The sequence below is a fragment of the Klebsiella sp. A-Nf5 genome, assembly GCF_002810545.1.
Classification (GTDB): Bacteria; Pseudomonadota; Gammaproteobacteria; order Enterobacterales; family Enterobacteriaceae; genus Klebsiella; species Klebsiella variicola.
This window is the reverse complement of record NZ_PIOG01000222.1, coordinates 1-57,671: the sequence shown is the minus strand read 5'-3', so window position 1 is coordinate 57,671 and position 57,671 is coordinate 1. Positions and strand designations below refer to the sequence as shown.

The following is a 57,671-nucleotide window of genomic DNA, read 5'->3' as shown; positions in this document are numbered from 1 at the left end:
TTTTGCCCAGAAGGCACTCTAGCTCACGGATTTGCTTATTGTCGGCAGCAAGTTCAGAAGCAGGCACAACTTCTTCGCCCGAGGCCACGGCAGTTAGCGAGCCGTCTTCATACTGCCGGCGCCATTTGAAAATCTGGTTGGCATTGATACCGTGCAGGCGTGCGACGTGAGACACGGTCATACCGGGTGCCATAGTCTGCTGAATAATGGCTATTTTTTCCTGCGGTGTACGGCGACGACGCCGCTCAGGTCCTGATAACACTTCAACCATATTATTATTCTGACTGGTGTTAAACATAGGTCTAAGACTACCTCTTATCTTAAGAGAGGCGAAGTGTCTGGTGATCTATGGAGCCAGTCTAGATTTTCATTATGGGCACACCTCTGTGTACACGCCAATCACGCGCTTTGTTGCGTCTTTATGATATCCCATTATAACAAAAAAGCCCGGCATCTGCGGGCTTTAGGGGTTTCGTGCTGGTGGGTGAATCGTCCTGATAACTTATTTGCTTTTCTTGATGTGAAGAATCAATGTGGCTATTGAATAGCCACAAGTGAGCTAATCGTTAGTTTTTTGGATTAAAAAATCGCATATATAATGAATATTATAAGTATTAATAACTCGAACAATGTACAGATGAGCCAATTTGATAGCAGTTGGTTTGTACAGGTTTATTCTGTTGCATGATTTGTCCTGCTGCCATCATTCTTTCCCCCGTTCCTGTATCGTGATAAATATTGGTGGCACCATATTGGACGACAAAGCCATTATTAAGTAACACTTTATAGTCGGCTTTATCCCATGACCAGTCGGACATAAACCGGTTTGCATAGGTCAACAGTTCAGCTGTACCTTGTGTCTGCACACCATCAGGTGACCCTAATCTGTCAATCACATCTGCACGACTCATTCCTTGGCTGATTTTAGAAAACTTCTCTCCTGTCACGCAGGCGGTTAGTACCAGTGTGACGAAACACAGGGTGACAACTCTTATGAACATATCAGATTCCTTCTAATAAAATAAAATTTCATTGAAAACAATTTATTAACAATATTTTTAGCTAGTGTGAGAGTGTCTACTACAATTATGGTGAGATTTAAAAGCAGTAGATTGATGTACTGTAGATGTTTAGGCGACAGAAATCCACACTGTGTAGCATGAAAAACACTCATGCAAAACATCTACCAAATGCAAGGATTCGGATTTCTTTGAATCTTAAGAGGTTACGTACAGAAAAAGGACTTAGTCAGGAAAAAACAGCCGAATTGGCGAATTTCCATCGTACCTATGTTTCTCAGTTAGAAAGATGCGTCACAAATATCAGCATTGATGGATTGGAGCGCCTGGCCTATGCCCTGGAGGTTGATGTCACAGAGCTTCTACGGATTCCCGATGCAGACTAAAATGCTGTAGTTTGGCTGGTGGCTTACCTTGTACATTCATTATAGGGTCTGAACGTCTTCTCAAGGCCCCTCTCTGCCTTTAACCCGTTGGGTTTGATATTGATATAGCCAATTTTCATCGTGTGGGCTAAATCCCCGCCTTTTCCAATAAACTTCGGGCCGGGTGCCACTGTGTTTTCGGTTCAGGTCTTACCATACTTACGAATGTCCGCGTTTCATAAGTACTATTGCTGTACTGTTATCCATCAGCTATTCCACTGGAGACACTGGAAGTTGGCTACGGATGTAATGCATCTCCCAGGTTTGGTATGGAATCCTTCAAGGTTTCACTATCGAAGCACTTTGCACTGACCGTCGAGTACTTCTCAAAGTTGCCCGACTGAGGTTGGTTTTTGTGGTAAATCGCGAGTATACGTCACTACCTTCCCGTTTAGAATGTGTCCTCATGTTGTGTCAATTGGCTTCCTCTAAAGCTGGGTCAGGGCATTTTATCTGGGTATTCACTGCGCAAAATTTGCGACTCTGCACAGTCAGGGTGTTGGATATGCGCAATCCAGCAAAGAAAAAATCAATAAAACAGCAAATAAAACAATTTGTTGCGTCTCGTTTAATCTGTTAAGAAACAGCTGTTTTTGCGCAAACTAAGATGCGAATTCATGGTGTTTCTTTTAATGATTTCGGAAATTAACGCTATAACGTCAGGCCAGAACCCTCATCGTGAAATACCTCGGGTTTTATTGTTCAGGCGCATAAATACTCCATGATCACCAAGGAGAACTGCACTTCATATGCTGGGATGTATTGTAAACTTCGCAATATACCCTACCCCATGAACAGTTAAGAATTGTTAAGGTTCAGATGATGAGTGACAAAGAGAAGTTGAGGTTGCTGCGATTGTATAAAGCTGTGTTGAACAGAAATCATGAGGCACGTCTTGAGTGGCGAAAGCAATGTGATGAGGGTGACAGGGGAAACCTGCTCGTCCAGATGCTGGTGGGAAGACACGAGCATCTGATATTACCACCAGAACCAGAATATGAGCCTTATCCTGATATCAGTGGCCTGCGGTGTGGTGCCAGAACCCGCTCAGGCACGGCCTGCAAAATTACAGCTATCTATTCCAACGGGCGCTGTAAATTTCACGGAGGCTTGAGTACCGGCGCGAAAACTAAAGGCGGCAGAGCGCGGCAATATGAGGGTTATTGTGCATGGCTGGAGAAACAACGGGCCAGCAAAGCTGGCAGGAAGCGAACGCGCGAATATGTCAGCGATGTGACAAGAATTGGCTCTCTCATCTTGTCGAAGATCGGTGCTAGTGAAAAGGACAGAAAGTTACAGGCAGTAGACGGTATAGGCTTACGTATGTCAGGTGGTGCGCTGGTGGCAGAGTTGCCGAACAGCCATAGCATCACGGTACGACTGACGACCACCAGCCCGCAGTATGGTGGCGCCCGATGGTGGTATGTTTGTCCGACTTGCGGGAAGAGGAAAGCTTCTCTGTATTTTCTCGACGAATCGCTGTGCTGCCGTCAGTGTGCCAGGCTTCATTATGCTAGTCAGAGTAAATAATTGGCGGCATCAAGTCATTTAAAAATAGCTTGATGGCCGTAAGTCTATATAGTATGCGGGCTTAGCCCTACTTCGGACAGCTTTGCGAGGCTGCGGCGTTGTGGGCTGGGAGCCACATAAGAGCTTCGTGATAAAAAGCCGGACCGTGCAGCCTTGGGCTGCGCGGTCGAGGGATGACCACCAGCGGAAACCGGCAGCATCAGCTTGGCATTGACGGCGCGGCCTTGCCCGCGTCCTCCTTCCTGAATCCCCGCTCCCCCGCTATGAAAGCTTCCAGTATGTGCGAAATCATCGTCGCCGCACCGACAGCCTCCCCGTAGGTCTGCGCGTGAAGCGTGGCGTAGCGGTCAAGGTCGAGGTCGGCTTTCTGGCTGGCCGGGTATGGGACCTGTTGGTAACTGTGATGGATTACGAAGGTCCCTTATTTTCGCCCTAGATCACCGTGGCTCGATTGCTCTCTGAATAATTTGATGAAGACCATGTGACCCAATCTGTTCGGGATCGCCATTTACATAAGTGAGCAGGTCTTTGCTTGAACTCCAGCGCCAAGTTGAGGGGCTGATTCGTTCTATAATTTCTTCGCTTTCAAGCAGAAGTTCATTCAACAGTGGTAACTCATCAGGCACCAATGTTTTAATCCTACGAGCGAGCGCATAGAGCCAGAGGTTTACTTGGTGCGCATTGTTGTAGGATTTACAGCTTATCTGCGCGCTCATCGGCCGCCTTATGGTCCGAGCCAGTGCATCAAAGACATTCCTAAGTTCTCTGACAATCTCCACTAGATCTGCTGAGACTAGGTATTTGGTCGCAATAGCCAGCTCATCGGTGAATGCACCGTCCGCATCTAGAGTAAAATAGAGACTCTCATTCTTGAGTGCTGTACGCCATTGGGTAGTCAGCTCTGTCAACCACTGATGGGCAACTTGAGTGATATCGATTGTTCTTTTTTCCAGCATGGGTACGAGCATGGATTCAAGAATCCAGGGCGTGAAATGGTGTAGCCTGCCGAGGCGTCCCCGAACAGGTTGAAGAATATCCTTGAGCTCATCGTCCGCGAGAGGAGCCTTTAACGATTGGATTAAACAAGCGATGAGTTGTGGTTTAATCTCCGAATTAAGGTAGTTGGCTTCGTTGATCAGCCAGCACAAAATGATACGTCGAACAGTGGCTGATTCGATATGGTCGATTTTTGAAAGGGCTTCAATTCCCCAAACTCCCCTGTTAAGGGCGTTTTCAAGAGCATGAAGCCCTATCCAGATTATTACACTCACATTGCTCTGCAAAAGCGCATCAATTTGCTCATGATGCTTGTCAAAGCTGACGCACAAACAAATATGCTTAAGGGCTTCAACCACAAGCGCGTGAGTACGAGGAGACTTGATTGGTTCAGAGAATATTGTGTTTAACCAAGATACCAACTGCTTTGGAGCTTGCGACCATAGGAGTTGTATGGAGTAGTAATCGCTCCATGAGGTATCTACGGGTGAATATGTGAATGTACTGAACGGATCATTTTTTGAAAGCAGTAGTGCTGTAAGTCCCTGTGAACAGTAGTGTTCAATGTCAAGTTGTTTTTTTGTGAGACGTGGTTGCAGTGCTTTTGCTCTGGAGGGAGAGATGTGCTCCAACAGTGCAACCTTCACAAGTTCGGATAATACTGATTGCTCCTTGTTGTAGAGGCTACCTGCATAGCGACCAGCCGGGGAGTTGGCTATGACATAACCAAGGGCATCCCAAGCTGAGTGGAAATCTGCTATTGGCAACCCTTCAGTCCAGAATTTGGCGGGAAGAGCGTCAAAGCGATCTCCGTCAAGTTTCCCATCCTTAATATATCCTTTAGCACTCATCTGCTCCATGAGTACAGCTCCTGACAAGTTTGAAAGCTGCTCATCATCAAGCCACCAAGCTAGCACGCTACCAGCGCATGGTAGCTCAGCAAATGAGGAATTGTGATTTAGTCCTTTAGGCTTCTCCTCCTCACATGGGCTAATATCGGCAGAATTGAAAATTATTCTTGTAGGAAGGTGGGGATTACCCTCTCCATAGAGTGTACTTTGGATAATCTGATCAACGTACTCAAATACTTGCGGAATCACGTCCAGAGGAATAGGGGTTACCAATAGAGGATGTTTCTCGCTGGCCCTCTGAACTGAATTGGAAAGATGGTACCCAGCTAACGGCTGACCATTGGCTGAGCGAATGAGGATCATGCGGTCGTGGAGTTTTTTATCTGGTACTGAGAGTATTTTGAGGCAAACACTTCCAAAGTAGCCATTATTCCAACCTGAACATCTCGCTAGAAGATTTTCAACACGGTTGGGCTCATCGGCCTCTTTTATGCTGTCATCATTCGACATTTTTTCCGTCGTGATGACAAGGTAATCAGCAGTAGCAGTGCCCAGTCGGTTGAGAAGCTCAATCCCTACATCCTCCATAAATGGGTCGATCCAAGCAATTTTCGCGTCGTGGTGCCGTTCGAAAATACCTTTGAGCCAGTCTATCAACTCGAGACGGCTCATACCGCTGCTGTCGTTGAGAGTAGGAAAGAACCGTCCGTCGGATTTCTTGGGGCATAACTGTTTGACTCTGTTCTGGATGAGCCAGTTGAGTGGAACCCATGGATCATCCGCATACCCGCCCATTTGTGACCGAGACGGACGACTAATAGCACGCCCAATCTGTCCTGCTGTCTCCAGTCTGGCCCTTTCCCTTTTCGGTACTTTTTTTGCCAACCATTCGAATTGGTAGTTTGCCCTAATGGGTTCGACTAACTGCATGTTGAGATTCATTTCGCGCACAAATTCTGCGCCGGTTTGAAGCAGGAGGAATGATTGCTCACCATTTATTCCAAGCGCATAAACCTCCATTGTATAAGCTGTGCTAGCTTGGTCCTGAAACACTTTGAGTTCAAATGTGTGATGGAGAGGGTATGAAGCATTCTTGCTGAGGTTGGCGATATAAGAGGACTGAAGGCCACCATCACTGTACGCCTTGACAATAACCAACAGATCGGAAGGTTCCCGGGTTAGTGGTTCGAATAGCGTCAGAGATGACTGCTGCCCCTTCAAAGATACGTCATACTTGCTGCGCTCTGAAGCATTGAGCCCAGGAGCACAGATGAACTCAAAGTCTCCAATTCGCCAAGAGTCAATTGTGGAGAAATCTAAGCCAGTATCTGCATCCAATACTTGGCATGCAAATTTGGCAATCTTCATGTCATATCCTTCCAACACACTGAATAATTTTGCTTTTTCTCTTGGAGAAATTGCGCCGCTGTCAACACTGGAATAGCTGGTCGGGCTTAGCCGATTAGTTTGAAATCTATAATAATCGCGTGTCGGCAAATGCATTACAGGGCGAGTGATAGGATTCACACAAAATGTACTTGTTCCTATCGCCTTAGCCAATTTGTCGCTGATATTCAGCCCGGAGAATTGGCAAGATTTCTGAAACGTCTCTCCGCAGATGAAGTGCTCAAGGAAAGTCCTCAGTCTCTCGGTAGAGGTATGAAGTGTCAAGGCGTGAGTTCTGACTGAGCAATTCTCAGTAAGTGGCATTTTGGAACTAACGCTCCCGCTCCAACTGTTTGATTGGTAGTTTCCTGATAGTGACCGACCATACAGAAAACGTAGTTCACTTGAATCTTCCCACTCGATCTCCAATAGCCAGATTTGGCTTACAGTGAGATTTTGATCATCTCCGAACAAGTCATATAGCCTAGAGTCTGAAAGCAACGCGCACAGTGGACTCGTCATAGGGTCTCCTTTGTAGTGCTAAGTAAAAAGTGGATATCGATATGTGGCGCTGGCTGGAAGTAGACTGGCCCCCTGAATCTCCAGACAGTTGGTATCACTTAAGTTAGTGATAGTCGGCACCCTCTGCATAGTACGTCAGTGCCGGCCACTGATACAGGGCGTACGCGAACGCCTTCGCCAGCTCTGAGTGCCTTGAGAGCGTTTTCATCTTTTCACGCAGCCAGCTTTCCAGGGCTTTCAGCTGTGGTTTAGCTTTTTGCTGACGTTCAGCAAGGCGCTGTTCTGTCTGCATTCCCCTTATTTCCGCCTCAACGGTATACAGCTCGCCGATACGTTTCAGGGCTTCCTCCGTCAGCACTGACGGGGTGCGGACGTGTGCGTCGTGGATCTTGCGGCGGGCGTGAGCCCAGCAGGCTGCTTCCGTTATTTTTCCATTGCGGTACAGCTCGTTGAACCCGGCGTACGCGTCCGCCTACAGCACGCCGCTGAAGCCGGCAAGATGGGTCTGCGGATGGAGGCCTTTTCTGTCCGGGCTTTAAGCAAACCACACCGCTGGCGCGACTGCTGAGCCGGCGTTGCGATCATCACGAACGTATGTCCACAACCGCCCAGTTTTCTTATTACCCGGCAGCAGCACCGGGACGGGGTATCATCGGCATGGAGTTTGCCGCCGGTCAGGACATAGTTATGAAGCGCCTCTTCCAGCGGAGACAGCAACCGGCAATCCGGATAGTGCAGCGGAACGCCCATCAGGGAGAAAATGGAATCAATGAACCCCTGAGCAGCCCGCAAGGTCAGCCGGAATACGTGTTTAATCACCAGAACGGTAGTAATGGCAAGGTCAGAATAGCGCTGAGGTCTTCCGCGTGCTGAAGGCGTTGCAGACTCATACCATGCCTGAACAGCCTAACCAACTAGCCAGGAAGCGAGGGAGCCGCGATTGATAAGTGCTTTGTTGTAAGTGCGCCAGTTGTTGATTCTGAACTTCTGCTTTGCCACGGAACGACCAGGGTTGTCAGGGGATGTGTGATCTGATCCTTCAACTCAGCAAAAGTTCGATTTATTCAACAAAGCCACTTAGATGCTGTTTGGGTTTTTTATTTCATTATCAGATTTTCGTTCGTTATCGACTGGTTGGTTTAATAGTGTTATAAAGCATAGCTGAACCAGCTCAAATCTGAGCTAATACAAATATTCAATAATATTATTATTGATTTTTGATTTTCCCTTTGCTTCTCATGTTTTTCCATCGATATTCAAAAGTTTCCTTGCGGCTGAACTCACTGGATAGTATGTTCCATACTTCGTTTTTGATTCCCTGCTTGCCGTTTTCTTGGTAGATCTTCAATGGTTCATGTCCTAAATCTGTAATGGTTTTAAGAATAAGTATTTCGTGATATTGAGCCATGCTGGTTTTTTTATCTTCTCCATTTTTACTTGCGGAGGGAAAATAGTCATTTATCTGTTTTTTTAATTCTATTCTAGTCGATTCCCGAAGCTTATCCATTTCCTTTTTATAATGCCCCGCATACCTTTCTTTCGCTTTTTTTATATTGCCGCTTTCGTTAATTTCGAGTCTTTCGATATCTTCACATTCTTTTTCTATCTTCGTGATTAATCCAAATCCGAAAAAATCAATATCAACAAGAAAATCAACTAAATCATCTCGTTCGCATGGAATAGAAATGGCCGGTTTTGTGTAATCTCCTGTTGGATGATCAATTAAATCATGAAGCTCCTCTTTTGTTAACGAATCTCTTATCTCTTTGTTTATTTCTGAAGGAGGTGTTACCCATATACCATCTTCCTTTAAGGTCATTCCTGGTGCAGGCCAATCGTTACAATCACAAGGTTCTATATCAAAGATCATCATAATGTCGATAAATCGGACTTTCATTTTTAAATTCTCGTTTATGAGTTTTCAACCAAACGGATATGTGTTTTTTCTTTTTCAGGTGTAACAAAAAGTATCCCGGCCTGTTCAAGTACCCACTCTTCAATCTTTGTATGCCATTTGCGCAATAAATCTATTGGTCTGCGACGGTAGTGCTTTTCAGCTAACGCGCTGGGTTTGTGGCCCATGATTTGAGCAACAATCCCTACAGGTACTTCAATCCATTCGGAAAGAGTCCCGAAAGATCTTCTTAATCCATGCAGGCTGATGTGTGGTAAGCCTGCATTTTCCAATGCCCGATTATGTGCAAGGCGAGGTTCTTTGATACGCCCATCAGTGCTGCGGGCACTGGCGAAAACGTAGGGGTTATCTGTTATGCCATCGTTCAACTTTTGACGTGGTAAACTGTGAGCCAACATTGAAACATATGGCGTCAGCGGTATAACCCTTTCTCCCTCAATTTTGTCCCTGATAGTCATACTGTGCCATTTAAAATCAATGTCATTCCATTTTAGGTTCGCCAGTTCTTCTCGGCGAGCGCCAGTCAGCAGTAGGATTTGTAGGTAGTTGGAAATTGTCTGGTTGCTGAGTTGCTGCACTGCAGCGAACCAGTTGGCTAGTTGTTCTCGTTGCAAGCAATCATCTTTAGTTTCAGCACGAGCTAAGTGCTCTTTTACTTCATGAGACTGGCATACGTTTTTGTCCGCCAACCCAGACCATGGGCTTTGTTCAAGCCAAGATAAAAAAGCACGCAGCAACCGATAAGCGTGAGCTGCAACACTGGGACGTTCATTACTTTCATATTGTAGCCACTCGGCGAGTTTAGCCGCATTTAGTTCTTTGAGACGCAAGGGCATTAAAGAGGCTAGGGGGCCTGCAACCGTTTTACCCTTACCTCGGGTCTTTGATTTTCCACCAGGGGTAGAGAGATTGAAATGGTCGGTGATGTAGCGAGGTGAGCGTAGTTTGCCCGTTTTTGGGCTGCGAGTAGTTTTCAGGTGTTCTATGTAAGCCGACCATGCAACCTGAAGCGTAGTAGTTTCTCGTTCTGCCTGCCTGAACTTTTCTTCTGCCGCTTGACGACGTTCCTCTTTGGCTTCTCGTGGATCTATACCTGTATCGCACAGAGCCTGTAAGCGACGAGCTTCCTTACGGGCATTATTCTCTGAGCTATCTGCGGGGCCATCCAGACGCCACACTTTTACACTGCCGATAGTTATTCTCAATGACTTACCATGGACCCTGCTTTGGAATATGAATGCCTTATCTCCTGTTGCAGTAATCCGTAACCCTAGACCTGGCACCTCACTGTCCCAGTAGAAGGTTTGTGCTTTGTTGGCGTCAGCTTTGGCTTTGTCGATAACACTGGTCGTAAGTTTGATGCGGTTAGAGTTAGACATTAATTTTCACTCGATTACACGAACTTTCATGTAAGCTATATGTAAGCATTTGACGGGTATTAAGGTCAATGGTTATCCATGCAAATACATCTGTGATTTTATTTAATTTATTGTTCTTATTGTATTTTTATATTTTAATCAACGTTAATGAATAAAAATAAATGATTGTTTTTTCGCATTCGTAATGCGAAGGTCGTAGGTTCGACTCCTATTATCGGCACCATTTCAATCAAAAAGTTACATAAGCCACTGTCTTTAAAAACCTGTTTGGGGTTACGCCTGGGTTACTTTTCCCCCCGCAACCAACGCACTTAAGCTCACTGTTCTTATCGCTGAACCAGGGCATCAAAACTGCCATACACTGTTCTGGATAGAGACCCCCACGATGCGATGTTTAAAAAGACTGTAGCTTCGATATGAAGTGTCTTATGGCATGCATACGCTTTTATATATCCAGCCTGAAAAAATATTTTTTATAAAATATCAATAAATTAATAGCATTTCATTTCTTAAAAAAACGTTAAACATGTTTAGAATTGTTAAGGTTAAAATCGAGTTTTTATCACAGGAACGCTCTCTCTTGTATCTAACAGAAGAGTTAGGGTTTCGAAGAGGTTTATTGCCTGATCAGGTTTCAGAGGGACCGCCAGAAAGCCGGTCCTGTAAGAGAGTCATTTCAGCTCCAGCGCTGTTATAACATGGTAATAGCCTTCCTGTGTTTAGAGCGCCGTTGCTTACACAAAGCGGATAGTTCGGGGTCAGTCCAGCAGGCTTGCCGGGCTATATCTGTGGGAAGGTACAGCCTCGAGTTCAGATGCGTACGCCGCAAGGTGGCTGGGCTGACCCAATCCATGCAAGCACCGTCCCTGATTTCCATGCCGATGGGCTGGTACGCTACGGCATGCCGAGAACATTCGCCCTCGGCAGAGGGTTAAGGGCGATCAGGCGCTAATCGTATGGATAAAATACCTGGCCAGCCAGTCCATCAAAAAGCCGATCGCGCCAATAGTCACAATCACCGCCATCAGGGCGGAATAATCCAGCCGGTCGCGAGCATCAAGGATGGCATATCCCAGCCCTGAGCTGACCCCCAACATTTCACAAGGCACCAGCACAATCCACAGGATGCCGATGGCCAGCCGGACGCCGGTGAGAATATGGGCGCGAACACCGGGCAGAATAATATGCCAAAGCGTTTCCCGGCGCGTCGCGCTCAACGAACGGGCCAGCAGCAGCCAGCCGGGCGGCAGTTGCCTGACGCCGCTGGCGGTATTGAGCAGCACCGGCCACACGGCGGCAAAGCTAAGCAAGAACCAGATCGGCCGATCGCCGATCCCCAGCAGCATCACGGCGACGGGCATCCACGAGAGCGGCGAGATCATGCGCAAAAACTGCAGAGCCGGCATCGCCAGGCGTTCGCTTGCCGCCGAGCAGCCCATCAGCAAGCCGCACGGGATACCGACGATCAGCGCCAGCCCCAAGCCAACCGCCACCCTCGACAAGCTGATGGCAATATTGCGCGCCAGCTCCCCCTGGGCAAGCATCTCCTGAAGGCTACGCAAGGCGTTTTCCGGCGCGAATAGCCCGGCCATTCCGCCGGCAAAGTGAGTGATTGCCCCCCAGATCAGCAGCAGCAGCGCCAGACCAGGCAGCGCCCAGCCAATACGGATTAAAATCGGTTTCATGGTGCGATCGTTTCCTCACGGTCAAACTCGCCGTCGGGAAGACCAAACGCGGTCATACCGCCGGCGCGGACGATACTTTGACGCACAAAATCCGACGCTACCAGATCGGCGGCGACTTGCTGCCCGTTGAGTCGGGCGAGAAAATCGCTATTGCCCTCCATCACCGTCTGCTTTAGCTGGTCGGTGAGCGATGCGAAATAGCTGGCGTACGGCCATGGCTGGAAATCAATCCGCTGCTGGTGCCACGCATCGTGGCGGATAGCGCCGTCCTTTTGCCAGCTAGCCTGCATCGCTGGCGTCGGCAACAGCACCTGGCGAAGCACGTCGGCGTCGTGTGGGGTATAGCGATGTTCATCGCTGTGCGACAGCAATTGGGCCGTTTCCGCCCGGTGCTGGCGGATCCACTGCTGGGCGTTAACCAGCGCGTCGGTCACGCTCTGGCTCCATGCCGGGCGCATGCTGAGATCGCTTTCGTGCATCATGACCACGCAGCAGGCGTGGTTTTGCCAGACATCGCCGGTAAAGCGCAGGATCCGCCCGACATGGCGTGTTTCGGCTAGCGCGTTAAAGGGCTCAGCGACGATAAAACCCTGAATCTGCCCGGCCGCCAGCGCGGGCACCATATCCGCGGGTGAAAGTACCAGCAGGCGAACCTGTTTTTTCCCCGGCGCGCCGGTGACTGTCTGCAGCCCGGCGCTGCGCAATATTTGCTGCAGCACCACGTTGTGTATTGAGTACCAGAAAGGTACGGCGACGGTTTTCCCCTCCAGCTCTTCGACGCGGCTAATTTGCGGCGCTACGGTCAGCGCCGAACCGTTGGTATGGTTCCAGGCCACCACTTTGGCCGGCAGCTTCGCCTGGTAGCGCGCCCAAATCGTTACCGGCGAAAGCATATGAATCACGTTCACCCGGCCGCCGATAAATGCCTCTGTCAGTTGCGACCAGCTGCGGAACATCACCGGACGCTCGGCTTTCACCCCGGCCTTGTCGAACAGGCCCAGCCCGTGCGCCACCAGCAGCGGCGCCGCGTCGACGATCGGCAGATAGCCGACTCTGACCGGCGCGTCCGGTTCAGCGGCGGCGCGCGCCTGCTGTTGCATTACCAGCGGTAGTGCGGCTCCAGCGCTCTGCAGCGCGCTCAATTTCAGAAAGTCGCGGCGCGACATCGCATCACACATCAGGCACATAGCGTTTCTCCGCATCGGTATCCGCGCGCACATCACGCAGTTTCTTCAATATGTCCAGCCGCAGGGCAGCGAGCGCCTCCAGCGCATTATCACGCGGATGCGGGATCTGTGGGCGCCATTCGCCCATCAGGCGGCCCGGAGCGCCGCCCAGCAAAATAACCCGGTCCGCCACCAGCAGCGCCTCATCAATATCATGGGTAATCAGCAGCGCCGACATCCGGTGTTGATTCAGCACGGCGATCAGCAGCCGCTGCATATCATGGCGGGTGACTTCATCCAGCGCGCTAAACGGCTCATCAAGCAGCATCACTTTCGGCCGCCGCGCCAGACATCGGGCTAGCGCCACGCGCTGTGCCATCCCGCCGGAAAGCTGGGTCGGTAGCTTGCTGAGATGGGTAATCAGACCGACCGACGCAATCGCCTGCCGCACGCGTTCCTGACGTTCGTGCGCCTCAAGCCGCGGCTGATGGCGGAAATCGAGGCCAAAAGCGACATTCTGTTCCAGAGTGCGCCAAGGCAGCAGCGTGGGGTCCTGGAAAGCCACCGAAAGGTGGGGATGCGGGCCGTCCAGCGGCTGGCCGAGGTAGTTCACCTCTCCAGCCAGCGGCTTTTCCAGCCCGGCGAGGATCCGCAGCAGGCTCGACTTCCCGACGCCGCTGGCTCCCACTACGGCGACAATTTCATTTTCCGCCAGCGAAAAGTTGAAATCCTGCAGCAGGCGGGTCGTTGCCTGCCCGCGGTGATACCCCACCTCAAGGTGGCTGGCATGCAGTAACACGCTCATGCCGGCAGCCTTGCCAGCTGCTGTTTCAGCTGCACAACACTGGGGGTGACCAGCGGAAGGAAAGCACATTCGCGCCAGCGGCGCGCGGTCCGATCGCCCTGCGGCGATAGATAGGCCCGCCCTCCCGCGAGCATGAGTTCCAGCTGTATGCCGTTTATCGCCAGTTCGACCAGCCCGATACGTAGCCGGAACAGTTCACCGGGCTGCTGTACAAAGCGCTGGCTTTCCACACCGGCGTAAAGGTCGCTGCGGATCTGGCGATAGCGCTGTGCCAGCGTCTGCCATTCCCCGCGCAGCACATGGCCGTCGCTTAATCGGTCGCGGCACTCGTCAAGAATACATTCGGCCAGCCCTAGCGCCATGCCGCACTGCAAACCGAGAAAACGCGGGCGCACCGCGGGCAAAAACGTCCGGGCGGCAGAATGGATCACCCCGTCTTTTTCCAGCGCGACATCGTCAAAGTGCAATGCCGCCGTGGCGCTGCCCTGCATCGCCATCAGCGCAAGATCGGCAGAGCGCGACACGCCGGCAAGGCCGGATCCGATGCTGGCGATGAACGGTTCACCGCCGCCAACAGGCTGAACAACCGTCACCGCCTGGAAACCGCGGGTTTGTAAATTGGTAACCCAGTGAAGCTGCCCGGAGAGCCGCCAGCCCCCCTTCCCGTCAGCTACGCCGCCGATCTGCAGCTCTTCGAGCCCGGAGAGGAATTTCATCGCGTTGGATAAACCCGTCGCCCCCGCCAGCTGGCCGGCCAGCAGATCGGGCAATATGCGATCGCATAACGCGCTCTGTGGCGCCTGCGTCAGGATGTCGATATAGGTACGGTGTCCCCAAAACATAAACGCCGCCGTCAGCGAATGGCGGGCTACCGCGCTAATGGCATCAATCGCATCCAGCAGCGTACCGCCGCTGCCCCCGAGCGCCGGCGCGATCCCGATACGAAACAGGTTCGCTTGCGCCAGCTTTAGCAATAACGCGTGGCTAAGTTCACTGGAACGGTCGAGTTCCGCCGCCCGGTCGTCAAGCCACTCGCGTAATGAATGATGTAGCATGCGTACTCTCCTTCAGCAGAGAACGGGCCAGATTTAGTCGGACCAGGCCCACGGACTTAGCTCGGTATTGAGCGGCGTTTGCGCCAGGCTATTGGCGAAGTTGCACAGCGTGGCCAAGCTGACGCCGAGGATCACATCCAGCGCCTGGCGCTCGCCGTAACCCGCCGCGCGAAACCCCTGCCATGCCGCCTCGCTAACCGCGCCACGCGTGGCGATGACTTCGCGTGCGAAGCTGGCAATGGCTTCAAGATGCGGGTCTGGCAGCGGCTGCCGCTTGCGTAGCGCCTGTAAATCGGCCGGAGGCATGATCTTTTTCTTTTCGACCGTTGCGCTGTGTCCCGCCACGCAAAAACCGCAACCATGGACAGTTGCAGCAATTAATTGCACCGTTTCTCGTTCCGCTGCGGATAGACTGTTATTATTATTTATAGCACCAACTGTTATATATGTTTGCAGCGCCTGCGGCGAATTAGACAGCGCCAGTAATAAGTTGGGAATAAATCCTGAAGAACGCCGGGCATTTTCCAGATAAGTTTTTGATTCCTCTGGAGCAGTTGCCAGGGTCTGCAAGGTAATTCTTGTCATAATTAGCCTCCTGTTAAATTACAATCAGTATGTTTTTATTGAACATGGGGAGCAATACTGATAAAAAGTTGATTATTGTTCATTCGTCCTTTATTTATTCTTTTTTACTATGCTAAATAGCGAATGGTTATTAGATAATCTGAGCATTGAGAACTCCGTTTTCCATGTGGGCAAGTATTGCGGCTCGTGGAAAGGCGGCACTTCGGGCAGTGGAAAGGCCAGCTATCACCTGGTGATGGAGGGGCACTGCTGGCTGCATTGCGCCCAGCATTCCAGCGCGTTACGTCTTGAAAAAGGCGATATGGTTTTTATTTTACAGGATTGTCCATTCGTTCTTTCCTCCCATGAAAATGCGCAAAGCGCCTACCGCGCGCCGGTGCAGGAAATGCAGCCGCTGACTTACAAAGATGAGACCAGCACCGCATTAGCCTGCGGTTTTATTACCTTTAAAACCACCATTAGCCAGATGCTGTTGAGCTTTTTGCCGCAGGTTATCGTATTTAAAGCACAGGACGACCGGTCCGGCTCCATCGGCAAACTGGTGGCGGTGATTAATCGGGAAGCGACACAGACGGCGCTACGCAGTGAAAAGCTTATCGCTTCGCTGACGGAATTACTCTTTTTTATGGTGATCCGCCACTATTTATCCAGCCATACGGTGAAGACGCCGTTGGATAATATTCCGCTGACAACAGAATTCCTCAATCTGATGGCGGAGATTGTCTTGTTTCCGGCACGCTCCTGGACGGTGGAAGCCATGGCGCGCGCATCGGGCCTGTCGCGCTCGTGGTTTATTCAGCGCTTTAACCAGGTTTCGCCGCTGCCACCTGCAGAAATTGTGCGCCATATTCGCATTGCACTGGCCTGCCAGCACATCGCCGGCGGTGTAAGCCTGACGCAGAGCGCGGAACGAGTCGGCTATCTATCCCAGGCCGCGTTTAATCGCGCATTTCAACGCATCACAGGGGTCACCCCCGGCCGCTACAGTCAGCAGTGCCGGGACAACGCCGCCGCTCAGCAATTTCACGGCCGGAATTATCTGCAGATAAACGAAATCGTTTAACTCACCCCTGCTGCGGCATGGTTGATTGCGATCGGCCATGCTTCAGGCCATACTCTGCTGTGCGAGCGGAAATGACGCCGACAAAACGCCTGCGCTAAAATCTCGATCATCACGGACTCGTAATACTGTTATCCATAAAAACCACAATATTGTATATTTCGTTTTGTTTTAAATTACCTACAATAAAAAAGATATAGTTAAAAAAGAAGTAGTATCTATGCAACACCATGTTCAACTCTCCGACAGCATAATATCCAACAGCCAGACATTGGTGAATTCCGCCATACAATATATTTATCAAAATATAAAAAATAACATTTCAGTTTATGATATTTCTGAATATCTGCAAGTTTCCCGGCAATATGTGCATCGCATTTTCAAAAAACAAACCGGAATGACCGTCAACACCTTTATCAGCCATAAAAAAATCGAATATGCGATGATGGATATCATCCTCGGTATTGAAGATGCCGACTCGGCCTACCTTAAATATAATTTCAAAAGTAAACATGCGTTTATCAATCAGATTCAGCATCTATATCCATACCACTCCTGCCTTACATAGCCTGCCGGCAGTCGCAGCACATAAAAAATAAATCGCTGCGCGCTGCCCCCCAATATCACTGCCTCCCTGATACCATCTATCGGCGATGCGCTCAACCATTAGCAAAATAATCGCTAACGAATAGCGGAAAAATAACTCAGAACGAATAATAATTAATTATAATCAGTGGTTATAACAACTGTTATATCGATTAACAAAAAAACTGTTCATGTTGGTGAAGGATCCGCTGTGATGTAATTCACTGGTATTTTCGGGTGAATTAACCCGCACTCTGTTGAGAACACTATAATGAGCAATGATGAATTTTCGGATAATGAACGATTGAAACAGCAGAGCCAGCTTCTGCGCGGCACGATTAAAGAAGATCTGCATAACGAATTAACCGGCGGATTTCTCGGCGATAACTTTCAGCTGATCCGCTTCCACGGTATGTACCAGCAGGACGATCGCGATATTCGCCAGGAAAGAGCGGCGCAAATGCTGGAACCGCTGCATACGGTGATGCTGCGGGTGCGTTTACCCGGCGGGATCATCAGCCCGCAGCAGTGGCTGGGGATTGACGAGTTTGCGTCGCAGCATACGCTTTACGGCAGCATCCGCATCACCAACCGCCAGGCACTGCAGCTACACGGCGTGCTAAAACGCAATATCAAGCCGGTTCATCGGCTATTGCATCAGCTGGGTCTCGATTCGCGGGCGACGGCGGGCGACGTCAACCGTAACGTGCTGTGTACTTCAAATCCGGTGGAGTCAAGGCTTCATCATCAGGCTTACGAGTGGGCTAAAAAGATATCGGAGCATCTGTTGCCGAAAACAAACGCCTATGCCGAAGTCTGGCTGGACGGTGAAAAGATCGCACAGCCGGAAGAAGAACCCATTCTGGGCAACAACTATCTGCCGCGCAAATTTAAAACCGCGGTGGTCATTCCGCCGCAAAACGACGTCGATTTACACGCCAACGATCTTAACTTTATCGCTATCGGCGACAATGGGCAGTTGACGGGCTTCAACGTGCTTGTAGGCGGCGGCCTCGCGATGACCCACGGCGATCAGAGTACCTATCCGCGCCTGGCGACGGAGCTGGGGTATATTCCTTTGAACGCTACGCTGGCGGTTGCCACCGCCGTTGTCGCCACCCAAAGAGACCTGGGAAACCGCGCAAATCGACGCAACGCTAAAACAAAATATACTATCGATCGACTCGGCATTGAGGTGTTTAAAGCGGAAGTCGAGCTGCGGGCAGGCTTGGCATTCCAACCGCTGCGCCCTTACGCTTTCAGCAGTCGCGGCGATCGTATCGGCTGGGTCGAAGGGATCGACGGTAAGCACCATCTCACCCTGTTTATCCCCAGCGGCAGGTTGATTGATAAGCCCGGCAAGCCGCTCAAATCGGGCCTGGCCGCCATCGCCGCCGTCCACACGGGCGATTTTCGCTTAACCCCCAATCAAAATATCATTATCGCCGGCGTCAGCGAGCGCAACCGAGCACAGATTAACGCACTGGCGCAGCGCTATTCCCTGATTGATGACACGGTATCGCCGCAGCGAAAAAGCGCGATGGCCTGCGTCTCCTATCCCACCTGTCCGCTGGCGATGGCCGAGGCCGAACGCGTGCTGCCGGACATCGTCGATCGCCTTGACGCTATCTTAATACGTAACGGGATTGCCGATCGGGACGTGATATTTCGCGTCACCGGCTGCCCTAACGGCTGTGGCCGGGCGATGCTGGCCGAAATCGGCCTCGTCGGCCGTGCCGTGGGCCGCTATGACATATACCTCGGCGGCAACCGCGAGGGAACGCGTATTCCTCGCCTCTATAAAGAGAACCAGCCGCTTGAGGAGATTATCCGCGACCTTGACGCGTTACTGAGCGCCTGGGCGCAGGCGGCTAACCCGGATGAGGCGTTCGGCGACTTTGCGATACAGACGGGGATTATTCGCCCGGTACTGAACTCCAGCATCGACTTTTATCTGCAGGATTAAGATGGCCAGGCCGTTGGCGATTATTCAAATGGGCGATCCGCCGGCGGTCATCCGCCAGGAGGCAGGCGAGCAAAGCCGATGGTTCGTTCAGGTGCTCGCCTTAAACCGCGGGGAGTACCGGGTTTTTCGCCCGGATCGCCATGAGCTCCTGCCCGCTATCGACACAATCTGCGGCGCCATCATCAGCGGCTCCTGGGCGATGGTCACCGACCGGTTGGCGTGGAGCGAGGAGACCGCGCAATGGATACGCCTCGCCCACGCCCTGAACCTGCCATTGCTTGGCGTCGGCTATGGCCACCAGCTGATTGCCCACGCGCTGGGAGGGCTGGTTGCGGATAACCCGCAGGGGAGTGAACACGGGCTTCAGCTGATCCAGATCGCCGAAAACAGCACTGCCCCGCTGCTAACGACATGTCCCGGTCGCTTCGCGGCCTGGCTTTCTCACCGGCAAACCGTGCTACGGCCGCCGGAAGGTGCCAGCGTACTGGCTTTTTCCACCCGGGACGTCTGCCAGATTCTGCGCTATAGCGACACGGCGTATTCGGTGCAGTTCCACCCGGAATTTACCTGGGATATTATGGCCGCCTGCCTCAAACAGTGCGGCGAAGGGTTGGAAATGGCCGAGATGTCCGGCGAACCAGCCTGGCCACAAGAACTGCTCAGGCGCTTCTATTATCTCTGGTGCAAGGATAATGCCCCCCGCTTATGCCAGTCATAAGCATGAGAAAACGGTTTAATTGATCTCCTCCCGGAAAACAGTACCACTCTACATCAAGATAAAAGCCTCTCTGGGTTTACACCAGGGTTGCTTTCCCCTTGCGTCGCCCCCTTAAACTCAACGCACTTATCGCTGAGCAAGGACATCAAAACTGCCCCCTCTTCAAACCGTTAATCCAGTAATTTCATCTCCAGCGCCCGGCTCATCGCTTGAGTGCGACTATTCACTTTGAGCTTCGCGTAGATATTTTTGATGTGCCATTTGACCGTCTCGGCAGAAATAGCGAGGGAGCGAGCAATTTCTTTATTCATCTGACCTTCAGCGATCAGTTGTAATATCTGCAACTCTCGCTCGCTCAGCTCGCCATGAATATCGGGGCTTCCACTATTAAACGGTGTTCCATCTGCAGGCGCGCGCTTGCCGGCCCAGGGTTCATGGATTATCCCTTCCTCTGTACAAGCCAAAGAGGAATCGTTCATACCGATAAGCAAAGGTTGCAAGGTATCGCCAGCGTCAAGAAAGAGCCCCTTGAGATGCTGTTGTTCAGCCAGCTGCACGACTGGCTGAAATGTCGTGCGCGCAGCGACAGTTTTGCCACTGTTCCACAAGGCTAATGACCAGAGCGTACGCAGACGCGCTGCGGTTAACCCGTCCCCCCGGCTTTCCTGATCAGAGACCATGTCAGCCAGGAGAATACAGGCTTGCGGCGCCTGGCCTCTGGCGAGAAGAAGGCGACAGTGGCTAAGGGATGCAGACAGAGCGATAGCGCGTTGACAGGGATGTTCGGCATCCATTCGGAAGCTGGCGGCCATTTGTTCAAGTTGTCGCTGCAGTTGCTCTGCGCCTGTGACATTGCCGCGCTGCAGCCGCACTCTCACCTGCTCGGCTAACATCATGGCCTGGAGCCGTTGCCAGCCGCGAGACACGGCAAGACGCTGCGCATGCTCCAGCAATCGCTCGGCCTCATACGGCATATCGCCATCCAGGGCCTGACGCGCGAGATAGGTATAGCAACGACGCAGCGCGTCGGGTGGACTGAATCGGTCGATGAATTCGAGCCGGTCGGCTAACAGATGATCGGGCGAGTCACCACTCTGACATTCATAGGCTATCTCCGCCAGCAGCGGCGCCAGCGTCGCGCCACTGGTCGACTGGGTACCGGTATAACATTCAGCCTGACGCAACGTTTTCTCTGCGTACCACCCGGCTTTTCCCAGATCACCCTGACAAAGATGACACTGGGCAATGATAAAAGCGCGATATACCGAGACAAACAGATTATCTAAAGGACTTTCCGGAGAGGGCATATGCTGTTGAACCTCCAGCGCGTCGTGATAGCGCTGGTTAACAACATGGCAATAGCTGAGAATATTGCATATCAGACCATCAACCCAGGTGTCGCCGCAGGGCACTTCGGCCAGCAACGGCTGAACAATAGCCAGACTCTCCGGGATGTTTTCCGCAAAGGCTTCGCAAATTGCCCGTACAACCCGCAATTTACACCAGGTACTGCGGGTTAAATCCTCACGATGATGAAGTACCATCTGATCGAGGTTATCAAGCAGCTGCCTCGACTCATCAAAGTGGAAATAATGCGCCAGTGCCCAGGCCAGATTAATTTGCAGGTCAATGCGCGAAGGATCGGTGCTGGGTGGTAAATGATGCATCCATGAAATCAGGGTATCGATATCCCCTTCTTCCGCCAGTGACTGAGCGCTTGCGCCGTCCTGCCCGGGGCTATGCACCGGCTTGCCTGCGCTGAGCGCATGGCGTACCGCCTCAGACCACAGTTTCTGTTCGACGAACCAATGACTGGCTAATTCATGTAGCTGTTTGCGATCAATATCGTTGTTCTGCTGCAGCATGGCCCGAAGATTTTCCTGCAACAGAGGATGGTAGCGGAACCAGTAGCCTTGTTCGTCAAGGGCTGACAAAAAAAGGTTGTGTCGCTCAATCCATGCCAGCATCGCTTTACTATCATCTCGTCCTGTCACTGCGTTGCATAATTCGGCATTTAACCGACTGAGGAAGGACGTTTTTACCAGGAAATCGAGAACCTCTTCCGGCAGCGGATCCAGTACCACCTCTTTCAGATAGCGGGCAATGGACCGTGTTCCTCCATGCATATTGCGCAACAGATGCTCGGGATCATGCTGTAATTCTGCGGACAATGAAGCGATCTTCATCCCTGCAATCCAGCCCTCTGTCACGGACTGTAGCCGCTGTGCATGGTGGTTGCTGAGGGGTAGCGCAACCGTGCGGCTAAAATAGTGTTTTGTTTCTTCGAGCGTGAATTGCAGGTCTCGATCATAGATTTCCACCAGTTGGTCCTGGGCCTGCAGCTGGCTCAGCGCAAGATTCGGGTGGAAACGGCTGCCAATGATCAGATGCAAGGCGGCAGGCGCATGCTTGATTAAATACCCCAGGGCTTCATAGACCCCGCGATCGTTAATCACGTGGAAGTCGTCGATAATCAGGTACACATCATGCGGGCAATAGTGTAGCTGGTTAATGAGCCCGGCCAGCAGTTGCTCGGAGCTGGAGAGCTTCTGTTCTTCCATGTCACGCCAGAAATCGGCGTCCCAGTCAGCATAGAGTGGACGCAATGCTTGCAGCAGATAAGGAATAAACTGCCATACGTCATCATCATCCTCATCGAGGCTCAGCCAGGCGATACGTTCCCCGTGGGCGACCATCTGCTGATGCCATTGCGCCAACAACGTGGTTTTGCCAAATCCAGCGCCGGCACAAACAACGCCCAGCCGGCACTGCTGAACGGGACTGAGAAGCTGAAGAAGCCGGGGGCGCTCCAGCAATTGTATTGAGGAGCGAGGCGGGACGAATTTGGTCAGGATTAGCGGCAAGCCTCGCGTCAGCCGCAATGGCCCGGAGACCAGTGAGGGTGATTGGCGACCTTCTAAATCCGATGGCTTCATCCGTGGTGTCTACTCGTTTTGTTTTTTTCAATTGTACGCCAGCCCCCGGGATGACATGGGGCGGCCAAACTTTATTGCTACACAAAATTTAGAAAGTTTGACCTCAAGCATGAAAACCCCCACCTACCCCCCCATGAAGGTGGCTTCGCACTCCCTTTAACCGCTCGTAGATTCATTGCATGGGTGTGGCCAGGGTTATCCGCCTTGTCTGTTGGCCCCGCCTGGGTGACCTTTATTGAGGAGAATTAAACGATGCTCAGCAAACAGGCGTTATTGCAGGCTTACCGCAAGATGCGGGAGATCAGGACCTTTGAAGAGCGGTTACATCAGGAAAATACCAGCGGTGATATTCCGGGCTTCATTCACCTTTACACCGGTGAAGAGGCCATCGCGGTGGGGGTCTGCGAAAATTTAACGAGCGCAGATTTCATTGGTTCAACACACCGTGGACATGGCCACTGTATTGCTAAAGGTTGTGACATTCACGGCATGATGGCCGAAATATTCGGTAAGGACAGTGGGTTATGTCGCGGTAAGGGTGGATCGATGCACATTGCCGATCTGTCGAAAGGAATGCTGGGGGCGAACGCTATCGTTGGGGGAGCCCCTCCACTGGCCATCGGCGCCGCGCTAACAGCAAAGACGCTAAAAACCGGCAACGTCGGTGTCTCTTTTACGGGCGATGGTGGTTCTAATCAGGGCCTGGTCTTTGAAGCCATCAATATGGCCGTCGTGCTCCAGCTTCCAGCCGTCTTTATTTTCGAGAACAACGGTTACGGCGAAGGGACCGGCCATGACTACGCCGTGGGTGGGCGTGATATCGCCCGGCGCGCCGCTGGCTTCGGCCTGCCGGCAGTGACCGTCGATGGCACCGATTTCTTTGCCGTTTATGAGGCAACCTCAGAGGCGGTCAAGCGTGCGCGAGAAGGCGGTGGCCCAAGCGTCATTGAGGCCAAAGCCTTCCGCTGGCATGGTCATTTTGAGGGCGATCCCGCGCTATACCGCGCGGAAGGTGAAGTGCAACGCCTGCGTGAACAACATGATCCGCTGAAGATTTTCACCGCTAAGGTCAAGCAGCATATCACCCAGGAAGAACTGGCGGCGATTGACGAGGAAGTAGAAGCCCTGGTCAACGATGCCGTATTGAAGGCCCGCGCCGCTGCCTACCCGGCTCCGGAAGACCTGCTGACAGACGTGTACGTCTCATACTGAGGGTGATAACCATGACAATAAAAACCTATCGTGAAGCGGTCAAGGAAGCCCTGGCTCAGGAAATGGAACGCGATGAACGCGTGGTGCTCATCGGTGAAGACTTGCGTGGCGGTCATGGCGGAAATGCGCCCGAAGAGGCGAAGATTGAAGCCTTTGGCGGTGTGCTGGGTGTCACTAAAGGGCTGTGGACGCAGTTCGGCTCCGATCGGGTTATCGACACACCCATTACCGAGTCGGCCATCATCGGTATGGCGGCCGGCGCCGCAGCAACGGGTCTGCGGCCGGTCGCGGAACTGATGTTCATGGATTTTTTTGGTGTGAGTCACGATGCACTGTATAACCAGGCGGCTAAGTTCCGCTACATGTTTGGTGGTAAAGCCAGAGCTCCGCTGGTGATGCGAGGGATGATAGGCGCGGGGTTTTCCGCCGCGGCCCAGCATTCACAGTCACCCTATAATATCTTTGCCACCACGCCTGGACTGAAGGTGGTGGTGCCCTCGACGCCTTATGACGTCAAGGGTCTGTTAATCCAGTCCATTCGCGACGACGACCCGGTGGTATTCTGCGAGCATAAAATGCTGTACGACCTCAAGGGCGAGGTACCGGACGAGATCTATACCATCCCGCTAGGTGTAGCCAACTACACTCGCGAAGGAGAGGACGTCACCATCATTGCGTTGTCGGCAATGGTACATAAAGCAAACCAGGTGGCGGACAAACTGGCCAGAGAGGGGATCTCGGTCGAGGTGGTCGACCCGCGAACCATTTCGCCGCTGGATGAGGAAGGTATTCTGGAATCGGTGGCTTCCACAGGGCGGGTAGTGATTGTCGACGAATCCGCTGCACGCTTCGGTTTTGCTCATGATGTCGCGGCGCTGATTGCGTCCCAGGCATTCCATTTTCTCAAAGCGCCCGTTCTGCTGGTGACACCGCCACACACGCCGGTCCCGTTCTCCCCTGCTCTCGAAAAACTCTGGATCCCTGGCGTTGAACGTATCGAAGCCGCCGTCCGTCAAGTGCTGGAGGATTAACCTATGAGCGAAATCAAGACGCTTGAAATGCCAAAGTGGGGGCTTTCCATGGAGGAAGGCTTGCTCGCTCGATGGGCAATCCAGGAGGGTGACGATTTCACCAGAGGGCAGGAAATCTGTGAGATTGAAACCAGTAAAATCGTCAATGTGCTGGAGGCACCTTTTGCCGGTACATTACGCCGGATAATCGCCCGGGAGGGTGAGACGCTTCAGGTTGGCGCCGTGCTGGCTCTGGCGGCTGACGCTTCGGTCAGCGATGCTGAATTGGACGAATTCGCTGCCAGTCTGGCGACGGTGAAACCCGCAGTCCCTGCCGCGCCGGACGTAGCGGCACAGGCAGGCGCTAAGCCACCTTCCGTTGTTTCGCCGCCATCCAACAACCCCGTGGCCCCCATTGGGCAGACCGACATCCCCGTCAGTCTGCAAGGCGTGACCGATGTGACTCAGGTTAATGCTACGCCCCATGCGTTACGACTGTCCGCCCGCTGGGGTGTCGACCTGAAAAAGGTCCGCGGCAGCGGACGCGGGGATCGTATCTCTGTTTCTGATCTGGAAAGCGCGATCGTTGCCGCCGGCGGTCGCCTGGCCTCTCCGACGCCCCCCGTTCGTCCCAGCAAAGCGCCCCGCTCGCATGCCGATGATAGCCAGGTATCGGCCACCCCGCTGGCGCGCCGCTTGGCCGGCAAGCTGGGTATCAACTTGCATGACTGCCGAAGCAGCGGTTCACGCGGTCGGGTGAGTCGCGATGATGTGCTGGCTGCGGCGTTGTTGCTCGACGGGCACCCGCAGACCAGCCCTGTGCAGGAGAGTGCCCCGGCACCCTTTGAGAGCATCCCCATGTCCGGTATGCGGCGGGCTATCGCTTCTCGTCTGCAAACCTCCAAGCAACAGTCTCCCCATTTCCGTTTGAGTGTCGATCTCGATCTGGAACGACTGTTAGCGTTTCGTCAGGAAATTAACCGCGAAGTACCCGGCGTCAAGATTTCGGTTAACGACCTGCTGGTGAAGGCTTGTGCCCTGGCGCTGGTGGCCGTGCCAGACGTCAACATCCAGTTTGATGAAGCGACACAAAGTATCCGCCGCTTTGCAGATGCCGATATTTCGGTGGCTGTTGCGCTGCCTGACGGGCTAATTACCCCCATTGTTCGCTCGGCGAACCGGAAGTCGATCAGCGACATATCGGCCGAAATTCACGCCCTGGTGACCAGGGCCAAAGCGGGCACGCTGAAGCCGGAAGAGTTCCAGGGGGGAACCTTTAGCGTGTCAAACCTGGGTATGCTCGGTGTACGGCAGTTTGACGCCATCATCAATCCACCGCAAAGCGCAATCCTCGCCATTGGCACCGGCGAGATGCGGGCGGTAGTACGCGACGGGCAAATCGTCGCGCGCCACCAACTGACGGTATCGCTATCCTGCGATCACCGGGTCATTGATGGGGCGGCAGGTGCAGCTTTTCTCCAGGAACTCAAGCGACTGACTGAAACCCCTACCCTGATGTTTATCCAGGAGACGAGCTATGCACGATAATTACGATGTGCTGATCATCGGCGGGGGTCCTGGAGGGTATGTTGCCGCCATCCGTGCCGGCCAGCTAGGACTTCGTACCGCCTTAGTGGAAAAACAACATCTGGGCGGCATCTGCCTGAACTGGGGATGCATTCCAACCAAGGCGCTGTTGCATGGCGCTGAGGTCGCGCACAGTATCACCCATGCCAGTCAGTTGGGCATCAGCGTGGGTGAGGTGAATGTCGATCTGCAGAAACTGGTGCAGTTTAGCCGTGCCGTTTCGCAACAGCTCACCGGCGGGGTTGAGTATCTGTTGAAGAAAAATGGCGTGAGGGTGATTGATGGTACCGCGCGGCTGCGCGGTAAGGGACAAATAACGGTAGCGGATGCCCGGGGGGAAGCGCACGATTACCGGGCCGATCACGTGATCCTGGCCACGGGCGCCCGACCACGCGCATTACCAGGCATAGCGCCAGATGGGGAACATATCTGGACCTATTTCGAGGCACTACAGCCTAAGCGATTGCCCAGGTCGCTATTAATCATCGGTTCAGGCGCGATTGGCGTCGAGTTCGCCAGCCTTTATAACGATCTGGGCTGTAAAGTGACGCTGGTCGAGCTAGCGTCGCAGATTTTGCCAGTGGAGGATGCCGAAGTGTCAGCGGCGGTGCGTAAGTCATTCGAAAAGCGCGGGATTCAGGTCCATACCCAGACTCAGGTGACGCAAGTCCAGCTCACCGATACCGGGGTGCGCTGTACACTGAAAAATACGAGCGCCGAATCTTTCCTGGAAGTCGAACGTGTGCTGCTGGCGGTTGGCGTACAGCCGAATATTGAAGATCTGGGGCTGGAAGCACTGGGCGTCGAGTTAGACCGCGGTTTTATCAAGACGGACGCGGCTTGTCGCACTAACGTATTTGGGCTTTATGCCATCGGCGATGTAGCCGGCCCGCCGTGTCTGGCGCACAAGGCCAGCCACGAAGGCGTGATCTGCATTGAGACGCTGGCTGGTGTCGAAGGCACCCATCCGCTTGATCGCGACTATGTGCCCGGTTGCACTTATTCCCGGCCTCAGGTTGCCAGTCTGGGCCTGACGGAATCGACGGCCGTGGCTAGAGGACGGCCCGTCAGGATCGGTAAGTTCTCTTATCAGAGCAATGGTAAGGCGCTGGCCAGCGGCGAGACAGAGGGTTTTGTGAAGACCATTTTTGATGCTGAAACCGGCGAGTTGCTGGGCGCGCATATGGTTGGCGCACAGGTCACGGAACAGATCCAGGGATTTGGCATCGCCCGTCACCTGGAGGCCACCGATGAAAGTCTCCTGTCGATGATCTTTGCGCATCCGACACTTTCCGAAGCGATGCATGAATCCATACTCGCGGCCTGTGACCAACCGTTGCATCAATAAAAAATAAGGGAGGCGATAGCGTCGTGATACGGAGTAAGTTGCCCGTTATCCCTCCTGTTTTTTCCTTGAACGTTCGATAAGGTAACAGCCCGTCGTTAGGTAAGTATCCCGCATCATTGATCTCCAGCCACTGGCAGTCATCTCACTTTATTGAAAGTGAGCAAGACTAAAGCAAGACAAATGGCGCTACCGACAGTGAGGCGTGTAATCAGCTACGACGAACTGAAGGTCTGAAGGTGGTCGGTAGCGCCTTACGACGCTACCGACATGCCAGTTAACGCGCTATCAGAACAAACACGCCCCAGCCGAGATATTCCCGGGTCCAGGTGACATGGTGCAGCGGCGCGGTGGTCAACTGCTGGCGAACCTCCGGCGCGAAGTCATCGTGCGGATTGGCCTCCAGCCAGCGGCGCATCGTCAGCCATTTCGCCGCTTCATAACGATCCCAGCCCTCCTGGTCGGCCAGCACCATCTCCACCACGTCATAGCCCAGTTCACCAAAGTGGGCGACCAGCGCCGGCAGCGTCAGGAAGTCATCAGGCGACTGCGCGCCGCAGGCAACCGCCTCTTCCGCCTTGGCCGGACGTTTACGCCACCATGGCTCGCCGATCAGCAGCATGCCGCCGGGCCGCAGGCTCTGCTTCAGCAGTTCAAGCGTGCCGGCCACCCCGCCGCCGATCCACGTGGCCCCCACGCAGGCGGCAATATCGCACGGCTGGCTGGCGACATATCCGCTGGCATCCTGATGCACAAAGGTTACCCGGTCGCTTACCCCGAGCGCTTCTGCACGGGCGGTCGCCTTCTGGCTGAACAGCAGGCTCATGTCCACGCCGGTGCCGACGATCTGATGATCGCGCGCCCAGCTACAGAGCATCTCGCCGGAGCCGCTGCCGAGGTCGAGAATGGCGGTGCCCGGCGCCATCCGCAGCGCCCGTCCCAGGGTGGCGTACTTTTCCGGGGTAAAAGGGTTATGAATACGGTGTTCGCTTTCACTGATAGTAAAAATGCGAGGGATATCGATCATGGGTGTTTCTCCTTGAGAGCCATACGCCCGGGCAGCGACACTGCCCGGGTCGCTGTATCAGCGGTTGTCCGCCTGCGCGCGAACGTTATTCAAACCAGTGGTGTTGATCCGGTACGGCTGGCCGTTCACCGACTTAATCAGCTTTTTGGTTTTGAGCTTTTTGAAGACCGCGAGGGTGCAGTCGTTCAGCAACAGCCCTTCACGGGTGTAGCATTCGACGGCGGTAATGCGGCCGGAGGTATCGCGGACGTGCGCAATACGGCCACCTTTGGCGAGAACGTGTAAGGTACGTTGTTCCTGACGGGATAAATTCATACTGAAACCTGTTCATTATCATGTGCGAAAACATGCCTACACCCGCAGGTGTGTGCGTAAGGTTTAAGCGCAGCGATAATCAGTCCGGCCTGGGCAGGTCGGGAAACTGATTATCTGATAATGACATTCTCCAGCATCGAAGCCTCAGTGAGCATTGAAAGGTATTTACCGGCTGAATACTAACACCCTCATTTGGTAAGGACATTGTGCAGATTAAAAACTGTGACCGGTATTACGATTTACCCTCAGCCTTCCCCGCATTTTGCGCTTTCCGCCACCCGCTCTGTTCCTCAACGTTAACCACCACCTTATCTCCCTCCCGCATTGTTAAATAATTGTTGTCAGATCACAAAATAGAAACAAAAAGGCCATTTCGTACGCATTTTATAAAAATGTAGATATTTTTAATTTATGGCTACGAAATGAACATCACCCTGACCTTACAGCGAGGAACGATCCTGATGAACGCCCTGACCGCAGTAAAACCGACACCCGCATCATTAGCCCAGCAATACCCTGGCTTTTCCTTCGCCCCTTCCGCCCAGTCGCCGCGCTTGCTGGAACTCACCTTTTCCGCCGAAACAACCTCCCGGTTCCTGCAGCAGGTCGCGCAGTGGCCAGTGCAGGCGCTGGAGTACAAATCTTTCTTACGCTTCCAGGTCGGCAAGATCCTCGACGATCTGTGCGGCAACCAGCTGCAGCCGCTGCTGATCAAAACATTGCTCGATCGCGCGGAAGGCGCGCTGCTGATCAACGGCGAAGGCATCGATAACGTCAGCCAGGCCGAGGAGATGGTCAAGCTGGCCACCGCCGTCGCGCATCTGATTGGCCGTTCCAACTTCGACGCCATGAGCGGCCAGTATTACGCCCGCTTTGTGGTGAAAAATGTCGATAACTCAGACAGCTACCTGCGCCAGCCGCACCGCGTGATGGAGCTGCACAATGACGGTACCTATGTCGAAGAAATTACCGACTACGTGCTGATGATGAAGATCGACGAGCAGAACATGCAGGGCGGCAATTCCCTGCTGCTGCATCTCGACGACTGGGAGCATCTCGACGAATTTTTCCGCGACCCGCTGGCTCGCCGCCCAATGCGCTGGGCCGCGCCGCCGAGCAAAAACGTCAGCAAGGATGTTTTCCACCCGGTGTTCGACGTCGATTCGCTGGGCCGTCCGGTAATGCGCTATATCGACCAGTTCGTCCAGCCGAAAGATTTTGAAGAAGGCACCTGGCTGAGCCGCCTTTCCGACGCGCTGGAAACCAGCAAAAACATCCTTTCAATACCGGTGCCGGTGGGCAAATTCCTGCTGATTAACAACCTGTTCTGGCTGCACGGCCGCGACCGGTTTACGCCGCACCCGGACCTGCGCCGCGAACTGATGCGCCAGCGCGGCTACTTTGCGTATTCCACGAATCATTACCAGACTCATCAATAAGGGTTCTCAGGCGAAGGAATTGAGCGGATGTATGATTTCGTGATTATCGGCGGCGGCATCATCGGCATGTCGACCGCCATGCAGTTAATTGAGATTTACCCGGACGCCCGCATTGCGCTGCTGGAAAAAGAGACCGGTCCGGCCTGCCATCAGACTGGCCACAACAGCGGCGTGATCCACGCCGGGGTGTATTACACCCCCGGCAGCCTCAAGGCGCAGTTTTGCCTCGCCGGCAACCGCGCCACCAAAGCGTTTTGCGAGCAGAACGGCATCCGCTATGACGTCTGCGGCAAAATGCTGGTCGCCACCTCGCCGCTGGAGATGGAGCGGATGCGCGCCCTGTGGGATCGCACCGCCGCCAACGGCCTGCAGCGCGAGTGGCTAAGCGCCGGGGAGCTACGCGAGCGCGAACCGAACATTACCGGGCTCGGCGGGATCTTCGTCCCTTCCAGCGGCATCGTCAGCTACCGCGACGTGGCGGCGGCAATGGCGAAGATCTTCGAATCAAAAGGCGGAACGATCGTCTACGACGCCGAAGTCAGCGCCCTGAAAGAACATGCCAGCGGCGTGGTGATCCGCACCCGCCAGGGCGCCGAATATGAGGCCTCCACGCTGATCGCCTGTTCGGGCTTGATGGCCGATCGGCTGGTAAAAATGCTCGGCGTCGATCCCGGCTTTATCATCTGTCCGTTCCGCGGCGAGTATTTCCAGCTGGCGCCGCAGCACAACCAGATCGTCAACCATCTGATCTATCCGATCCCCGATCCGGCGATGCCGTTTCTCGGCGTCCACCTGACCCGCATGATCGACGGCAGCGTCACCGTCGGCCCCAACGCCGTGCTGGCCCTGAAGCGCGAAGGCTACCGCAAGCGCGATATCTCGCTGGCCGACACCCTGGAGATCCTCACCTCGCCCGGCATCCGCCGGGTACTGCAAAACAACCTGCGCGCCGGACTGGGCGAAATGAAGAATTCGCTGTGCAGAAGCGGTTATCTGCGGCTGGTGCAAAAATACTGCCCGAGCCTGACGCTGAGCGATTTACGCCCGTGGCCCGCCGGCGTGCGGGCGCAGGCGGTATCGCCGCAGGGTAAACTGATCGACGATTTTCTCTTCGTCACCACCGCGCGTTCGATACATACCTGCAATGCGCCATCGCCGGCGGCCACCTCCGCTATCCCGATCGGCGCGCACATCGTCAGCAAGGTGCAGACCCTGCTGGAAAGCCAGAGCAACCCCGGACGCACGCTGCGTGCGGCACGTAGCGTGGAGACACTACACGCCGCTTTTACCCGTTAACCCCCTTAAGACAGGAAGCGATTATGCAACTCAACGATATGACACTGTTTCGCCAGCAGGCGCTGATCGATGGTCAGTGGCGCGATGCGCCCAACGGCGATGTGATTGCGGTGACCAACCCGGCCAACGGCGAGCAGCTCGGCAGTGTGCCGAAAATGGGCGCCGACGAAACCCGCGAAGCAATTGAAGCCGCCAATCGCGCCCTTCCCGCCTGGCGTGCCCTGACCGCCAAAGAGCGGGCGAATATTCTGCGCCGCTGGTTCGATCTTATGATGGAGAATCAGGACGATCTCGCCCGCCTGATGACCCTCGAGCAGGGAAAACCGCTGGCGGAAGCCAAAGGCGAAATCAGCTACGCCGCCTCCTTTATTGAGTGGTTCGCCGAAGAAGGTAAGCGCATTTACGGCGATACCATTCCCGGCCATCAGGCCGACAAGCGCCTGCTGGTGATTAAGCAGCCCATCGGCGTTACCGCCGCCATCACCCCGTGGAACTTCCCGGCGGCGATGATCACCCGCAAAGCGGGCCCGGCGCTGGCCGCCGGCTGCACCATGGTCCTGAAACCGGCCAGCCAGACGCCGTTTTCAGCGCTGGCGCTGGCCGAACTGGCCAATCGCGCCGGGATCCCCGCCGGGGTGTTCAACGTGGTCACCGGTTCCGCCGGGGCCGTCGGCGGCGAACTGACCAGCAACCCGCTGGTGCGCAAGCTCTCCTTTACCGGCTCGACCGAGATTGGCCGCCAGCTGATGGAGCAGTGCGCGAAAGACATCAAAAAAGTCTCCCTGGAGCTGGGCGGCAACGCGCCGTTTATCGTCTTTGATGATGCCGACCTTGATAAAGCCGTCGAAGGGGCGCTGGCGTCGAAGTTCCGCAACGCCGGGCAGACCTGCGTCTGCGCCAACCGACTGTACGTCCAGGACGGGGTGTATGACCGTTTCGCTGAAAAACTGCAGCAGGCGGTGGAAAAACTGCGCATCGGCGATGGCCTGCAGGATGGCGTCACCACCGGCCCGCTGATCGACGAGAAAGCCGTCGCCAAAGTTGAAGAACATATTGCCGACGCCATCGCCAAAGGCGCGAAAGTCGTCACCGGCGGCAAACCGCACGCCCTGGGCGGCAACTTCTTCCAGCCGACCATCCTGGTCAACGTTCCCGACAGCGCCAAAGTGGCGAAAGAGGAGACCTTCGGCCCGCTGGCGCCGCTGTTCCGCTTTAAGGATGAAGCCGACGTCATTGCCCAGGCCAACGATACCGAGTTCGGCCTCGCCGCCTATTTCTACGCCCGCGATCTGAGCCGCGTCTTTCGCGTCGGCGAAGCGCTGGAGTACGGCATCATCGGCATCAACACCGGCATTATCTCCACCGAAGTCGCGCCGTTCGGCGGCGTCAAGGCCTCCGGCCTTGGCCGCGAAGGGTCGAAGTACGGCATCGAAGATTATTTAGAAATCAAATATATGTGTATTGGCCTTTAACAGGAGCGATGGATGAACAGCAATAAAGCAATGATGGCGCGTCGCAGCGATGCGGTGCCGCGCGGCGTCGGCCAGATCCACCCTATCTTCGCCGAACGCGCGGAGAACTGCCGGGTATGGGACGTCGAAGGCCGGGAATATCTCGATTTTGCCGGCGGTATCGCGGTGCTCAATACCGGCCATCTGCACCCGCAGATTGTCGCCGCCGTCGAAGACCAGTTGAAAAAGCTGTCGCATACCTGCTTTCAGGTACTGGCCTACGAGCCTTACCTGGCGCTGTGCGAAAAGATGAACCAGAAGGTGCCCGGTGATTTCGCCAAGAAAACCCTGCTGGTCACCACCGGGTCGGAAGCGGTGGAGAACGCGGTGAAAATCGCCCGCGCGGCAACCGGGCGCAGCGGTGCCATCGCCTTCACCGGCGCCTATCACGGCCGTACTCATTACACCCTGTCGCTAACCGGGAAAGTGAACCCGTACTCCGCCGGTATGGGGTTAATGCCGGGCCACGTCTATCGCGCCCTCTACCCGTGCGCGCTGCACGGCGTCAGCGATGACGAGGCGATCGCCAGCATCCATCGCATCTTCAAAAATGACGCCGCGCCGGAAGATATCGCCGCCATCATTATTGAGCCGGTGCAGGGTGAAGGCGGATTCTATGCCGCCTCCCCGGCCTTTATGCAGCGCCTGCGCGCCCTGTGCGACGAACACGGCATCATGCTGATCGCCGATGAGGTCCAGAGCGGCGCGGGCCGTACTGGCACGCTGTTCGCCATGGAGCAGATGGGCGTGGCGGCAGATATCACCACCTTCGCCAAATCCATCGCCGGCGGTTTCCCGCTGGCGGGCGTCACCGGGCGGGCGGAGGTGATGGATGCCATCGCCCCCGGCGGACTCGGCGGCACCTACGCAGGCAACCCCATCGCCTGCGCCGCCGCCCTGGCGGTATTGCAGATTTTCGAGCAGGAGAACCTGCTGGAAAAAGCCAACCAGCTCGGCGACACCCTGCGCCAGGGCCTGCTGGCGATTGCGGAAGATCATCCGGAGATCGGCGACGTTCGCGGCCTCGGGGCGATGATCGCTATTGAGCTGTTTGAAGAGGGCGACCACAGCAAACCCAACGCCAGGCTGACGGCGGATATCGTTGCCCGCGCCCGCGACAAAGGCCTGATCCTGCTCTCCTGCGGGCCGTACTACAACGTGCTGCGCATCCTGGTGCCGCTGACCATCGAAGAGGCGCAGATCGAGCAGGGGCTGAAGATCATCGCCGACTGCTTTACCGAGGCGAAACAGGCATAGAACAGAACACATGCGGAAGCGAAGTACGTTCGTAAAGGAATGAAGACGAGACCTGCAAAACAACAATAATACGCGTGCCCCGGCGCGGGAATGTCGGGGCGCTCTCCCAGGTGACACACTTCGAGAGGGTAAATGATGGGGCAACTGTCGCAATCACAGGATTTAGGGGCGGGACTGAAGTCGCGCCACGTCACGATGTTATCTATCGCCGGGGTGATCGGCGCGAGTTTATTTGTCGGTTCCAGCGTCGCCATTGCCGAAGCGGGCCCGGCTGTGCTGCTGGCCTATCTGTTTGCCGGGCTGCTGGTGGTGATGATTATGCGTATGCTGGCCGAAATGGCCGTCGCCACCCCGGATACGGGCTCCTTTTCCACCTACGCCGACAAAGCCATCGGCCGCTGGGCGGGGTATACCATCGGCTGGCTGTACTGGTGGTTCTGGGTACTGGTTATTCCGCTGGAAGCCAATATCGCGGCGATTATTCTGCATTCGTGGGTGCCGGGCGTCCCGGTGTGGTTGTTCTCCCTGGTCATCACTCTCGCCCTCACCGGCAGTAACCTGCTGAGCGTCAAGAACTACGGTGAATTCGAGTTCTGGCTGGCACTGTGCAAAGTGATCGCTATTCTGGCGTTTATTGTACTGGGCGCGGTCGCCATTACCGGTTTTTATCCCTATGCCGAGGTCAGCGGCATTTCGCGGCTGTGGGACCACGGCGGCTTTATGCCCAACGGCTTCGGCGCGGTACTCAGCGCGATGCTGATCACCATGTTCTCGTTTATGGGCGCGGAGATCGTCACCATTGCCGCCGCCGAATCGGATACCCCGGATAAACACATCGTCCGCGCCACCAACTCGGTGATCTGGCGTATCTCTATTTTTTATCTGTGCTCGATCTTTATCGTCGTCGCCCTCATCCCATGGAATATGCCGGGGCTGAAGAGCATCGGTTCCTACCGCTCGGTGCTCGAGCTGCTGCATATTCCCTACGCGAAGCTGATTATGGACGGCGTGATCCTCCTGTCAGTCACCAGTTGCCTGAACTCGGCACTGTACACTGCCTCGCGGATGCTCTACTCCCTGAGCCGCCGCGGCGATGCGCCGGCCATCATGGGCCGAACCAACCGCAGTAAAACCCCGTACGTGGCGGTGCTGCTCTCCACCGGCGCAGCCTTCTTAACCGTGGTGGTGAACTACTACGCCCCCGCCAAGGTGTTTAAATTCCTCATCGACAGCTCCGGCGCTATCGCCCTGCTGGTTTATCTGGTGATCGCCATTTCTCAGCTGCGGATGCGCAAAATCCTGCTGGCGCAAGGGGGGGAAATTCGTCTTAAGATGTGGCTCTATCCGTACCTGACCTGGCTGGTGATCGCCTTTATCACCTTCGTGCTGGTGGTGATGCTGTTCCGTCCGGCGCAGCAGCTGGAGGTGATCTCTACTGGCCTGTTAGCACTGGGAATTATTTGTACGGTACCAATTATGTCGCGCTGGAAAAAGCTGGTATTGTGGCAAAAACTGCCGCTGCAAAATACGCGTTAACCCTGTTCCCGGCGCCTGCCGGGAAGAGTATTCAGGAGTAAGAACATGACCGCCATTCCCCAGGCGACGGCCATTGACGGGTACCGTTGGTTGAAAAACGACATCATCCGCGGGGTCTACCAACCCGATGAGAAGCTGCGGATGAGCCTGTTGACGTCGCGCTATGAGCTCGGCGTCGGGCCGCTGCGCGAGGCGCTCTCGCAGCTGGTGGCGGAAAGGCTGGTGACGGTGGTCAATCAGAAAGGCTATCGGGTGGCTCCCATGTCCGAACAGGAGCTTCTCGATATCTTCGATGCGCGCGCCAACATGGAAGCCATGCTGGTGCGCCTCGCCATCGAACGCGGCGGCGACGAGTGGGAAGCCGAGCTGCTGGCCCGCGCCCATCTGCTCAACAAGCTGGAGTCCTGCGACGCCAGCGAGCGCTTACTCGATGAATGGGACCAGCGCCATCAGGCGTTTCACACCGCCATCGTTGCCGGCTGCGGCTCCCAGTATCTGCTGCAAATGCGCGAACGGTTGTTCGACCTCGCGGCGCGCTACCGCTTCATCTGGCTGCGCACCACCGTGCTGTCGGTGGAGATGCTGGAAGACAAGCATGTTCAACACCAGACCCTGCTGGACGCCATTCTGGCGCGCGATGCCGAGCAGGCCAGCGCATTGATGCGCGAGCACTTACTGACCCCTATCCCGATTATTCAACAGGCGATGGCCGGCAAGCTGTCGTCATCCTGAGTCAGGCGGCTGTATTTTATAATCCGGCTGCGGCCTGCCAAGGCGTGTCTTTCTCCCCTAACTTTCCCGGCACGCTCAAACGCTGAATTAAGTATCATGAATCGCGCAAAACATCGCAATATTCATGGTTATTTTATTCATTGATAAATCTATATATTTTTTAACTGTCAAGTCGACATCTTATAACCTATCATCTATAGTTATAGATAGTTTATTCAAAATCACGTTAATAAATAATTTTTCCTTTCCCCTCTACTGAATGATAAGAAAACATTATTTAATTGACGATAAAATGAGCGAAAAATGACAGATAGCAAAATTAAAATTTATAGCACCCGCTATAGTAACATAATGAAATTGCTTGATTTTTTCTCTGTAAACATCTTTATCTATGTCTACCTTATCGTTCTTGATCTTGTCCCCACCCCTTCGTCTATATTACTTGGGATTATTTATTCATTAATATTTATACGTACCAATGAGTATTTTCAGCTCTATTCGGGGCAAATGAAAGGAAGATACTTATCCACTTTCGCTAAACTGCTTATTAGTGCCGGCGTGGGGGGGGTGTTATCTTTTCTGTTGATTGTCATCGCTGAACAGCTGGCCAGCCGCCCCCTCTCGCTTCATCACCTGGCATTAGCCAAAACGATCGCCCTGTGCTCCGTTGCCGTTTTCATCAGTATGTTTCTGATCCGTGTCGTAACCAGTCGCTATTTCTTTAAGAGCAAACGCAGAGTCGCCATTCTGGGGATAACGCCTGCGGGGCTGGCGATCCTTCAGGAACTGCATAAAGAATTCTCAGCTGAGGGTATCGATATTCGTTTCTTCGAAGACCGCACCGTGCAACGCGACAGCCGCCTTATCAATATCGAGAAGTCGGGTAACTCAAGAGATCTACTGGCGCTGGCGAAGAAAGGCGAGGTAGATGAAGTGTATATTGCACTACCGATGGTTGCCCAACAGCGTATTCGCCAGTTCCTGAACGAATTTTCCGATACCACAGTGGATGTCTTTCTGGTACCCGATCTCTTCTCGTATAGCGCACATATTTCCCAGTTACGCATGTTTGGCAACATCCAAACCATCAGTATTTTCACCTCGCCGTTTGAAGGGGAAGGCGCGGTACTCAAACGTATTGAAGACATCATTCTTGGCCTCTTTTTTACCTTACTCAGCCTGCCGGCGATGCTGATTGTGGCCATAGGGATTAAACTCACCTCGCCTGGTCCCGTGTTGTTTAAACAAAACCGCTACGGTCTGAACGGTAAACAGATACAAGTGTGGAAATTTCGAACCATGAGCGTGATGGAGAACAGCGCCGTGGTCACGCAAGCCACGCGTAACGATCCACGAATCACCAAATTCGGCGCTTTTTTGCGTAAAACCTCACTGGATGAATTGCCACAATTTATTAATGTCCTGCAGGGACGAATGTCTATTGTCGGCCCACGTCCGCACGCTGTCGCACATAATGAGCAATATCGCGTACTCGTCGAAAACTACATGATTCGTCATAAGGTGAAGCCTGGTATCACCGGGCTGGCGCAAATCAATGGTTTTCGCGGCGAAACGGATACGCTTGATAAGATGGAAAAACGTATCCAGTTTGATCTGCAATATATTCAGTCGTGGTCACTGTTACTGGATTTAAAAATTATTTTTCTGACTTTCTTCCGTGGTTTTGTGGGCAAAAATGCGTTCTAAAGGGATGGCTCTGACGGTGCTGCTTTATATCCCCTGGGTCCATGCTGACCTGCAGGGGAAACCGCATACCGGTATTGCCGGCATCGATTTCGAGAGCCAACTGGGTTATGACATTGGTTACAACGACAACGTGACCTGGCAGCGGTATGACCAGAATAAAATCGGCTCCAGCTACCAGAACATTAAACCGATCGTCAAAGCCATCGGTGAACGCTATGAAGACCGCTACCTGCTGATGTACTCCGGCGATTATCGCAACTATGCCAACGATAGCGCGGACAATCGTAATAATCATTTTTTCATGTTCAATGGTAAATGGCGCTTCGGCAGCATGCACGGGCTCTCGCTGGACCTTGATGAGACGCTGGGTCACGAAGAACGCGGTCAGGACACGACCGAAGGTTTTTTACCTGAGCAGTTTAAAGAGTTTGGTATTAATAAACCTATCGGCACCCGTTTTTTCAACAGCGAGCTACGCTACAGCTATGGTGCCCCGGAGGGACGCGGTAAAGTTGAAGTCGCGTTGCTGCATAAGCAGTTGCGCTTTCGCGACCTCGACAGCATTAAAGCCGCCAGCGATGACTTTGACTACTACATGCACGACCAGGAGTGGAATGAAAACAGCCTGGTGGCCGAGCTGTTCGATCAGAAAGCCAAAACGCTGCGCTACCGCTATAGCTTTATCACCAACCAGCGCCGTTACGAGCTGAATCCGCTAAAAGACAGCAATGAGTATTATCTGCTGTTTGGGATGAAAAACCGATTGTCGGGCAAAACCGAGATTAATGGTAACGTTGCCTGGCTGTACAAAGACTTTATCCATAACCCGAACTCACAGGGTTTCAACGGTCTGAACTGGGATATCACCGCCGACTGGAAACCGCTGGAGCAGATGAAGTTTAACTTACACAGTTCCCAGCGCATCAAAGATCCTACCGACTCCGGCGGCTATATCCTGGTTTCTAATGTTGGCGTTGGCTATGAGCATCACTGGCTGGTGGATCGATTCTCAACCCTGGTCGATTATTCATATATCACTGAAGACTATAAGCATCAGAGCAATAAGCGCAAAGACCAGAGCAATCTACTGTCACTGACGCTTAACTACGATTTCCGACCATCGATTAACTTTAAGCTGAAGCTGCAATGGAACACTATGCACTCGAATAAAGACACGGACACATTTTATATTGGCCCGGACTACTCGCATGCGGTTGACCGCACCCTGGGCTACGACGATTCGGCCATTATTTTTATGACGCAGGTACAGATATGATCCTTTTCAACAGAAAACTGGCGATGCTTTCGCTGTTGGCGTTGTTGCTGGCGGGTTGTTCCACTCCGCCGCAGACGATCAAAACGCCGCCGGACGCGGTTTATCTTCTGGACCAGGGCGATGAAGTGAATATTGCCGTCTCCGGGGAACAGGATCTCACTATGCGGGTAAAAATCGATAACAGTGGCAGCATTGATTATCCCTACATCGGTTCGCTGTTGTTGAAGGGCAAAACCCCCGAACAAGTGAGTAATGAAATCGCCGATAAGCTGCGCGGTAACTACCTGCAGGCACCGATGGTCACGGTGAGCATTGCCGAATACCGCAAAGTTTACCTGCTCGGCGAAGTGAAAAAACCGGATGGATATGCCTGGGAGCCGGGATTAACGGCGGAAAAAGCCATCGCCCTGGCTGGCGGTTTCACCGACCGCGCCGACCGTCGTGATATTCAAATTCGACAGGCCCGCGGCGGTAGGCTGCTGGAAAATGTCGCCGCCGACTCCTCCGTGCAGGCTGGAGATACCATCATTATTGGCATGAGTTTCTTCTGATATGGCAATTTCATTGGTCGAAAATGGAAAAAAGAAAGAAGGTTTTATCGACTTCACGCCTTATTTCAACAAAATTAAGCACAAGCTTATCTGGTGCCTGGCGGTAGTGATTGTCGCCGCCGTGGCATCGTTTATTCTGACGCGCTTTATGTCCTCAAGCTACACAGCGACGGCCACCGTGCTGTTTAAAGCGCAGTCGCAGGACATCTCTCCCCTGCCGCGGCTGGAAAACTACGACTCCACGCGCAGCGATTATTACGAGACCAAGTACGCATTAATGGGTTCACGCGTGGTACTTGATGCCGCGGTGCGCAAATTAAAGCTGTATCAGGATAGCGAATTTAACGGCGGTGATTATCTCGACGAAGCCACGCGCATCCACAATGCCATTCAGGCGCTGGAAAGAGGTCTGACAATTTCTGGAGTGCGTACCACCCAGCTGGTTTCCGTATCAATGGAAGCCAAATCACCGCAAAAAGCCGCCGATATCGCCAACGGCGTCGCCCAGGCCTTCATTGACTACAGCCTGCAGCAGAAGCAAAACACCTTGCTTCAGGCACAGGGCTGGAATGAAAAAATGATGGACGACCTGAAGCGCAAAATGGAGCAGCAAAAGGCGGACATCGACCATTTTCTCAAAGAGAATGGGCTACTGACCTTCCGCAGCATGGATGGTTATGAAACCGAACGCCTGGGGATTGTGATAAACCACCTCGCCGACGCCACCCAGCGCCGCCTGAAAGCGCAGACAGTGTGGGACAAAGTCCGCCGCCAGCAGGGTAAACCGGTAGAACAAATTATCTCACTGCCGGAAATCTCCGGACATCCGCAGATTCAGGACTTACGCATTGCGCTCATCCAGACCCGGCGTAATCTCTCTGAAGCCGCTAAGCATTACGGGCCACAGCATCCGAAATATCTGCAAGCCCAGGCGCAGTTGCAGGCCGTTAACGTGCAGCTAGGCCAGGTACTGGGCGAGCTATTTAACGGTTTGCGTCAGCAGTATCAAATCGCTCTCGACGATGAGCAGCACTATCAGAAAATGCTCAACGATCAGAAGGCTGATTTCCAGGCGCTCGGCGCCAAACGCGACCAGTACAACACCATGACCACCGCGCTGAACAAAACCGAAGAGTTGTATAAGTCGCTGTACCAGCGCGCCAACGAGCAAAAATTGTCGGAGAGCTTCTCAGTTCCGGATGAGGTCATTTACGACGCTGCGGTACCGCCGGATCGGCCGTCTAAACCGCAGCGCGGCCTGCTAATTATCATGGTTACGATGCTGGCGCTGGCGCTCTATATCATGTACCTGATCGTCAGCACCGCGCTGGATAAAACGGTGAATAGCCTCAGCGAGCTGAAAGCGAAAACCGCCCTCGATGGCAGCGGTGAATTTCCGCAGTTGACGCATCTGGAGAATGTCAGGCAGATTTTCCATAACGTGCTGTATGCCGATATGATCCACAGTCTGCGGCTGGCATTACTTAATCAGCGCGATAAGCCCGCTACCATTCTGGTCACCTCGGTACAATCCCGTTCCGGCAGTTCACTTATTGCTGAACTTCTGGCCTGGTCCGCCAGCAAATCGCGCAAAACCCTGCTCATTGACCTCGATTATCTGGCGTCTCAGGGATTGTCGGCAAAATTTCCTCAGCATAAGCAAGGGTTTAACCAGTTGTTGAACGGCAGTTGTACGCAGGAACAGGCGATCGTCAAACTGGATGAGAAACTGGATTTTATGCCACGCGGCAAACTTCAGGACTCATCACTACTGCTGCTGACTGCCGAACGTTTACCCACCCTGCTGGCGGATCTGCATCAGACTTACGATACGCTGATCATCGACACCCCGGCGCTCAGTCAGGCGCAGGATAGCTTACTCCTGGCGGCGCAAAGCGATATCAGTCTGCTGGTGGTGAAAGCGGGCGAGCAGGCGGCACACATCCGTGAGGCAGAACGTCGCCTGCAAGGCGCTGGCAAGGTCCAGGTGGCGAACGTGCTCAACCTGGTACAAGAAGAGCACCTGGAAACGCAGGAAGGTAAACGCCTGCTCGATCGCCAGATGCGCGAACTCATTGCCCCGAAATAGCGCCTATGAATCTGATTAAGAGTATTTCATCCATCGCCAGTTCATCCGTGCTTTCGCAGCTGATCGGCGCCTTTTCGGTCTGGCTTATCTCCCACCGCTACGGGATGGCTGAGGTCGGCCATTACGCGATGATTTACAGCAATGTGCTGATCGGCGCGCAGGTCTGCACCTTTGCCTCGCAATTGCTGCTACCCCGCCAGGAGGATCACGAACTGGGGCAAAACGTGGTGTTTTGCCTGTTGCAGAGCCTGCTGATGGCAATCCCCTGGGCGGTGATCACCGGGCTTATCTTCGGGCTTAATATTGCGTTTCTCTATTTGCTGACCTTCGGCTATGCGCTGGTGCTGGTGGCGGAAAACCTTTCCCTGCGTGGCGGCAACTATCCTTTCCTCACCTTCCAGCGTATTGCGGTGTCGCTGGTGGTCGCCATCGCGCTGCTGGTGATGCCCAACCCGACGCTGTTCTATCTGGCGTGGATGGTCGGGATCCTGCTACTGCTGCTCGTCTGCCTGATTCGTCTGTTTAACTTCAAGAGCTTAACGTTGCACCACTTTTCCCCTGCGGCAAATCTGCGTTTTCTACGCGAGCACTGGCAGCATATCAGTCGCGTCGGCAGCGCCGAGGTGCTGGCGATGGCCAGTAATAACCTGCCGACGATGCTGATTAACATCTGGTTTTCGCCGCTGGTCGCCGGCTACTTTTCGGTGGTCAGCCGCTTCTGCCTGTCGCCGGTGATGATTATCGGTAACGCCGTGCGCAACTCTATTTTTTCTAAATGGTCGATGGATTTTCGCAACCACACCTTTAACTATCCGGAATATAAAAAGGTTCGCCTGCTGCTGCTGGGCGCCGCCGCGGTGTGCATCCTTGGCATCTGGATTTTCTATCCGCTGGTGATGCGCCTGGGTTTTAGCGAGGAGTGGCTGAATTCGATCCCCACCTCGCGCTACATGCTGCCTTATCTGTTCGCCGCGCTGGCGGTCAGCCCGCTGACAGTGATCGAGCTGATCTTTGGCTCCCGGCGCTACTTCCTGCGCATTCAGATTGAGCAGTTGCTGATTATCGTCATCACCTTCATCGCCTTGCCGTACTTTGGCGTCAGTTATGAAATCGCCCTGCTGGCCTTCTCCTTCCTGACCTTCGCGCGTTACCTGTTCATTCTGCTCAAAATGAATCAGCGGGCGAAAACGCTTTCGCTGCAGGAGCAGAAAATATGCAGCTAAATACCGGCCGCTATCTCGAAGCCTATGCCCTAATGACGCTGGTGTTCTGCGGTACGGTCCAGTATTTCACCGGTGTCGCGGCCGTGCTGTGGCTGCCATTTTTTATGGTGCTGGCGATGGCGGTGCTGCTCCTGATGCAGAGCCGCCCGCAGCCACTGGCACTCACCGGGCGTGAAAAGCTGATACTGGCCCTGTATCTGACGTTTATCGCTCTCGGGCTGGTGTCCACCGTTCTACAGTCGGGTATTGTCACCGCCATCGTCGGTTTTAAAAACGAGCTGGCGCTCTCGCTGCTGATGTTGTGCATGCTGCTGGGGATGTTTAGTGAATCACAGCTGTACCGTCTTACCCGGCTTTTCTACTGGATCTACTATGTGCAGATCCCGGTCGCTATTTATCAGGTGATTTTCGTGGTGCCTAAACGGGTGGCGTTTCGCGGCGAAGATGAGAAGTGGGACTCGGTGGTCGGCACTTTTGGCGGCGATCCGATGGGTGGGGGCAATACCGCGGCGATGGGGATGTTCTGCCTGCTGATCATGCTCATGAAGGTGTCGGAGTTTAAGCACGGTATCTGTTCATTCAAATCATTGGTGATACATATCGCGCTGGGCTTCTTCCTCTGCGTAGTCGGCGAAGTGAAGTTCGTCATTCTTCTGTCGCCGTTCCTGCTGGCGCTACTGTGGATCCTGCCCGGCTATGTGAGCGGCGTAAGTAAAGTCAGCCTGCGATCGCTGCTGATCATCGCCGCCGGCATGGCGCTATTAATTTTTGTCGCCATTACCGTGCTGGCCTCCAACTATTCCTCGGCCTTCGGCGGCGACCCGACGAAAAGCGCACTGTCGGTATTTATCGATTCGCTGGGCTATATTTTTGATACCAACTACATTATGCCCAGCGGTGAACTGGGACGTTTTACCACCGTCTTCTTCTGGCTGCAGCATAACGAACTGTTTGGTCCGGGCGGCATGCTGTTTGGTTACGGCCTTAACGCCACCAACAGCGGCAGTACGGTCTCACCGGGCTATATCGGCGCCTGGTATCACCTGATCCTCGATTCTACCGCCTTGAGCATGCTGCTGTGGGAAGTGGGTATTATCGGCATCATTCTGTTTATCGGCACCATTGCCTCAGTACTGGTCGCCATGCGCCCCAAAGAAACCTTTTCGCGTCACGATCTCAAGCTTGAGGATCTCCAGCTTCTCAGCTCAGCGCCGGCATTCTATGTTTTTGTCATCGGCTGTCTGCTGAGCCTGCCGTACAGCCAGATCCTGATGATCATTCCCATGCTACAGTTTTTATTATGGTTATCCCTTGGGGCGCTGATTGTCATCCACCGCGCTGTCCGTCTTAACTCCGGTACCCACTATGAATAAAACGCCATCAATTACCGTCAGCATCAAGACTCTGAACGAAGCGCAGGGCATCGAGAAAACGATCGATAGCGTGCGCAAACAGCTGCAACCGTACCCGCATCAAATCATCGTCGCCGATAGCTTATCGACCGATAACACCCGCGAACTGGCTATCGCGAAAGGCGCGATGGTGGTGTGCCTGGATAACGCCGCCGACCGCTGCTGCGGTATCGGCCACCAGCTGGGCTGGCTGTATAGTGAAGGCGATTATCTGCTGTTGCTGGATGGCGATATGGAACTGGAGCCGGGTTTTCTGGATACCGCCATTGAGTTTCTGCAGACCCACCCGGAGTATGCGGGTGTGGCCGGTAGCGTCGAGATGGATGATGCCTCCAACTACGAGTTCAAATCGCGCAAACAGCGCCTGCATCTGATCTATCCGCAGGGAGATACCGATCACCTGGGCGGCGGCGGCCTGTATCGCCGCGAGGCGATCGAGAAAATCGGCTATCTGACTAACCTCAACCTGCACGGTTACGAAGAAGCGGAACTCGGCATTCGCTTGCAGGCGGCGGGTTACAAACTGCATCGCCTGACGGCGCCCTACTTCAGCCACGCCTCTTACACTATGCCGACCTTTAAAATGCTGACCTACCGCTGGAAGAATGGTTTCCTGTGGGCGCCGGGCGAGTTGCTCCGAAACTGCTGGGGGAAAGCCCATTTTCCGGCGGCGCTGCGGATTGTGCGTAATGAGCTGATCTTCACCCTCTATCTTCTGGTTTTACTGATCTGCCTGCTGACCTTCAACGGTAAAGTTATCGCCATTGCCCTGCTGCCGCTGCTGGCGTTTATCGCCCTGAAGGCCATTAAAAATAAATCGCTGCGCGATGGGGTGCAGAGCGCCATTAACCTATCGCTATTTTCAGCAGGGCTTGTGCGCGGCGTGATTAATTCAGTGCGCGATCCGATGAAACGCCCGGCGGTGACCGTCTCGAATCCACAGCATATTGATACTGAAAATGAAAATTCTCTTCGTTAACAAATTCTTCTTTATCAAAGGCGGCGCGGAAACCGTTTATTTTCAGGAGCGCGACGCGATGTTGCAAGCCGGCTACCAGGTCGTCGACTTCAGTATGCAGCACGCGGAAAATAAACCGTCGCCGTGGGAGGAATTTTTCGTCCATAACGTCGATTATCACGACAGTCACGGCCTGATGAGCAAAATCAAAGCCGGGGTGGACTTTATTTATAATGCCGAGGCCTGCGCGAAGCTCAACACGCTTTTGTTGCGCGAGCGGCCGGATATTGTTCATTTTCATAATATCTATCATCAGCTTACGCCTGCCGTTATTGGCGTGGCGAAACGCTTTGGCTGCAAAACGGTACTCACCGCCCACGATTACAAAATCGTCTGTCCTTCGTACACCATGCTGCGCGATGGTCATGTCTGCGAAGAGTGTCTGACGGGGTCGGTGATCAACGCTTTTCGTCACCGCTGCCAGCAGGGCGATACTTTCAAAAGCCTGCTGCTGTCGCTGGAAGCCTATTGGCAGAAGTTCGCCAAAAATTACGCCATGCTCGACTGTATCATCGCCCCGAGCGAGTTTATGCGCCAGACCTTGCTGCGTAAGCTGCCCGACGCCCGCATTGAGGTGATCGTCAACGGTATAGATGCCAACAGCACCGTGCCCGGCGAAACCGCGGGCGACTATTTTCTCTATATTGGCCGCCTGAGCCGGGAAAAAGGCGTACCGACGCTGGCGCAGGCGCAGCAAAAAATGCGGGAGACGATGCCGCTTAAAATTGTCGGCGACGGCCCATTAGGCGCAGACCTGCGCGCACATTTCAGCGGCCCGCAGTTCCTCGGCTACATGAAACACGGCGAGGAGCTGAATAACCTGATCCGCGGAGCCCGCGCGGTAGTCGTCCCCTCCGAATATTATGAAAACTGCTCAATGTCGGTGCTCGAAGCCATGGCATTTGGCCGCCCGGTGATCGGCGGCAATATTGGCGGTATCCCGGAACAGATCCGTGACGGCGTCGACGGCTATCTGGTTGAACCCGGCAATAGCGACGCGCTGGCGCAACTGATGGACAAACTGGCTGCAGACCCTGAGCTGGCCCGCAATATGGGCATTAACGCCCGCCGGCGGCTGGAAGAGAAATACGATCTCGCCCGCCACATGCAGGTGCTGCAGGCGCTTTATCAGCAACTTGTCGGGGAGAAAAAATGACCATCAACGTCACGGTATTAGGCACTCGCGGGATCCCCGATGTGCAGGGCGGTGTCGAAACGCACTGCCAGAATTTATACCCGGAAATCTATCGCCAGGGTAGCGCGGAAGTCTGCGTGATTGCCCGCTCGCCTTATGTAAACTACCGACGTAGCGAATATCAGGGCGTCAAACTCAAAAGCCTTTGGGCGCCGAAAAGCCGTAAATTCGAGGCTATTATCCACTCAACGCTGGCGGCTTTTAGTAGCGTTTTTGACGGCTCCAACGTGGTTCACGTTCACGCCGTCGGCCCCGGTCTGGTAGTGCCGTTACTGCGCCTGTTGGGAAAACGCGTCGTCTTTACCCATCATGGCCCAGATTACGATCGGCAGAAATGGGGCCGGATGGCCAAAGAGATGCTGCGTTTGGGCGAAAAATGGGCGGTGAAATACGCCAATGAAGTGATCGTCATTTCCGAGGTCATCAATAATCTGATTAAGCATAAACATGGCCGACATAACGCCCACGTAATCTACAACGGCGTGCGCCAGGTCGACCTGCCGCCTGCGGAGCAACAGGCGGCGATCCTCGATAAATACGGTCTAAAACCGGGTCAGTATATCGTTGCCGTGGCCCGTTTTGTTGAAGAGAAAGGGCTGCACGATCTCGTTGCCGCCTATGCCGCCGCCGGGGGTTCGGTACCGCTGGTGCTCATTGGCGATGCCGACCACGCCGATGAATATAGCGAGCGCCTGAAGCAACAGGCGACCGCCACGCCAAACGTCATCCTGACCGGCTTTATCAGCGGCGCGCCGCTGCATACCCTTTTCTCTCAGGCCGGGCTATTCGTGCTGCCCTCTTATCATGAGGGATTGCCGATCGCGCTGCTGGAGGCCATGTCGTGGTCGCTGCCGGTGGTGGTCAGCGACATTCCGGCCAACCTTGAAATTGGCCTGCCGCCAGCGGACTACTTTCCCGTCGGCAACGTTCCGGCCCTGACGCAGAAACTGCAGCAATGGGCCGCAGGTGAAAAAGCGGATTACAGTGAGTTTATGCCGAAGTACCGCTGGCCGGAAATTGCCGCGCAAACCGCGCAAGTCTATCAGCGCTTAACGTAAGCAGGTTACTCGTGCCGAAATCTACAGCTGAACTGGTGGTCGAGCGCTTTTATGCCGCGCTTGACCAGGAGGTGGAAACCTCATTAACCGCGGAGCAGAAACGGGGAATCGAGCAGGCGCTGGTGCGCGCCAACCTGGCGTCACGCCATCGCATCGATTTTCGCCACAGCTTTCCCTTCCTGCATCGGCGCTATTTCGTGGTATTTCTTTTTGGTCGGGATCTGCGCAAAGTTTCGCGCGATAGCACTCTGTTTGGGCGTATCTTCGCGACCCTGCTGATTACGCTTGGCGTGGTATTCTGCCTGCTGTCGATCCTGCTGGCGCTCTATATGCTGAAATCAGCGTTAGGCATTGATGTATTTAAAAATTTCCACGTCGGTATCTGGACGTGGTTTGTTAATCTTCATGACCATATGACAAAGTGAATTGAGTATGGCGATATCATCTCTGCGTAGAGTCCCCCTGTTTCGCTCTCTGTTGCTGGCCAGCGCGCTGGCATCAGCATCCGTTGGCGCGGAAACCACGGTCATCACCCCGCCCCCCTTCGACGGCCTGCTCACCAATCCGGGCATCGGCGTCGCCAGCTTTCATGATGGCTATGGTGAAAAACCGACCCGCGCCGAGTATCCCGATACCGGTTTTGAGTACGACCGCTTCTACTGGAGTGAGCTGGAACCACAGGAAGGGGTCTACAATTTCGCGCCAATCGATAACGCTTTTAGCGTCGCCGCCAGCCATCAGCCAGCCATGAACGTCGGCCTGCGGGTAATGGCGCTCGACGAGCCGCAAACGGGATCGAAAATTCCCGACTGGCTGATCGCCAAAGGGATCAAAGGCCAGTGGGTCGCAGACGGCAAAACCTTCGTTCCGGATCTCAGCGATCCAATTTTTATCGCCTATGCGCAGAAACTGCTGAATGCCCTCGGTCAGCGCTATGACGGCAATCCGGAACTGGCCTTCATCGATATCGGTATGATCGGCTCCTGGGGCGAATGGCACAACTCCAACTTTAGCGACATTCCGCCGCTAATGGAGAAGTACACGCCGGAGCAGCTCAATCGCTATGTTGATATGCATTTCGATAGCTTCCCGAAAACGCCGAAAATCATGCTGATTAGCGGCGGCGATTCACTGGCCTGGGCCAGCCGCCGCGGCGCGGGCTGGCGGGCGGACTGCTGGGGTGACTGGCATAACTTCTCCAGCGAGTGGAGCCATATGCGCGATGATTATCCGCAGCGTCTGGCCGCCGCCCAGGCCGCAGCGCCAGGTTTTGTCGATAGCTGGAAACGGGCGCCAGTGAGCCTTGAGATCTGCGGCTACATGAGCGAATGGCAGAGCGTACAGCACTACACACGTGAAGAAGTGCAGGCCACCTTCGACTGGGCGCTGCAACAACATGCCAGCAGCCTGAATCTGAAATCGCGGCCAATTCCGGCGGAATACCGCGATATTGTCGATAAAGCTCTGCTGCGAATCGGCTACCGCTTTCGGGTGAACAAACTCGCCTTCGAGACACCGGTCAAGGCTGGCAGGCCTTTAGCGATCAATGTTACCTGGCGTAATGATGGCGTCGCCCCAGCCTATCTGCCCTACCCGGTACAATGGCGCGTGGTTAACGCCCTCGGTGCCACAGTTACCCAGTTAAAAACACAAGATGACGTGCGCCGCTGGCTGCCGGGGGATATGCAAAGCACTGTCACTCTGGCGCTACCCGCCTCGCTACCAGCCGGGGATTACGCGCTGCAGACCGCCATTACCGATGCCCAGGGCAAGCCGCGGCTGCTGCTGGCCAACCAGGGTAAAACCGCCGACGGCTGGTATCAACTGACCACCTTTTCCCTTAAGTAAACGGAGAATTCATGCCTAATGCCATCAGTCAGGTCCGCCGCGAGATCAAACATACCGGCAGTATGAAGGCGAAAATTGCGATTCTGCTCTATCGCCTTGCGACGCTGTATCGCAGCCGCAACCCGTTTTACAAGCTGCTCGGCATTCCATTCGTTATTCTCAATAAACTGATTAACGAGTGTCTGTTTTGCGTCGAACTCCCCTGGCAAACGCGGATCGGCTACGGGCTGAAGCTGTTCCATCCACACTGCATCGTCCTCAACCGTGGTACCGTCATCGGTGAAAACTGTATCCTGCGCCAGGGAGCCACCATCGGCAGCCTGACGGATAGCGAAGGCCGTGAAGGGGCAAGCCCGGTGATTGGCAATAACGTCGAATTCGGCGCCCACGTGGTGGTCATCGGCCCGGTGACGTTGGGTGATAATGTCAAAATTGGCGCGGGTACCGTGGTGACGAAAGATATTGCCGCCGGTCAGGTAGTGGTCGGCCAGCCATTCCGGGTGTTGCGTACTCATCGCGAGATGCAAGAATAAAGGTACGTAAAGCGTAACAGCAGTGTATCATTCGGGGAGTCATCCGCTTCCCGGTACAGGAAGCGGATACCAGAGTATGGTTTACGCGCGCAGGCGAACCGGTTCGCTGAAATCGTCGGCCGGTTCCAGCTTCAGATTAAAGGTGGTCAGCAGCGCTGCCGCGCGCTCGTGGAACTCGCGCAGCGTTTTTTCCAGTCTCTCGCTCACTTCCGGGTCGTCAATGTCGACCGCCTGCCATGAACCTTCTTTATTGAACAGGCCAAACTGGTAGCTGTAGGTGAAACGTGACTCTTGTGCTTCCATTTCCATCCACCAGCCCCAGAATTCACGCTTCTCCGGCGCGGGCTTAACATTGACGCAAACTGCCAGGCAATCGAAAAAGAAACGGTTGTCATGGCACTGCTCTTCGCGAATGTAAGGCCCTAGCGCCGTGAATTTCTTGATCAACTTACTTTTCAGGTGTCCACTCGGTAACGTCATTGCGATCTCCTTTAGTGATGCAACTGTTTTACCAAACCAATAGAATTTAGCAATAAATTAACCAAATCTATGATTGATCCAGCGGGCGATCTGTCGCAATGCGTGATCAAAATTGCGATACACCGGGTTAAACGGGATCTCCAGCAGTTTGCCATCGGCAGATGACGAAGTGATTAACCGCGACTCTTCTTCGGGGCTGAACGGATCGTCCTTCCAGAAGCCGGAAAGCATCGGCGTCGGGCAACGGCGCCCCAGCAGTCCCTGGGTTTTTAACGAGTAACGGTTGAGCTCCACGCGCAGCGCTTCATCGGACGCGTCATGCATGCCCAGCCGCGAGGCCAGCACGTCAAGATACATCTCCGGCACGCGCCCCTGATGCAGGGGATCCACCAGCAGACCATGAACGACCGGGCCCAGACACGCCACAGCCTTCAGCCGCTGCGGCTCCAGGTAACCCAGACGGACCGCGATATTGGCGCCAAAGCGGAAGCCAAAGGCCGCGACCCGGGTATGATCGACCCACGGTACATTTTCCAGATGGCGCAGCGCGTGCTGGTGCAGCAGGCTGGTGTCCTGATTCAGCGTCCATTTTGACGAGAAGCCGATGGAAGGCATATCGATCGTCAGCATGGCAATGCCGAGCGGTGAGAAGTAATTCTCATACAGGTTGTAATAATCCGTCTGCAGCGAGTCCAGCCCCCCGCACATCAGCACCGTCGGAAACGGCCCATCGCCTTTTGGCGTATGCAAAAAGCCGGTTATTGGCGAACCGCCAGGGATGGTGAACTCCAGCTCGCGCAGCGAGCCCGGCAGCCGCTGGGCGGCTTCTTCATACGCCCGGTTGGCTAAAGCCTGCGCCTGTTCGGCCAGCTCATCGCCTTTAATATGCGGATAAGCGGCAATGCTATACAAGTTCGATGCATGCAACCAGTGGCGGCCGCTCAGCAAAGGATCGGCTTCCTGCCCGGCCTTTTGCTGCCACTGCATGGCCTCTTTCGCCCACTCAAAGATCCAGTTGCCGCCGCGATAGCCGATAACGGTATCGAACAGCTCTGGATCCGTTCGTTCGGCCTCGCTCATCACAATACGCGCTTGCACATCGAGGATCTCCTGCGGGGTCACGCCGCGCCAGATCCACATCAAACGGTTGATCAGACGGTACCAGTGATCGACGTGATTGCCGCTTAGCGCCGACTGCATCGCCGGGGGCTTTCCGGCAGAAAACCGACGCACCAGCGTAGAGGTTTCGGGATGTTTGAAGCGAGGTTTAAACAGCGTTTCGCTGAGGTTAGCCTGTGACATGTGCAGTCTCCGTCGTAGTGCCACTCTTGTTATTGTAACCTGCTAAAGGATAAAAAAAACCACGCCCGGCAAGCCGGGCGTGGTAAATAGCACTGTCCTGAAGAATTAACGACCTGCGATAGGCGGTACAAAGACCACGCCCATATCCCACGGCTGTTCAATCCAGGTATCCTGAGGAATATCAACAACGTAATCATCTACCAGCGGGCGGCCTGCCGGCTTGGCGAAAATAGTGACAAAGTGCGCTTTTGGATACATTTCGCGGATCGCCACGGCGGTACCGCCGGTATCCACCAGATCGTCGATGACGATAAAGCCTTCGCCATCGCCTTCCGCACGTTTCAGCACTTTCAGCTCGCGCTGGTTATCATGGTCGTAGCTGGAGATGCATACGGTATCAACATGACGAATGCCCAGTTCACGCGCCAGTAAGGCTCCCGGTACCAGTCCACCGCGGCTGACGGCAATAATGCCTTTCCATTGCTCAACCGGCAGCAAACGGCTGGCCAGTTTGCGGGCGTGAATCTGCAACATGTCCCAGGTGACGACGTATTTTTCGCTCATGTGAAGTGTCCCAGCCTGTGTAATACGGCTTAAATAATGTTCGAGGGGGAAAATGGTTGCGCGAGATTATAGAGATCTGACGCACTAAAAACCAGTGTTAAGCGGTTTGCGCAACGCTTTTTGCGTTGTTTACACTACCTGCGGCGGTGGAAAGTGGTATTCTCAACCTCATCGCGCAAGCCCGGGCTTGTTGTGTATTTTATTGCTAACCCTCGTCCTGCAACCGCTGTATGCAGGAGTTTGTAAGGAGACTTACCGTGTCTGAACTGTCTCAACTATCCCCGCAGCCGCTTTGGGATATTTTTGCCAAGATTTGCTCCATCCCGCACCCGTCCTATCACGAAGAACAGCTCGCCGAGCACATTATGGGTTGGGCAAAAGAAAAAGGCTTACACGCGGAACGTGACCAGGTTGGCAACATTCTGATTCGTAAAGGCGCGACTGCCGGTATGGAAAACCGCAAGCCGGTAGCGCTGCAGGCGCACCTCGATATGGTGCCGCAGAAAAACAACGACACCGTCCACGACTTCGCCAAAGATCCGATTCAGCCGTACATTGACGGCGAATGGGTGAAAGCACGCGGCACCACGCTGGGCGCGGATAACGGCATCGGGATGGCGTCCGCACTGGCGGTGCTGGCCGACGACAGCGTCGCTCATGGCCCGCTGGAAGTGCTGCTGACCATGACCGAAGAAGCCGGTATGGACGGCGCGTTCGGTCTGCAGGCCAAATGGCTGCAGGCGGATATCCTGATCAATACCGACTCCGAAGAAGAAGGCGAAATCTACATGGGTTGCGCCGGCGGGATCGATTTCACCTCTAACCTGGCGCTGACCCGCGAAGCGATTCCGGCCGGGTTCCAGAGCTTTAAAGTAACCTTAAAAGGGCTGAAGGGCGGCCACTCCGGCGGTGACATTCACCTGGGTCTGGGCAACGCCAACAAGCTGCTGTCGCGCTTCCTCGCCGGCCACGCCGATGAGCTGGATCTGCGTCTGGTCGATTTCAACGGCGGTACGTTGCGCAACGCCATCCCGCGTGAAGCATACGCTACCGTCGCCGTCGCCGCGGATAAAACCGATGCGCTGAAAGCGCTGGTGAATACTTACCAGGCGCTGCTGAAAAACGAGCTGGAGGCCAAAGAGAAGAACCTGGTGGTGCTCCTGGAAGCGGTCGATAACGACAAAGCGGCGCTGACTCAGGCTTCCCGCGACGGTTTCATCCGCCTGCTGAACGCCACGCCGAACGGGGTTATCCGCAACTCTGACGTGGCGAAAGGCGTGGTGGAAACCTCGCTGAACGTCGGCGTCGTCACCATGACCGATGACAACGTGCAGATCCACTGCCTGATCCGCTCGCTCCTCGACAGCGGCAAAGACTACGTGGTCAGCATGCTGGATTCTCTGGGTAAACTGGCAGGGGCGAAAACCGAAGCCAAAGGCGCTTACCCTGGCTGGCAGCCGGACGCCAACTCGCCGGTAATGCATCTGGTGCGCGAAACCTATCAGCGTCTGTTCAACAAGACGCCGAACATCCAGATCATCCACGCAGGTCTGGAATGCGGTCTGTTCAAAAAACCGTATCCGGAGATGGACATGGTCTCCATCGGGCCAACCATTACTGGTCCGCACTCCCCGGATGAGCAGGTACATATCGAGAGCGTCGGCCAGTACTGGACGCTGCTGACCGAGCTGCTGAAAGCCATTCCGGCTAAATAAGCACCACAACCGGCGGCGGCCCGCCGCCGGTTTTCCCCCGCATCACCTTAGCGCCACGCGTTTTTCCATCCGGTAGTTAATAAACCACTCCCCGCGAGCCGCCACCCGCTGTTCCGCCACCATGTCAAAACCATGGGCCGTAAAACAGGGCTTTGCGGTAATGCTCGCGTCCACCGTCAGGATTTGCTCAGGATACTGAGCGCAGAGCGCTTCGATAAGCGCGCCGCCGATACCCTGCCGGGCGTGATCCGGCGAGACAAAGAGCAAATCGATATGCGTCCCGATGGCGGTGATAAAGCCAACCGGTTGATTGTTGACCACGGCCACCCGCCCGATTGAGTCAGCCAGCTTTTGCCGCCAGCGCGTCTCATCCACCTGTGCCCAGGCCGCAATCTGCGCCGGGGTATAGTCCCGGCTCGCCGTTTCCTGCACCGCGCGCAGGAAGACCTCGCAGAGCATGGGCAAATCGCTGTCACGGTAAGGACGAATGTGCATGGTTAAATCCCTAATAAAAGCTGCCTTTCCAGCTGCGGATCGAGCAGCGTCACGTGGAGTCCAACCAGACGCACGCCCCGTCCGCCGCGGCGCTCATCCCAGGCTTTGTGGGCGGTGGCAATCAGATCTTCTTTGTTCAGCCGCGGCCAAACGTGCTCCTGGGTGGTCTGCTGGAAGTCATTGAATTTCAGTTTAATGCCCTGGCGGGCGATCAACAGGTCCGGTTTGACCTTTGCCAGCCGGCGCTCCAGCTCGGGATAGAGGTTTTCGATAATCGCTTCGCACTCTGACCATTCGTGGATATCTTCCACTAACGTCCGCTCCACGCCCACCGATTTACGTTGCCGGTCGTTATGGATTTCGCGCTCATCAATCCCGTGGCTGCGCTCCCACAGAATACGCCCGAATTTTCCGAAACGCTTGAGCAACATGACCAGATCGCTGTTCTGCACATCGCCACAGGTACGCAGGCCCATATTTTCCAGCTTCGCCGCCGACACCTTTCCGACGCCGGGTATTTTCGCCAGCGGTAACGCCCGCACAAACTCAGCCACCTGATGGGGAGCGATAACGAACTGGCCGTTGGGTTTATTCATATCGGAGGCGATTTTGGCGAGAAACTTCACCGGCGCCACGCCCGCCGAGGCGGTGAGATGCAGCTCCCGTTCAATGGTCTCGCGGATCTCCTGAGCCATCAGGGTGGCCGAGCCATGACAATGCACGCTGTCGCTGACGTCAAGGTAGGCTTCATCCAGCGACAGCGGCTCAATACGCGAGGTATAGCGGGAGAAAATTTCGCGGATATGGTTCGAGGCTTCTTTGTAAGCATCAAAGCGGCCGGGAAGCAGCGTGAGATGCGGGCACAGCTTGAGCGCCGTCGCCGTCGGCATGGCGCTGCGCACGCCAAACTTGCGCGCAGGATAGTTCGCGGTACTAATCACGCCACGCTGTACCCGACTGCCGCCTATCGCGAGGGGGATATCGCGCAACGCCGGGTTGTCGCGCATCTCCACCGCCGCAAAGAAACAGTCCATATCGACATGGATAATTTTACGCATCGTCAGACTCAACACTGTATACCCATACAGCATAGCAAAAACTGCGCGCCAGTTTGATGCTTTTTTTACTGCGGTAGTCAAAAAAACGCTGACAACATAAAAGTGCAATAAATCATGTTTATTTTCATAACGTTAATCAACAAACCTGAAAGATACAATCATGAAGAAACGACTCACCGCCCTTTGCCTGCTGGCCACCAGCAGCGCTTTAGCTAACCCACAGCTGATTGCCCACCGCGGCGGTACCGGCGATGCGCCGGAAAATACCCTGCCGGCCATTAAACTGGCGCTGGAGAATAACGCTGAGGCCATTTGGGTCACGGTGCAGTTAAGCCGCGACGGCGTACCGGTACTCTACCGTTCAAGCGATCTTTCCGCCCTGACCAACGCCGAGGGTAAGGTCACCAGCTTAACCGCCTCCGAGCTGGCGAAAGTCGATGCCGGCTGGAAATGGGGGGATGACAGCCACCCGTGGCGCGGTAAGCAGGCCACGATCCCGACCCTGCAAAGCGTGCTGCAACAGTGGCCGTACACTTTTTTCTATATCGATATCAAATCTCCGGATGCCGATCCGGTGGTGATGGGCGAACGCCTGCTGGCGGTGTTAAAAGCCACCGACAGCCTCGATCGCGTGCGGGTCTATTCCACCGATGACCGCTATATCGCCGCCCTGCCATCGGCTATTCCCCGCTTCGTCACCCGCAGCGAGACTCGCACTAAACTTGCTACTATTTCACTCAGCCACCAGTGTCAACAGAGCAGCCAGAGCAATGGCGATAAGTGGTATGGGCTGGAGCTGAAGCGCAAGGTGGAGGTAGTGGAGAAGTTTACCCTTGGCGAAGGGATCTCCCCGGCAACGCTCACCTGGGATAAAGAGGCGATGGATTGCTTCCGCTCGCAGGGCAAAGCGCACATTATTTTCTTCGGCATCAACAGTGCGGAAGACTATCGCACGGCGAAGGAACTGGGCGCCGACGGGGTGATGGTGGATTCCCCCGCGCAGGCGAAAAGCTGGCAGTAAGGGAGTCAACGGGTAACAAAGGCCGCGAAAGCGGCCTCACGTTGCGGGCATGTTGTTGCCGGGTGGCGGCTGGCGCCTGACCCGGCCTACGGTCCCAAATCACCGCCGGGCCAGAAGCTGCTGAAACTGCCGGTGCTGGCGGCCTCAACATCGCTGAGACGTTCCCGGAAGGTCGGGGCAGCCCGCATGGATGCGGGCTGAGGGCCGTGTTTTGCACGGACGCTGCCTCGGCCCGACCCGAAGCCTGCAGGGATAAGTCGAAGGTACCACGCAGT

At 54.4% G+C, this 57,671-nt stretch carries 48 protein-coding genes, 1 tRNA gene and 3 pseudogenes (1 of these 52 running past the window's edge); 31 read left to right on the top strand and 21 right to left on the bottom strand.

What is annotated here, in order from left to right; translation table 11 throughout:
* Both CWM53_RS20740 and CWM53_RS32055 read right to left on the bottom strand, forming a co-directional pair.
* A pseudogene (locus tag CWM53_RS20740) lies at nucleotides 1–271 on the bottom strand (transposase); its annotated part reaches 112 nt to the left of the window's first position; the annotation flags it as partial.
* A gap of 343 nt (nucleotides 272–614) precedes the next feature.
* Nucleotides 615–1,001 (bottom strand): hypothetical protein, encoded by a 387-nt coding sequence (locus CWM53_RS32055; protein WP_227521727.1) that lies wholly within the window; start codon nucleotides 999–1,001, stop codon nucleotides 615–617.
* 158 nt (nucleotides 1,002–1,159) lie between these two features.
* Between CWM53_RS32055 and CWM53_RS20730 the strand changes: the two genes are divergently transcribed.
* Nucleotides 1,160–1,405, top strand: a complete 246-nt coding sequence (locus tag CWM53_RS20730; protein WP_071604874.1) for a helix-turn-helix domain-containing protein — start codon at nucleotides 1,160–1,162, stop codon at nucleotides 1,403–1,405.
* Between the two features lie 858 nt (nucleotides 1,406–2,263).
* Entirely contained in the window at nucleotides 2,264–2,974 is a 711-nt protein-coding gene (locus CWM53_RS20725; protein WP_100729416.1) for an HGGxSTG domain-containing protein, read from the top strand.
* Nucleotides 2,975–3,173: 199 nt separating this feature from the next.
* Here the strand turns inward: CWM53_RS20725 and CWM53_RS20720 are convergent, their stop codons facing one another.
* The 6 genes and pseudogenes from CWM53_RS20720 to CWM53_RS20695 form a co-directional block, all read right to left on the bottom strand.
* Nucleotides 3,174–3,383 (bottom strand): DUF2274 domain-containing protein, encoded by a 210-nt coding sequence (locus CWM53_RS20720; RefSeq protein WP_100729417.1) that lies wholly within the window; start codon nucleotides 3,381–3,383, stop codon nucleotides 3,174–3,176.
* Nucleotides 3,384–3,411: 28 nt separating this feature from the next.
* Nucleotides 3,412–6,729 carry a VPA1262 family protein gene (locus tag CWM53_RS20715; RefSeq protein ID WP_100729418.1) on the bottom strand — a complete coding sequence of 1,106 codons (3,318 nt, stop codon included), beginning with the start codon at nucleotides 6,727–6,729 and terminating at the stop codon, nucleotides 3,412–3,414.
* A gap of 124 nt (nucleotides 6,730–6,853) precedes the next feature.
* Nucleotides 6,854–7,452: pseudogene (tnpC, locus tag CWM53_RS20710) on the bottom strand (IS66 family transposase); the annotation flags it as partial.
* Nucleotides 7,438–7,772: pseudogene (locus CWM53_RS20705) on the bottom strand (transposase); the annotation flags it as partial. The pseudogenes tnpC and CWM53_RS20705, both read right to left, overlap by 15 nt.
* 164 nt (nucleotides 7,773–7,936) lie before the next feature.
* A complete protein-coding gene (locus tag CWM53_RS20700) occupies nucleotides 7,937–8,626 on the bottom strand; it encodes a hypothetical protein (RefSeq protein ID WP_100729419.1) in 690 nt (229 codons plus the stop codon).
* Between the two features lie 14 nt (nucleotides 8,627–8,640).
* Nucleotides 8,641–10,023, bottom strand: coding sequence for a tyrosine-type recombinase/integrase (locus CWM53_RS20695; protein ID WP_100729420.1), 1,383 nt, complete (start codon nucleotides 10,021–10,023; stop codon nucleotides 8,641–8,643).
* A gap of 151 nt (nucleotides 10,024–10,174) precedes the next feature.
* On the opposite strand from CWM53_RS20695, the gene CWM53_RS31260 reads away from it, so the two are divergent.
* A tRNA-Thr gene (locus CWM53_RS31260) sits at nucleotides 10,175–10,246 on the top strand.
* A gap of 718 nt (nucleotides 10,247–10,964) precedes the next feature.
* On the opposite strand, the gene CWM53_RS20690 is transcribed toward CWM53_RS31260, so the two are convergent.
* The 5 genes from CWM53_RS20690 to CWM53_RS20670 are packed head-to-tail and all read right to left on the bottom strand — an operon-like array spanning nucleotide 10,965 to nucleotide 15,319.
* Nucleotides 10,965–11,708 carry an ABC transporter permease gene (locus tag CWM53_RS20690; protein ID WP_100729421.1) on the bottom strand — a complete coding sequence of 248 codons (744 nt, stop codon included), beginning with the start codon at nucleotides 11,706–11,708 and terminating at the stop codon, nucleotides 10,965–10,967.
* The gene (locus tag CWM53_RS20685; protein WP_100729422.1) at nucleotides 11,705–12,895 is read right to left on the bottom strand and encodes an ABC transporter substrate-binding protein; all 1,191 of its coding nucleotides are present in this window, start codon (nucleotides 12,893–12,895) and stop codon (nucleotides 11,705–11,707) included. The genes CWM53_RS20690 and CWM53_RS20685 overlap by 4 nt, the downstream gene beginning before the upstream one ends.
* The gene (locus tag CWM53_RS20680) at nucleotides 12,879–13,679 is read right to left on the bottom strand and encodes an ABC transporter ATP-binding protein (protein ID WP_008805294.1); all 801 of its coding nucleotides are present in this window, start codon (nucleotides 13,677–13,679) and stop codon (nucleotides 12,879–12,881) included. Before CWM53_RS20680 ends, CWM53_RS20685 begins: the two co-directional genes overlap by 17 nt.
* Nucleotides 13,676–14,734, bottom strand: a complete 1,059-nt coding sequence (locus CWM53_RS20675; RefSeq protein WP_008805293.1) for an acyl-CoA dehydrogenase family protein — start codon at nucleotides 14,732–14,734, stop codon at nucleotides 13,676–13,678. Before CWM53_RS20675 ends, CWM53_RS20680 begins: the two co-directional genes overlap by 4 nt.
* Before the next feature lie 33 nt (nucleotides 14,735–14,767).
* The gene (locus tag CWM53_RS20670; RefSeq protein WP_008805292.1) at nucleotides 14,768–15,319 is read right to left on the bottom strand and encodes a carboxymuconolactone decarboxylase family protein; all 552 of its coding nucleotides are present in this window, start codon (nucleotides 15,317–15,319) and stop codon (nucleotides 14,768–14,770) included.
* Between the two features lie 109 nt (nucleotides 15,320–15,428).
* Here CWM53_RS20670 and CWM53_RS20665 point away from each other — a divergent pair, with 109 nt between their 5' ends.
* From CWM53_RS20665 to CWM53_RS20650, 4 genes are all read left to right on the top strand, one after another.
* Nucleotides 15,429–16,382, top strand: coding sequence for an AraC family transcriptional regulator (locus tag CWM53_RS20665; RefSeq protein ID WP_100631400.1), 954 nt, complete (start codon nucleotides 15,429–15,431; stop codon nucleotides 16,380–16,382).
* A 217-nt stretch (nucleotides 16,383–16,599) separates the two neighbouring features.
* Complete coding sequence (locus CWM53_RS20660) at nucleotides 16,600–16,947, top strand: AraC family transcriptional regulator (RefSeq protein ID WP_008805290.1); 348 nt, start codon at nucleotides 16,600–16,602, stop codon at nucleotides 16,945–16,947.
* Nucleotides 16,948–17,235: 288 nt separating this feature from the next.
* The gene (gene cysI / locus CWM53_RS20655; protein ID WP_100729423.1) at nucleotides 17,236–18,930 is read left to right on the top strand and encodes an assimilatory sulfite reductase (NADPH) hemoprotein subunit; all 1,695 of its coding nucleotides are present in this window, start codon (nucleotides 17,236–17,238) and stop codon (nucleotides 18,928–18,930) included.
* A 1-nt stretch (nucleotide 18,931) separates the two neighbouring features.
* Nucleotides 18,932–19,648 (top strand): glutamine amidotransferase, encoded by a 717-nt coding sequence (locus CWM53_RS20650; RefSeq protein WP_008805288.1) that lies wholly within the window; start codon nucleotides 18,932–18,934, stop codon nucleotides 19,646–19,648.
* A gap of 170 nt (nucleotides 19,649–19,818) precedes the next feature.
* On the opposite strand, the gene CWM53_RS20645 is transcribed toward CWM53_RS20650, so the two are convergent.
* Entirely contained in the window at nucleotides 19,819–22,584 is a 2,766-nt protein-coding gene (locus CWM53_RS20645) for a LuxR C-terminal-related transcriptional regulator (protein WP_100729424.1), read from the bottom strand.
* Nucleotides 22,585–22,836: 252 nt separating this feature from the next.
* On the opposite strand from CWM53_RS20645, the gene CWM53_RS20640 reads away from it, so the two are divergent.
* The 4 genes from CWM53_RS20640 to lpdA are packed head-to-tail and all read left to right on the top strand — an operon-like array spanning nucleotide 22,837 to nucleotide 27,741.
* Nucleotides 22,837–23,796 (top strand): thiamine pyrophosphate-dependent dehydrogenase E1 component subunit alpha, encoded by a 960-nt coding sequence (locus CWM53_RS20640; protein WP_002889884.1) that lies wholly within the window; start codon nucleotides 22,837–22,839, stop codon nucleotides 23,794–23,796.
* Nucleotides 23,797–23,807: 11 nt separating this feature from the next.
* A complete protein-coding gene (locus CWM53_RS20635; RefSeq protein ID WP_002889881.1) occupies nucleotides 23,808–24,827 on the top strand; it encodes an alpha-ketoacid dehydrogenase subunit beta in 1,020 nt (339 codons plus the stop codon).
* 3 nt (nucleotides 24,828–24,830) lie between these two features.
* Nucleotides 24,831–26,354 (top strand): 2-oxo acid dehydrogenase subunit E2, encoded by a 1,524-nt coding sequence (locus tag CWM53_RS20630; protein WP_100729425.1) that lies wholly within the window; start codon nucleotides 24,831–24,833, stop codon nucleotides 26,352–26,354.
* Nucleotides 26,344–27,741 carry a dihydrolipoyl dehydrogenase gene (gene lpdA, locus CWM53_RS20625; protein ID WP_100729426.1) on the top strand — a complete coding sequence of 466 codons (1,398 nt, stop codon included), beginning with the start codon at nucleotides 26,344–26,346 and terminating at the stop codon, nucleotides 27,739–27,741. The genes CWM53_RS20630 and lpdA overlap by 11 nt, the downstream gene beginning before the upstream one ends.
* A gap of 274 nt (nucleotides 27,742–28,015) precedes the next feature.
* Here lpdA and CWM53_RS20620 read toward each other — a convergent pair whose 3' ends face one another.
* Nucleotides 28,016–28,765, bottom strand: coding sequence for an SAM-dependent methyltransferase (locus tag CWM53_RS20620; RefSeq protein ID WP_100729427.1), 750 nt, complete (start codon nucleotides 28,763–28,765; stop codon nucleotides 28,016–28,018).
* 57 nt (nucleotides 28,766–28,822) lie between these two features.
* A complete protein-coding gene (locus tag CWM53_RS20615) occupies nucleotides 28,823–29,080 on the bottom strand; it encodes a YjhX family toxin (RefSeq protein ID WP_008805277.1) in 258 nt (85 codons plus the stop codon).
* A 461-nt stretch (nucleotides 29,081–29,541) separates the two neighbouring features.
* On the opposite strand from CWM53_RS20615, the gene glaH reads away from it, so the two are divergent.
* From glaH to CWM53_RS20525, 18 genes are all read left to right on the top strand, one after another.
* Nucleotides 29,542–30,519 carry a glutarate dioxygenase GlaH gene (gene glaH / locus CWM53_RS20610; protein WP_100729441.1) on the top strand — a complete coding sequence of 326 codons (978 nt, stop codon included), beginning with the start codon at nucleotides 29,542–29,544 and terminating at the stop codon, nucleotides 30,517–30,519.
* Between the two features lie 27 nt (nucleotides 30,520–30,546).
* On the top strand, nucleotides 30,547–31,815 hold the full coding sequence (lhgO, locus tag CWM53_RS20605; protein WP_012542783.1) for an L-2-hydroxyglutarate oxidase: 1,269 nt from the start codon (nucleotides 30,547–30,549) through the stop codon (nucleotides 31,813–31,815).
* A gap of 23 nt (nucleotides 31,816–31,838) precedes the next feature.
* Complete coding sequence (gene gabD, locus CWM53_RS20600) at nucleotides 31,839–33,287, top strand: NADP-dependent succinate-semialdehyde dehydrogenase (RefSeq protein ID WP_002889845.1); 1,449 nt, start codon at nucleotides 31,839–31,841, stop codon at nucleotides 33,285–33,287.
* A 12-nt stretch (nucleotides 33,288–33,299) separates the two neighbouring features.
* Nucleotides 33,300–34,583: a 4-aminobutyrate--2-oxoglutarate transaminase gene (gene gabT, locus CWM53_RS20595; RefSeq protein WP_100729428.1), complete on the top strand. Its 1,284-nt coding sequence runs from the start codon at nucleotides 33,300–33,302 to the stop codon at nucleotides 34,581–34,583.
* A gap of 135 nt (nucleotides 34,584–34,718) precedes the next feature.
* Nucleotides 34,719–36,119: a GABA permease gene (gene gabP, locus CWM53_RS20590; RefSeq protein ID WP_100729429.1), complete on the top strand. Its 1,401-nt coding sequence runs from the start codon at nucleotides 34,719–34,721 to the stop codon at nucleotides 36,117–36,119.
* A 45-nt stretch (nucleotides 36,120–36,164) separates the two neighbouring features.
* Nucleotides 36,165–36,851, top strand: a complete 687-nt coding sequence (gene csiR, locus CWM53_RS20585; RefSeq protein WP_100681386.1) for a DNA-binding transcriptional regulator CsiR — start codon at nucleotides 36,165–36,167, stop codon at nucleotides 36,849–36,851.
* Between the two features lie 303 nt (nucleotides 36,852–37,154).
* Nucleotides 37,155–38,558 carry an undecaprenyl-phosphate glucose phosphotransferase gene (locus CWM53_RS20580; protein ID WP_100729430.1) on the top strand — a complete coding sequence of 468 codons (1,404 nt, stop codon included), beginning with the start codon at nucleotides 37,155–37,157 and terminating at the stop codon, nucleotides 38,556–38,558.
* A complete protein-coding gene (locus tag CWM53_RS20575) occupies nucleotides 38,548–39,834 on the top strand; it encodes an outer membrane beta-barrel protein (RefSeq protein ID WP_100676227.1) in 1,287 nt (428 codons plus the stop codon). The genes CWM53_RS20580 and CWM53_RS20575 overlap by 11 nt, the downstream gene beginning before the upstream one ends.
* Nucleotides 39,831–40,385 carry a polysaccharide biosynthesis/export family protein gene (locus CWM53_RS20570; protein WP_162677961.1) on the top strand — a complete coding sequence of 185 codons (555 nt, stop codon included), beginning with the start codon at nucleotides 39,831–39,833 and terminating at the stop codon, nucleotides 40,383–40,385. The genes CWM53_RS20575 and CWM53_RS20570 overlap by 4 nt, the downstream gene beginning before the upstream one ends.
* A gap of 1 nt (nucleotide 40,386) precedes the next feature.
* The gene (locus CWM53_RS20565; RefSeq protein WP_100676228.1) at nucleotides 40,387–42,474 is read left to right on the top strand and encodes a GumC family protein; all 2,088 of its coding nucleotides are present in this window, start codon (nucleotides 40,387–40,389) and stop codon (nucleotides 42,472–42,474) included.
* Nucleotides 42,475–42,479: 5 nt separating this feature from the next.
* On the top strand, nucleotides 42,480–43,697 hold the full coding sequence (locus CWM53_RS20560) for a lipopolysaccharide biosynthesis protein (protein WP_100676229.1): 1,218 nt from the start codon (nucleotides 42,480–42,482) through the stop codon (nucleotides 43,695–43,697).
* Entirely contained in the window at nucleotides 43,688–45,070 is a 1,383-nt protein-coding gene (locus tag CWM53_RS20555) for a capsular biosynthesis protein (RefSeq protein WP_100676230.1), read from the top strand. Before CWM53_RS20560 ends, CWM53_RS20555 begins: the two co-directional genes overlap by 10 nt.
* Nucleotides 45,063–46,088 carry a glycosyltransferase family 2 protein gene (locus CWM53_RS20550; RefSeq protein WP_100676231.1) on the top strand — a complete coding sequence of 342 codons (1,026 nt, stop codon included), beginning with the start codon at nucleotides 45,063–45,065 and terminating at the stop codon, nucleotides 46,086–46,088. The genes CWM53_RS20555 and CWM53_RS20550 overlap by 8 nt, the downstream gene beginning before the upstream one ends.
* The gene (locus CWM53_RS20545; protein WP_100676232.1) at nucleotides 46,069–47,283 is read left to right on the top strand and encodes a glycosyltransferase family 4 protein; all 1,215 of its coding nucleotides are present in this window, start codon (nucleotides 46,069–46,071) and stop codon (nucleotides 47,281–47,283) included. The genes CWM53_RS20550 and CWM53_RS20545 overlap by 20 nt, the downstream gene beginning before the upstream one ends.
* On the top strand, nucleotides 47,280–48,380 hold the full coding sequence (locus CWM53_RS20540) for a glycosyltransferase family 4 protein (protein WP_100676233.1): 1,101 nt from the start codon (nucleotides 47,280–47,282) through the stop codon (nucleotides 48,378–48,380). Before CWM53_RS20545 ends, CWM53_RS20540 begins: the two co-directional genes overlap by 4 nt.
* Nucleotides 48,381–48,391: 11 nt before the next feature.
* Nucleotides 48,392–48,805, top strand: coding sequence for a hypothetical protein (locus CWM53_RS20535; RefSeq protein ID WP_100676234.1), 414 nt, complete (start codon nucleotides 48,392–48,394; stop codon nucleotides 48,803–48,805).
* A gap of 7 nt (nucleotides 48,806–48,812) precedes the next feature.
* Nucleotides 48,813–50,228: a DUF4832 domain-containing protein gene (locus tag CWM53_RS20530; RefSeq protein WP_100676235.1), complete on the top strand. Its 1,416-nt coding sequence runs from the start codon at nucleotides 48,813–48,815 to the stop codon at nucleotides 50,226–50,228.
* A gap of 11 nt (nucleotides 50,229–50,239) precedes the next feature.
* Nucleotides 50,240–50,761 (top strand): serine acetyltransferase, encoded by a 522-nt coding sequence (locus tag CWM53_RS20525; RefSeq protein WP_100676236.1) that lies wholly within the window; start codon nucleotides 50,240–50,242, stop codon nucleotides 50,759–50,761.
* 81 nt (nucleotides 50,762–50,842) lie between these two features.
* Here CWM53_RS20525 and crl read toward each other — a convergent pair whose 3' ends face one another.
* The 3 genes from crl to gpt all read right to left on the bottom strand — a co-directional run bounded on the left by crl (nucleotide 50,843) and on the right by gpt (nucleotide 53,107).
* Nucleotides 50,843–51,241, bottom strand: a complete 399-nt coding sequence (crl, locus tag CWM53_RS20520; RefSeq protein WP_004178681.1) for a sigma factor-binding protein Crl — start codon at nucleotides 51,239–51,241, stop codon at nucleotides 50,843–50,845.
* Nucleotides 51,242–51,298: 57 nt separating this feature from the next.
* Entirely contained in the window at nucleotides 51,299–52,543 is a 1,245-nt protein-coding gene (gene frsA / locus CWM53_RS20515) for an esterase FrsA (protein WP_061155661.1), read from the bottom strand.
* A 105-nt stretch (nucleotides 52,544–52,648) separates the two neighbouring features.
* Entirely contained in the window at nucleotides 52,649–53,107 is a 459-nt protein-coding gene (gene gpt, locus CWM53_RS20510; RefSeq protein ID WP_002889733.1) for a xanthine phosphoribosyltransferase, read from the bottom strand.
* A 257-nt stretch (nucleotides 53,108–53,364) separates the two neighbouring features.
* Between gpt and pepD the strand changes: the two genes are divergently transcribed.
* On the top strand, nucleotides 53,365–54,822 hold the full coding sequence (pepD, locus tag CWM53_RS20505; protein ID WP_100676237.1) for a cytosol nonspecific dipeptidase: 1,458 nt from the start codon (nucleotides 53,365–53,367) through the stop codon (nucleotides 54,820–54,822).
* Between the two features lie 42 nt (nucleotides 54,823–54,864).
* On the opposite strand, the gene CWM53_RS20500 is transcribed toward pepD, so the two are convergent.
* Together CWM53_RS20500 and dinB are read right to left on the bottom strand one after the other, a co-directional pair.
* Nucleotides 54,865–55,317: a GNAT family N-acetyltransferase gene (locus CWM53_RS20500; RefSeq protein WP_074386792.1), complete on the bottom strand. Its 453-nt coding sequence runs from the start codon at nucleotides 55,315–55,317 to the stop codon at nucleotides 54,865–54,867.
* A gap of 2 nt (nucleotides 55,318–55,319) precedes the next feature.
* Nucleotides 55,320–56,375 (bottom strand): DNA polymerase IV, encoded by a 1,056-nt coding sequence (gene dinB / locus CWM53_RS20495; RefSeq protein WP_100750865.1) that lies wholly within the window; start codon nucleotides 56,373–56,375, stop codon nucleotides 55,320–55,322.
* Nucleotides 56,376–56,535: 160 nt separating this feature from the next.
* On the opposite strand from dinB, the gene CWM53_RS20490 reads away from it, so the two are divergent.
* On the top strand, nucleotides 56,536–57,396 hold the full coding sequence (locus CWM53_RS20490) for a glycerophosphodiester phosphodiesterase family protein (RefSeq protein ID WP_100631384.1): 861 nt from the start codon (nucleotides 56,536–56,538) through the stop codon (nucleotides 57,394–57,396).
* Nucleotides 57,397–57,671 lie beyond the last annotated feature (275 nt).

What these genes read in the sequence shown, in the direction of transcription:
- CWM53_RS32055 (WP_227521727.1), bottom strand. Translation starts at nt 1,001, where the DNA reads ATGTTCATAAGAGTTGTCACCCTGTGTTTCGTCACACTGGTACTAACC.
- CWM53_RS20730 (WP_071604874.1), top strand. Translation starts at nt 1,160, where the DNA reads ATGAAAAACACTCATGCAAAACATCTACCAAATGCAAGGATTCGGATT.
- CWM53_RS20725 (WP_100729416.1), top strand. Translation starts at nt 2,264, where the DNA reads ATGATGAGTGACAAAGAGAAGTTGAGGTTGCTGCGATTGTATAAAGCT.
- CWM53_RS20715 (WP_100729418.1), bottom strand. Translation starts at nt 6,729, where the DNA reads ATGACGAGTCCACTGTGCGCGTTGCTTTCAGACTCTAGGCTATATGAC.
- CWM53_RS20700 (WP_100729419.1), bottom strand. Translation starts at nt 8,626, where the DNA reads ATGAAAGTCCGATTTATCGACATTATGATGATCTTTGATATAGAACCT.
- CWM53_RS20695 (WP_100729420.1), bottom strand. Translation starts at nt 10,023, where the DNA reads ATGTCTAACTCTAACCGCATCAAACTTACGACCAGTGTTATCGACAAA.
- CWM53_RS20690 (WP_100729421.1), bottom strand. Translation starts at nt 11,708, where the DNA reads ATGAAACCGATTTTAATCCGTATTGGCTGGGCGCTGCCTGGTCTGGCG.
- CWM53_RS20685 (WP_100729422.1), bottom strand. Translation starts at nt 12,895, where the DNA reads ATGTGCCTGATGTGTGATGCGATGTCGCGCCGCGACTTTCTGAAATTG.
- CWM53_RS20680 (WP_008805294.1), bottom strand. Translation starts at nt 13,679, where the DNA reads ATGAGCGTGTTACTGCATGCCAGCCACCTTGAGGTGGGGTATCACCGC.
- CWM53_RS20675 (WP_008805293.1), bottom strand. Translation starts at nt 14,734, where the DNA reads ATGCTACATCATTCATTACGCGAGTGGCTTGACGACCGGGCGGCGGAA.
- CWM53_RS20670 (WP_008805292.1), bottom strand. Translation starts at nt 15,319, where the DNA reads ATGACAAGAATTACCTTGCAGACCCTGGCAACTGCTCCAGAGGAATCA.
- CWM53_RS20665 (WP_100631400.1), top strand. Translation starts at nt 15,429, where the DNA reads ATGCTAAATAGCGAATGGTTATTAGATAATCTGAGCATTGAGAACTCC.
- CWM53_RS20660 (WP_008805290.1), top strand. Translation starts at nt 16,600, where the DNA reads ATGCAACACCATGTTCAACTCTCCGACAGCATAATATCCAACAGCCAG.
- cysI (WP_100729423.1), top strand. Translation starts at nt 17,236, where the DNA reads ATGAGCAATGATGAATTTTCGGATAATGAACGATTGAAACAGCAGAGC.
- CWM53_RS20650 (WP_008805288.1), top strand. Translation starts at nt 18,932, where the DNA reads ATGGCCAGGCCGTTGGCGATTATTCAAATGGGCGATCCGCCGGCGGTC.
- CWM53_RS20645 (WP_100729424.1), bottom strand. Translation starts at nt 22,584, where the DNA reads ATGAAGCCATCGGATTTAGAAGGTCGCCAATCACCCTCACTGGTCTCC.
- CWM53_RS20640 (WP_002889884.1), top strand. Translation starts at nt 22,837, where the DNA reads ATGCTCAGCAAACAGGCGTTATTGCAGGCTTACCGCAAGATGCGGGAG.
- CWM53_RS20635 (WP_002889881.1), top strand. Translation starts at nt 23,808, where the DNA reads ATGACAATAAAAACCTATCGTGAAGCGGTCAAGGAAGCCCTGGCTCAG.
- CWM53_RS20630 (WP_100729425.1), top strand. Translation starts at nt 24,831, where the DNA reads ATGAGCGAAATCAAGACGCTTGAAATGCCAAAGTGGGGGCTTTCCATG.
- lpdA (WP_100729426.1), top strand. Translation starts at nt 26,344, where the DNA reads ATGCACGATAATTACGATGTGCTGATCATCGGCGGGGGTCCTGGAGGG.
- CWM53_RS20620 (WP_100729427.1), bottom strand. Translation starts at nt 28,765, where the DNA reads ATGATCGATATCCCTCGCATTTTTACTATCAGTGAAAGCGAACACCGT.
- CWM53_RS20615 (WP_008805277.1), bottom strand. Translation starts at nt 29,080, where the DNA reads ATGAATTTATCCCGTCAGGAACAACGTACCTTACACGTTCTCGCCAAA.
- glaH (WP_100729441.1), top strand. Translation starts at nt 29,542, where the DNA reads ATGAACGCCCTGACCGCAGTAAAACCGACACCCGCATCATTAGCCCAG.
- lhgO (WP_012542783.1), top strand. Translation starts at nt 30,547, where the DNA reads ATGTATGATTTCGTGATTATCGGCGGCGGCATCATCGGCATGTCGACC.
- gabD (WP_002889845.1), top strand. Translation starts at nt 31,839, where the DNA reads ATGCAACTCAACGATATGACACTGTTTCGCCAGCAGGCGCTGATCGAT.
- gabT (WP_100729428.1), top strand. Translation starts at nt 33,300, where the DNA reads ATGAACAGCAATAAAGCAATGATGGCGCGTCGCAGCGATGCGGTGCCG.
- gabP (WP_100729429.1), top strand. Translation starts at nt 34,719, where the DNA reads ATGGGGCAACTGTCGCAATCACAGGATTTAGGGGCGGGACTGAAGTCG.
- csiR (WP_100681386.1), top strand. Translation starts at nt 36,165, where the DNA reads ATGACCGCCATTCCCCAGGCGACGGCCATTGACGGGTACCGTTGGTTG.
- CWM53_RS20580 (WP_100729430.1), top strand. Translation starts at nt 37,155, where the DNA reads ATGACAGATAGCAAAATTAAAATTTATAGCACCCGCTATAGTAACATA.
- CWM53_RS20575 (WP_100676227.1), top strand. Translation starts at nt 38,548, where the DNA reads ATGCGTTCTAAAGGGATGGCTCTGACGGTGCTGCTTTATATCCCCTGG.
- CWM53_RS20570 (WP_162677961.1), top strand. Translation starts at nt 39,831, where the DNA reads ATGATCCTTTTCAACAGAAAACTGGCGATGCTTTCGCTGTTGGCGTTG.
- CWM53_RS20565 (WP_100676228.1), top strand. Translation starts at nt 40,387, where the DNA reads ATGGCAATTTCATTGGTCGAAAATGGAAAAAAGAAAGAAGGTTTTATC.
- CWM53_RS20560 (WP_100676229.1), top strand. Translation starts at nt 42,480, where the DNA reads ATGAATCTGATTAAGAGTATTTCATCCATCGCCAGTTCATCCGTGCTT.
- CWM53_RS20555 (WP_100676230.1), top strand. Translation starts at nt 43,688, where the DNA reads ATGCAGCTAAATACCGGCCGCTATCTCGAAGCCTATGCCCTAATGACG.
- CWM53_RS20550 (WP_100676231.1), top strand. Translation starts at nt 45,063, where the DNA reads ATGAATAAAACGCCATCAATTACCGTCAGCATCAAGACTCTGAACGAA.
- CWM53_RS20545 (WP_100676232.1), top strand. Translation starts at nt 46,069, where the DNA reads ATGAAAATTCTCTTCGTTAACAAATTCTTCTTTATCAAAGGCGGCGCG.
- CWM53_RS20540 (WP_100676233.1), top strand. Translation starts at nt 47,280, where the DNA reads ATGACCATCAACGTCACGGTATTAGGCACTCGCGGGATCCCCGATGTG.
- CWM53_RS20530 (WP_100676235.1), top strand. Translation starts at nt 48,813, where the DNA reads ATGGCGATATCATCTCTGCGTAGAGTCCCCCTGTTTCGCTCTCTGTTG.
- CWM53_RS20525 (WP_100676236.1), top strand. Translation starts at nt 50,240, where the DNA reads ATGCCTAATGCCATCAGTCAGGTCCGCCGCGAGATCAAACATACCGGC.
- crl (WP_004178681.1), bottom strand. Translation starts at nt 51,241, where the DNA reads ATGACGTTACCGAGTGGACACCTGAAAAGTAAGTTGATCAAGAAATTC.
- frsA (WP_061155661.1), bottom strand. Translation starts at nt 52,543, where the DNA reads ATGTCACAGGCTAACCTCAGCGAAACGCTGTTTAAACCTCGCTTCAAA.
- gpt (WP_002889733.1), bottom strand. Translation starts at nt 53,107, where the DNA reads ATGAGCGAAAAATACGTCGTCACCTGGGACATGTTGCAGATTCACGCC.
- CWM53_RS20500 (WP_074386792.1), bottom strand. Translation starts at nt 55,317, where the DNA reads ATGCACATTCGTCCTTACCGTGACAGCGATTTGCCCATGCTCTGCGAG.
- dinB (WP_100750865.1), bottom strand. Translation starts at nt 56,375, where the DNA reads ATGCGTAAAATTATCCATGTCGATATGGACTGTTTCTTTGCGGCGGTG.
- CWM53_RS20490 (WP_100631384.1), top strand. Translation starts at nt 56,536, where the DNA reads ATGAAGAAACGACTCACCGCCCTTTGCCTGCTGGCCACCAGCAGCGCT.